The organism is Corynebacterium sp. HMSC05D03 (assembly GCF_001807205.1).
Classification (GTDB): domain Bacteria; phylum Actinomycetota; class Actinomycetes; order Mycobacteriales; family Mycobacteriaceae; genus Corynebacterium; species Corynebacterium aurimucosum.
Genome location: NZ_KV788171.1, coordinates 57,672 through 98,386, shown reverse-complemented (window position 1 = coordinate 98,386; position 40,715 = coordinate 57,672). Strand labels below are relative to the sequence as shown.

Annotated in this window: 42 protein-coding genes and 1 tRNA gene (1 of these 43 only partly in view); 31 read left to right on the top strand and 12 right to left on the bottom strand. The window is 60.8% G+C overall.

Going from position 1 to position 40,715, the window contains the following annotated elements; translation table 11 throughout:
* Positions 1-304: 304 nt before the first annotated feature.
* A complete protein-coding gene (locus HMPREF3147_RS04540) occupies positions 305-868 on the top strand; it encodes an RBBP9/YdeN family alpha/beta hydrolase (RefSeq protein ID WP_070445028.1) in 564 nt (187 codons plus the stop codon).
* On the opposite strand, the gene HMPREF3147_RS04535 is transcribed toward HMPREF3147_RS04540, so the two are convergent.
* Together HMPREF3147_RS04535 and HMPREF3147_RS04530 are read right to left on the bottom strand one after the other, a co-directional pair.
* Positions 863-1,192, bottom strand: coding sequence for a transcriptional regulator (locus HMPREF3147_RS04535; protein WP_070445025.1), 330 nt, complete (start codon positions 1,190-1,192; stop codon positions 863-865). The two genes, HMPREF3147_RS04540 and HMPREF3147_RS04535, sit on opposite strands and share 6 nt — an antisense overlap.
* On the bottom strand, positions 1,185-1,589 hold the full coding sequence (locus tag HMPREF3147_RS04530) for a hypothetical protein (RefSeq protein ID WP_070445022.1): 405 nt from the start codon (positions 1,587-1,589) through the stop codon (positions 1,185-1,187). Before HMPREF3147_RS04530 ends, HMPREF3147_RS04535 begins: the two co-directional genes overlap by 8 nt.
* A 637-nt stretch (positions 1,590-2,226) precedes the next feature.
* Here HMPREF3147_RS04530 and HMPREF3147_RS04525 point away from each other — a divergent pair.
* Positions 2,227-2,299: transfer RNA gene (locus tag HMPREF3147_RS04525), tRNA-Glu, on the top strand.
* A 74-nt stretch (positions 2,300-2,373) separates the two neighbouring features.
* Here the strand turns inward: HMPREF3147_RS04525 and HMPREF3147_RS04520 are convergent.
* Both HMPREF3147_RS04520 and HMPREF3147_RS12535 read right to left on the bottom strand, forming a co-directional pair.
* Positions 2,374-3,081, bottom strand: a complete 708-nt coding sequence (locus HMPREF3147_RS04520) for a hypothetical protein (protein ID WP_246815725.1) — start codon at positions 3,079-3,081, stop codon at positions 2,374-2,376.
* A gap of 116 nt (positions 3,082-3,197) precedes the next feature.
* The gene (locus tag HMPREF3147_RS12535) at positions 3,198-3,488 is read right to left on the bottom strand and encodes a hypothetical protein (RefSeq protein ID WP_083276437.1); all 291 of its coding nucleotides are present in this window, start codon (positions 3,486-3,488) and stop codon (positions 3,198-3,200) included.
* A gap of 167 nt (positions 3,489-3,655) precedes the next feature.
* On the opposite strand from HMPREF3147_RS12535, the gene HMPREF3147_RS12530 reads away from it, so the two are divergent.
* Complete coding sequence (locus HMPREF3147_RS12530; protein ID WP_083276436.1) at positions 3,656-4,459, top strand: chymotrypsin family serine protease; 804 nt, start codon at positions 3,656-3,658, stop codon at positions 4,457-4,459.
* Between the two features lie 43 nt (positions 4,460-4,502).
* Here the strand turns inward: HMPREF3147_RS12530 and HMPREF3147_RS04510 are convergent, their stop codons facing one another.
* Complete coding sequence (locus tag HMPREF3147_RS04510; protein ID WP_070445015.1) at positions 4,503-5,216, bottom strand: IclR family transcriptional regulator; 714 nt, start codon at positions 5,214-5,216, stop codon at positions 4,503-4,505.
* 48 nt (positions 5,217-5,264) lie between these two features.
* Between HMPREF3147_RS04510 and leuC the strand changes: the two genes are divergently transcribed.
* From leuC to HMPREF3147_RS04495, 3 genes are all read left to right on the top strand, one after another.
* On the top strand, positions 5,265-6,707 hold the full coding sequence (leuC, locus tag HMPREF3147_RS04505) for a 3-isopropylmalate dehydratase large subunit (protein WP_070445012.1): 1,443 nt from the start codon (positions 5,265-5,267) through the stop codon (positions 6,705-6,707).
* 16 nt (positions 6,708-6,723) lie between these two features.
* Positions 6,724-7,314, top strand: coding sequence for a 3-isopropylmalate dehydratase small subunit (gene leuD / locus HMPREF3147_RS04500; protein WP_070445009.1), 591 nt, complete (start codon positions 6,724-6,726; stop codon positions 7,312-7,314).
* 75 nt (positions 7,315-7,389) lie between these two features.
* Positions 7,390-8,274: an EI24 domain-containing protein gene (locus HMPREF3147_RS04495; protein WP_070445006.1), complete on the top strand. Its 885-nt coding sequence runs from the start codon at positions 7,390-7,392 to the stop codon at positions 8,272-8,274.
* A 49-nt stretch (positions 8,275-8,323) separates the two neighbouring features.
* Here HMPREF3147_RS04495 and HMPREF3147_RS04490 read toward each other — a convergent pair whose 3' ends face one another.
* Entirely contained in the window at positions 8,324-9,322 is a 999-nt protein-coding gene (locus HMPREF3147_RS04490; protein ID WP_070445003.1) for an NUDIX hydrolase, read from the bottom strand.
* Positions 9,323-9,470: 148 nt separating this feature from the next.
* Between HMPREF3147_RS04490 and HMPREF3147_RS04485 the strand changes: the two genes are divergently transcribed.
* Positions 9,471-10,469 carry an NAD(P)H-dependent glycerol-3-phosphate dehydrogenase gene (locus tag HMPREF3147_RS04485; RefSeq protein WP_070445000.1) on the top strand — a complete coding sequence of 333 codons (999 nt, stop codon included), beginning with the start codon at positions 9,471-9,473 and terminating at the stop codon, positions 10,467-10,469.
* Between the two features lie 21 nt (positions 10,470-10,490).
* Positions 10,491-11,561 (top strand): D-alanine--D-alanine ligase family protein, encoded by a 1,071-nt coding sequence (locus HMPREF3147_RS04480; protein WP_070444997.1) that lies wholly within the window; start codon positions 10,491-10,493, stop codon positions 11,559-11,561.
* A 29-nt stretch (positions 11,562-11,590) separates the two neighbouring features.
* On the opposite strand, the gene HMPREF3147_RS04475 is transcribed toward HMPREF3147_RS04480, so the two are convergent.
* A complete protein-coding gene (locus tag HMPREF3147_RS04475; protein WP_070444994.1) occupies positions 11,591-12,505 on the bottom strand; it encodes a DUF3515 domain-containing protein in 915 nt (304 codons plus the stop codon).
* 90 nt (positions 12,506-12,595) lie between these two features.
* On the opposite strand from HMPREF3147_RS04475, the gene HMPREF3147_RS04470 reads away from it, so the two are divergent.
* Genes HMPREF3147_RS04470 through HMPREF3147_RS04435 form a run of 8 tightly spaced genes read left to right on the top strand, consistent with a single transcriptional unit; the run spans position 12,596 to position 20,500 of the window.
* Positions 12,596-13,561 (top strand): thiamine-phosphate kinase, encoded by a 966-nt coding sequence (locus tag HMPREF3147_RS04470; RefSeq protein ID WP_141740714.1) that lies wholly within the window; start codon positions 12,596-12,598, stop codon positions 13,559-13,561.
* Positions 13,562-13,596: 35 nt separating this feature from the next.
* Positions 13,597-14,205: a uracil-DNA glycosylase gene (locus tag HMPREF3147_RS04465; protein ID WP_201829587.1), complete on the top strand. Its 609-nt coding sequence runs from the start codon at positions 13,597-13,599 to the stop codon at positions 14,203-14,205.
* A gap of 10 nt (positions 14,206-14,215) precedes the next feature.
* The gene (locus tag HMPREF3147_RS04460) at positions 14,216-15,634 is read left to right on the top strand and encodes a DAK2 domain-containing protein (protein ID WP_070444985.1); all 1,419 of its coding nucleotides are present in this window, start codon (positions 14,216-14,218) and stop codon (positions 15,632-15,634) included.
* 3 nt (positions 15,635-15,637) lie between these two features.
* A complete protein-coding gene (locus tag HMPREF3147_RS04455; protein ID WP_070444982.1) occupies positions 15,638-17,734 on the top strand; it encodes an ATP-dependent DNA helicase RecG in 2,097 nt (698 codons plus the stop codon).
* Positions 17,735-17,776: 42 nt separating this feature from the next.
* Positions 17,777-18,379 carry a 16S rRNA (guanine(966)-N(2))-methyltransferase RsmD gene (rsmD, locus tag HMPREF3147_RS04450; protein WP_070444979.1) on the top strand — a complete coding sequence of 201 codons (603 nt, stop codon included), beginning with the start codon at positions 17,777-17,779 and terminating at the stop codon, positions 18,377-18,379.
* Positions 18,380-18,381: 2 nt separating this feature from the next.
* Positions 18,382-18,858 carry a pantetheine-phosphate adenylyltransferase gene (gene coaD / locus HMPREF3147_RS04445; protein ID WP_070444976.1) on the top strand — a complete coding sequence of 159 codons (477 nt, stop codon included), beginning with the start codon at positions 18,382-18,384 and terminating at the stop codon, positions 18,856-18,858.
* A 6-nt stretch (positions 18,859-18,864) separates the two neighbouring features.
* Entirely contained in the window at positions 18,865-19,620 is a 756-nt protein-coding gene (locus HMPREF3147_RS04440; protein ID WP_070444973.1) for a sulfite exporter TauE/SafE family protein, read from the top strand.
* Positions 19,621-19,645: 25 nt separating this feature from the next.
* Positions 19,646-20,500 (top strand): PPK2 family polyphosphate kinase, encoded by an 855-nt coding sequence (locus tag HMPREF3147_RS04435; protein WP_201828279.1) that lies wholly within the window; start codon positions 19,646-19,648, stop codon positions 20,498-20,500.
* A 3-nt stretch (positions 20,501-20,503) separates the two neighbouring features.
* On the opposite strand, the gene HMPREF3147_RS04430 is transcribed toward HMPREF3147_RS04435, so the two are convergent.
* The 5 genes from HMPREF3147_RS04430 to HMPREF3147_RS04410 are packed head-to-tail and all read right to left on the bottom strand — an operon-like array spanning position 20,504 to position 24,007.
* Positions 20,504-21,034 carry a hypothetical protein gene (locus HMPREF3147_RS04430; RefSeq protein ID WP_070444967.1) on the bottom strand — a complete coding sequence of 177 codons (531 nt, stop codon included), beginning with the start codon at positions 21,032-21,034 and terminating at the stop codon, positions 20,504-20,506.
* Positions 21,031-21,555 (bottom strand): hypothetical protein, encoded by a 525-nt coding sequence (locus HMPREF3147_RS04425; protein WP_070444964.1) that lies wholly within the window; start codon positions 21,553-21,555, stop codon positions 21,031-21,033. Before HMPREF3147_RS04425 ends, HMPREF3147_RS04430 begins: the two co-directional genes overlap by 4 nt.
* On the bottom strand, positions 21,552-22,073 hold the full coding sequence (locus HMPREF3147_RS04420) for a YbjN domain-containing protein (protein ID WP_070444961.1): 522 nt from the start codon (positions 22,071-22,073) through the stop codon (positions 21,552-21,554). Before HMPREF3147_RS04420 ends, HMPREF3147_RS04425 begins: the two co-directional genes overlap by 4 nt.
* Positions 22,066-22,581, bottom strand: coding sequence for a YbjN domain-containing protein (locus tag HMPREF3147_RS04415; protein WP_070444958.1), 516 nt, complete (start codon positions 22,579-22,581; stop codon positions 22,066-22,068). The genes HMPREF3147_RS04420 and HMPREF3147_RS04415 overlap by 8 nt, the downstream gene beginning before the upstream one ends.
* Positions 22,582-22,609: 28 nt before the next feature.
* Positions 22,610-24,007 carry a TIGR01777 family oxidoreductase gene (locus tag HMPREF3147_RS04410; protein WP_070444955.1) on the bottom strand — a complete coding sequence of 466 codons (1,398 nt, stop codon included), beginning with the start codon at positions 24,005-24,007 and terminating at the stop codon, positions 22,610-22,612.
* Between the two features lie 160 nt (positions 24,008-24,167).
* On the opposite strand from HMPREF3147_RS04410, the gene pyrR reads away from it, so the two are divergent.
* The 15 genes from pyrR to HMPREF3147_RS04335 all read left to right on the top strand — a co-directional run.
* On the top strand, positions 24,168-24,758 hold the full coding sequence (gene pyrR / locus HMPREF3147_RS04405) for a bifunctional pyr operon transcriptional regulator/uracil phosphoribosyltransferase PyrR (RefSeq protein ID WP_070444952.1): 591 nt from the start codon (positions 24,168-24,170) through the stop codon (positions 24,756-24,758).
* A complete protein-coding gene (locus HMPREF3147_RS04400; RefSeq protein ID WP_070444949.1) occupies positions 24,759-25,730 on the top strand; it encodes an aspartate carbamoyltransferase catalytic subunit in 972 nt (323 codons plus the stop codon).
* A gap of 42 nt (positions 25,731-25,772) precedes the next feature.
* The gene (locus HMPREF3147_RS04395; protein WP_070444946.1) at positions 25,773-27,161 is read left to right on the top strand and encodes a dihydroorotase; all 1,389 of its coding nucleotides are present in this window, start codon (positions 25,773-25,775) and stop codon (positions 27,159-27,161) included.
* A gap of 106 nt (positions 27,162-27,267) precedes the next feature.
* Entirely contained in the window at positions 27,268-28,431 is a 1,164-nt protein-coding gene (gene carA, locus HMPREF3147_RS04390; RefSeq protein ID WP_070444942.1) for a glutamine-hydrolyzing carbamoyl-phosphate synthase small subunit, read from the top strand.
* A 30-nt stretch (positions 28,432-28,461) separates the two neighbouring features.
* Positions 28,462-31,803, top strand: coding sequence for a carbamoyl-phosphate synthase large subunit (gene carB, locus HMPREF3147_RS04385; protein ID WP_070444939.1), 3,342 nt, complete (start codon positions 28,462-28,464; stop codon positions 31,801-31,803).
* A complete protein-coding gene (gene pyrF, locus HMPREF3147_RS04380; RefSeq protein WP_070444936.1) occupies positions 31,787-32,635 on the top strand; it encodes an orotidine-5'-phosphate decarboxylase in 849 nt (282 codons plus the stop codon). Before carB ends, pyrF begins: the two co-directional genes overlap by 17 nt.
* Positions 32,636-32,905: 270 nt before the next feature.
* Positions 32,906-33,226 (top strand): integration host factor, actinobacterial type, encoded by a 321-nt coding sequence (mihF, locus tag HMPREF3147_RS04375; RefSeq protein ID WP_010186801.1) that lies wholly within the window; start codon positions 32,906-32,908, stop codon positions 33,224-33,226.
* Positions 33,227-33,234: 8 nt separating this feature from the next.
* The gene (gmk, locus tag HMPREF3147_RS04370) at positions 33,235-33,804 is read left to right on the top strand and encodes a guanylate kinase (protein ID WP_070444933.1); all 570 of its coding nucleotides are present in this window, start codon (positions 33,235-33,237) and stop codon (positions 33,802-33,804) included.
* A gap of 38 nt (positions 33,805-33,842) precedes the next feature.
* Positions 33,843-34,145: a DNA-directed RNA polymerase subunit omega gene (gene rpoZ, locus HMPREF3147_RS04365; protein WP_010186799.1), complete on the top strand. Its 303-nt coding sequence runs from the start codon at positions 33,843-33,845 to the stop codon at positions 34,143-34,145.
* 163 nt (positions 34,146-34,308) lie between these two features.
* Positions 34,309-35,568, top strand: coding sequence for a bifunctional phosphopantothenoylcysteine decarboxylase/phosphopantothenate--cysteine ligase CoaBC (gene coaBC / locus HMPREF3147_RS04360; RefSeq protein ID WP_070444930.1), 1,260 nt, complete (start codon positions 34,309-34,311; stop codon positions 35,566-35,568).
* A 115-nt stretch (positions 35,569-35,683) separates the two neighbouring features.
* The gene (gene metK / locus HMPREF3147_RS04355; protein WP_070444927.1) at positions 35,684-36,907 is read left to right on the top strand and encodes a methionine adenosyltransferase; all 1,224 of its coding nucleotides are present in this window, start codon (positions 35,684-35,686) and stop codon (positions 36,905-36,907) included.
* 11 nt (positions 36,908-36,918) lie between these two features.
* Positions 36,919-38,961 carry a primosomal protein N' gene (locus HMPREF3147_RS04350; protein WP_070444924.1) on the top strand — a complete coding sequence of 681 codons (2,043 nt, stop codon included), beginning with the start codon at positions 36,919-36,921 and terminating at the stop codon, positions 38,959-38,961.
* 95 nt (positions 38,962-39,056) lie between these two features.
* Complete coding sequence (gene def, locus HMPREF3147_RS04345) at positions 39,057-39,566, top strand: peptide deformylase (protein WP_070444921.1); 510 nt, start codon at positions 39,057-39,059, stop codon at positions 39,564-39,566.
* A gap of 89 nt (positions 39,567-39,655) precedes the next feature.
* The gene (gene fmt, locus HMPREF3147_RS04340; protein WP_070444918.1) at positions 39,656-40,654 is read left to right on the top strand and encodes a methionyl-tRNA formyltransferase; all 999 of its coding nucleotides are present in this window, start codon (positions 39,656-39,658) and stop codon (positions 40,652-40,654) included.
* Positions 40,651-40,715, top strand: partial view of an RsmB/NOP family class I SAM-dependent RNA methyltransferase gene (locus HMPREF3147_RS04335; protein ID WP_070444916.1) — the 5' end (the start) only. 1,534 nt of this gene lie beyond the right edge of the window; the window shows 65 of its 1,599 coding nt (coding positions 1-65); the start codon lies at positions 40,651-40,653; its stop codon lies off the right edge, out of view. The genes fmt and HMPREF3147_RS04335 overlap by 4 nt, the downstream gene beginning before the upstream one ends.

Sequence of the window (40,715 nt, the reverse complement as noted above, 5' to 3'; positions counted from 1 at the left end):
CACCCCGCTACGCACCCCGAAACCGGAAGAGCCCCTTTAATCCGACCCACTGCACGCCAGAAGCCGCCATGGGCTGGATTTTACTATAGATTGATTGAGAAACAATAGTATAAAAAGTAAACTTGACGAGTTAGGGGCTTTAAATGTCCAGAGCAGACCATGACCCCGCCGGAGCAGCGGCAGATTTGCAATCTATTGAAGAAGAGGTAGCTAAATATGAGCATGCGAGAGATGAAGCGGAGGCGCTTCACACAGAGTGGCAAGCACGATGAGCTTGCCACTCTTTTTCGTATGATCGGCGACCATGCACTTCTACATTGTTCATGGATACCAAGCCAGCCCTGACAGTCACTGGTTCCCGTGGCTAGAACGCCTGTTGACCTTCGATGGCCACACCGTTCACACCATCGCGCTGCCGGAACCGAACGCTCCGAAGCTCGATGAGTGGGTAGAGGCGATACGCAACGATATTAAGCGTCCAAACGCTAATACCTGCATCATCACGCATAGCCTGGGCGGCACTGCGCTGCTGCACTATCTCACGGCATTGGAGGGCGAGTGGGAGCTTCCTGGCCTCTTCATTGTCTCTGGGTTTGTGGAGAAGCTTCCTGTCATCCCAGAGCTTGACGAATTTATTGGCCAGGCCCACGTCGACGTGCCTGCTGTCAAACCCCACATCGCTCACATAGAGGTCTTCGTGTCTACGGACGATGTCCTGGTGGACCCTTCCCTCACGCAGCAGCTTGCCGACGCCCTCTCGGCCGCACCCATCACCATCCACGACGCTGGACACTTCCTTGAGAGCGACGGCTATACCGAGTTTCCACAGCTGGGGAATCGCATAGCGCAATGGCTGCGCAACCTATAAGCCCCCAGTCATGGCTTTGAGCGCCTCCACGTGCTGCACGTAAGCTTGTGTGCCTGCCTCAGTAAGCGTGACCCACACAGTGTCCTTAGCGCGGGTAGAACCGTACTCTCGGGCGCGGCTAATATAGCCGCGGTCTTCGAGGTGCTTTAACTGCTTGGAAAGTGTATCGGCGGGTAGCTCGGTCAACTCGGCGAGCGTGCTGTACTTCATTTGCCGACCGTCGGTGGCACCGGCGGAGTAGAGCGTGGCACAGATTCTGAGGCGGTTAATCGGGTGGATAACTGGATCCAGCTCAGAGGATTGGTTGGGCGCTTCCCTAGACACTGGCGCCCTTTATTGCCGCGTTGCGGTTCTCGTACAGCATCCAAGCCGTCGCTGCTGAAACGACGACCCCGCTGGTGATCATCCATGGCCATGTATCAGGTGTCGGCGTGGTGGAGAAAATCATTGCAGCGGGAAGCAGTACGCGTGACCACGTGGCGCGATCGTTCCTTGGCCCCTTGTTGGGATTGGGGCGAACAAAAGGGTTCGCGATTTTGTCCTTGAGGAGGTAGCCGAGAATGAAGGTCGGTATGAGGATTGCGAGGGTGTACCACCACGACAGCTTAGAGAATGCGAGGCTACTGCCGATGCCGAGCGCTACAAGTGTTACCGCCCACCTGCTCTGCTTCCAAGCTGTGCGTTGTTGGACCTCTCTAATGACTTTTAGGTCGCTGCCCATGATGTGCCTCCTTTGTTTGCATCTAGTGCAAGTGTAACGCTTGCACTAGTGGCAAGTAAAGGGGCGTGGCTTCTCGTGACATCTGAGTGGTCTGGTTTTACCCCATACCGGTGTGCATCTTCGGCGAGGTGGACGGGAGGGGCGGTGGAGTACCAGGGGGTGGACCAGTGGCCAATTGGTCTAAGTCCTACCGGTATGCCTTTTCTGGCCATACACTGCAGGTGCAACGCATTCCCGACAGAAAGGAGAGCGGATGGCGGAAGTTGAAAATCATCACTATCGCCGACGCAACCCTAGCAGATAATACAAGGCGGCATCGCCATAATCCACAACTTCTTAAAGCCAACACTCGAGCGAAGTAGGAGCCTTGCACCGCATGCTGTTAGCGCACGTGTCCTCCCGAACCTCCAGCGATGACTAACTAGTGCTCCGGCCCCAGCAGCCAACGGCACGCCAGCGGAATAACCACTGATTCGATCCGCACCTAGGCCTTGAGAGTCGAAGTTTACATCGCAGCCATAAGTGGCAACGAGGTTCGGGATTTTATCTGTGTAAAAAGGGTCCGTTACCTGCCGATTTGTGCAATCTTTCGGGGATCCTATAGTGTTTAGCAAGTCCGAAACGGACAGCTAAGCGAGCCCCGTTCGTCTAGCGGCCTAGGACGCCGGCCTCTCACGCCGGTAACACGGGTTCAAATCCCGTACGGGGTACAAATAAAGAGGGCGACAAGCGATATAGCTGTCGCCCTCTTTCCTGATCGGGTTATGGGTTAGCGGTCTGGAGTCTAGACAATGAGGACTTCAGCGTTATTACCGCCCGTGCAGCGAATCACCTCGTGCTCATCAATGTTGCACGTCAATGAGTAGTTCTGCTGTGTGACCGAGCTGTTGACGGTTACCTGTGCGGGGATATAGGCGCGGAGGTCATCCTGGGAGCTTGGGGCTAAGGTCATCAAGCGGCCGGCTGTGGAGCGCGCAAAATCGCAACTAGTGTTTGCGCCGGCCATGACGAAGGCGATGTTATAGCCATCGCCCATCTGGCACACCGTGGCGGGTGTGCCGTGAACGTTGACTGCTGCACCGTTGGCTTCGCCTTGGGGAAGCTGTCCGGAGAGGCTATTGTAGGTGGACATCTTTGCAGCCTGAGCGGTCTGGTGCTGGCCTGCGCCTGGTTGGGCTCCTTGCACACTCTGCGCTTGAGTATCCGGCTGTTGAGGCTGGCCCCCAGGCTGATCGGCTGCGGTGCCGGGCAATGTCGGTTCGGGGCCGGATGGGGCTCCTTCGTCGGCGGAGTTGGGAACGTGAAGTTCAGCGTCATCATTGAGCGGCTGAAAGGCTGGGTATGTGTTCTCGAAAGTTGGCTCACCCGATACTTCGCCCGGGCCTGACGATGCTGCCATGTCGGATGACGTGGAGCATCCAACCGTTAAAACACCGGCGGTGGCTATGGCTGCAAAAGCTGCGACGGGTCGGAGGGTGCGCGTGGAAGTCATAAGTTCCACCCTAACGGGATGTGCCGAGATGCGCTGGAGAAAACGGGGAGAGCTGCCCAAGCCCGGCATCGTGGGCGCGGGCTAGGCAGCTCAGAAAAACGGAATCCGGAGTGCTCTTAGTGGCAATCCCAGTGGCCATCATGCGCTGCGTGGCGGTGGCCATCGTGCAGGTAGTCCACGTGATCGCCGTGCGGGAATGCGACGTGGCCGCAGCCTTCGCCGTGCTCGTGGTCGTGGCCCTCGTGAACGGTGTGCTCGGATGTCTCGCACTCGTCCCAGTGGCCTTCATGCTCGCGGTGGATGTGGCCATCGTGCAGGTAGTCCACGTGATCGCCGTGCGGGAATGCGACGTGGCCACAGCCTTCGCCGTGGGTGTGCGTGTGCTCGTCGTGAATGGTGTGGGTCATGACTCCTCCTTGAAAGGCTGGGGATTTTCAATCAGTTTTCAGTAGCTGTCACTGTCAGTAAAGCGTGTTTTCAACTCAGTTTCATTATTGGGGGTGCTAGGGGGTGTTAGTAGAGTGACGTGCGGGGCGTGAGGTGTATGTGGGGTGAAACAGGCTAGAGTGAAAGTATGATGAATAAGTCTCCTCAGCGTCGCCTTTCGCTTTTTGCTTCCGGCCTTGGTTCTGTGGTTGGTGCATGCTCGCTAGCCATTGCTCTTGCTACCCCCGCAACGGCTGCCGAGGGTGTGCCGGTGAGGCAGGGGCAAAAGGTTGCTGCTGCTGATGGCACCTTGTGCAGTGTCGGTTATGTTGAGGCTAGCCGGGCGTGGACTTCGGCCCACTGCGGTCTCAACGGGGAGCAGATGTATAACGAAGCGGGCCAGCACGTAGGAACCTTGCGTTGGTTCAAGCCTTCTGGGGCGGCAGGGCATGACTTGGCCTATATTCAGTTCGCCGGCGGAACGTACTCGGCCGGAAACCCCCTGACAGGGGATGGCATGGCGCCGGTCCCAGGCGAAGGAGCAGCTGTGTGCTTCGACGGGCAGGCCACGTCGCGTCAATGCGGTACTGCGGTGCGGGGGCCAGGCCTCTTTCCTGGAATGAACTATGCGGTCGACGTGTCGCTGGCACCAGGGGATAGCGGTGGAGCAGTCTCCGTTCCAGGGCAGCCAGGTGTGGTGGGTATTTACCAGGGGATTACCCAGACCAATCGAGAAGGCCGGACGGTAATTTTCTCAAACTATGCACGGATGCCACACGCGGATGAACTGGCGCGCTTGCCGCACCAAGGTTGGGTACCGCGACGTCCCAACCGGGAACCAGGAAATCCAATCCGGGTGGCGCAGGAAAAGGGTGAGGCGTTGTCCTCGACAAGCAGCGCGGGCCCAGAAGGACTGCGTGGCCTCGCAATGTATTTTGGTTTGAGTATTTAGAGGTATCTGGGGGCGGAGTTTGCAGGCCTAGCCGTCGGCGGTCTTAGCGGTTGCCATTGTTCGGTGCGCTGTTGGAAAGGGCGGCGCTCAGCCGGTTGGAAGCGCTGACCAGTACATCCGCAAATTTCTCCGCTGGGGAGGGACGGAAGCGCTCGGCCGAACCAGAAATGGAGAGCGCGGCGATGAAGTTTCCGGCGCCGTCGAAAACTGGTGCGGAGATGGAGGCGAGGTTGGACTCGCGTTCCTCGATGGATTCGGAATAACCGTTGGTGCGTGCGAGTTCGACATCGTGCTCGCTGAAAATGGCATCCTCAACGTGTACATCGGCAAAAGCTGCGAAGATTCTAGCGGCGGAGCCAGAGGTGAGCGGGAGCTGGCGGCCTACAGGGACCACGTTGTGTAGTCCAATTTCTGGCTCGCGCGTGGCAATGCAGGTGCGGGTGGTTCCCGAGAGTTCGTATAGCTGGACGGATTCGCCAGTGGCGTCGAGAAGCTCCTCCATGATGGGGCCGGCGGTCTCGATGATTCGATCCCGGTTGCCGGGAAGGGCGGGACCCGCACCCCACTTACCGTCGGGCGTGCGGGTAAGGATCCGGTGTGCCTCGAGCGCTGTGGCGAGACGGTGTGCGGTTGCCCGGGGTAGGCCGGTGGTCTCACACAGCTCATTGAGCGTGGAGGGGCGGTTGGTCGCGGCCATCATGATGGCTACTGCGCGATCCAATACCTTAATTCCTGATACTGCGCTATACTCTCCCATATAATGAAATCTACGTCCCATTAATTGAGATTTCAAGTGGAGAGATACATGACTGAGAAACTGACACTCGCAGAGAAGGTATGGCGCGACCACGTTGTGCGCAAGGGCGAGGGCGGCGAGCCCGATCTTATCTACATTGACTTTCAGCTCCTGCACGAAGTTACCAGCCCCCAGGCTTTCGACGGTCTTCGCTTGGCCGGTCGCACTATGCGTCACCCTGAGCTGCACTTGGCCACTGAAGACCATAACGTGCCCACCGTCGGAATTAAGACCGGCAACCTTTTAGAAATTAAAGATGAGGTCTCCCGCACGCAGGTATCTACCCTGCGCAAGAACTGTGAAGAGTTCGGTGTGCGCCTGCATTCGATGGGTGATGCTCAGCAAGGCATCGTTCACACCGTAGGCCCCCAGCTGGGAATTACCCAGCCTGGCATGACCATTGTGTGTGGTGACTCGCACACCTCGACGCATGGCGCCTTCGGCTCCATCGCCATGGGCATCGGTACCTCCGAGGTTGAGCACGTCATGGCCACCCAGACGCTTTCGCTCAAGCCTTTCAAGACCATGGCTATCGAGGTTAGCGGAGAGCTGGCGGAAGGTGTTTCGGCCAAGGACTTGATTCTGGCTATCATCGCCAAGATTGGCACTGGCGGCGGCCAGGGCCACATTATCGAGTACCGCGGCGAGGCCATTCGCAAAATGTCGATGGAAGCGCGCATGACGATCTGTAACATGTCCATCGAGGCTGGTGCCCGCGCGGGTATGGTGGCTCCGGATGAAACCACCTTTGAGTACGTCAAGGGCCGCGAGTTCGCCCCGCAGGGCGAAGACTGGGACGCAGCGGTTGACTACTGGAAGACGCTGCCGACTGACGAAGGCGCCGAGTTCGATACCGTCGTGGAGATCGACGGCTCTGCCCTCCCCCCGTTTGTCACTTGGGGCACGAACCCGGGACAGGGCCTGCCGCTGAGCGCTGTGGTGCCCAACCCGGAGGAGTGCGGTGACGACGGTGAGAAGGCTGCAGTCGAGAAGGCCTTGGCGTACATGGACCTGGAGCCTGGCACGCCGCTTCGCGATATCCAGATCGACACTGTCTTCCTGGGATCCTGCACGAACGCTCGCATCGAAGACCTGCGCGCAGCCGCTGAGGTAGTCAAAGGGCGCAGTATCGCGGCTGATACCCGCATGATGGTGGTTCCGTCATCGGCCGTGGTCAAGGCACAAGCGGAGGAAGAAGGCTTGGATAAGATTTTCACCGATTTTGGTGCTGAATGGCGAACCGCTGGTTGCTCGATGTGCCTGGGCATGAACCCGGACCAGTTGAAGCCGGGGGAGAGGTCGGCGTCGACAAGCAACCGCAACTTTGAGGGCCGCCAGGGCCCCGGTGGCCGCACCCACTTGGTCTCCCCGGCCGTTGCGGCAGCGACAGCAGTCCTGGGCCACTTGGCCGCACCAGCAGATATCGACGATGCCGCCGTAGCCGGCGCCTAAGGAAAGGGAGAAGACAATGGAGAAGTTCGTAACTCACACTGGCATCGGCGTTCCGCTGCGAGTATCCAATGTGGATACTGACCAGATTATTCCGGCGCGCTACCTGAAGTCCGTTAAACGCACCGGCTTTGCCGACGGACTGTTTTCTAACTGGCGCAGCGATCACAACTTTATTCTCAATCAGGAACCGTTCAGGGAAGGCTCTGTGCTTTTCGCGGGGCCGGACTTTGGTACCGGATCCTCTCGTGAGCACGCAGTATGGGCGCTTGCCGAGTATGGATTCAAGGCGGTATTTTCCTCCCGTTTCGCCGATATCTTCCGCGGCAATTCCGGAAAGGCTGGCCTGCTGACGGGGCTCATGGAACAAGAAGACATCGAGCTCATCTGGAAACAGTTGGAGGCCGGCGAGACCGAAACCACCGTCGATTTGGAAGCGCGCACGGTTACCGTCGGCGGCAATAGCTACACCTTTGAGATCGATGATTACACTCGCTGGCGCCTTATGGAGGGGCTCGATGATATCGGTCTGACCCTGCGCAATGAGGCCGATATCGAGGCTTTCGAATCCACGCGCCCCGCGTTCAAGCCCCGCGTCGTAGCATCTTAACGTGAGCAATAAAGGTGTGGGAGCATTCCCCGCCTCCTGTGGCGCGGTGCACATAGCGCCGTTAACATCCTCGGCATGAGCAATCCTTATCAAAGCTTTAGCGGAGACAGAGGCAATCAGTTCGGCGGCGCAGGCGGGTATGGCGGGTATGGCTATCACAACACTTCGGGGTATGGCTATCAACAGCCAGGGAACTACGGTTATCAGCAGTCCAGCAGCTACGGTGAGCGCCAGCCTGGCGCCTGGGCTGGAAATCCACCAGTCGGGGCGCCCGCCCAACCCATCGACGCCATGGATATTGTGGGCCAATCATTCAAGGGCTACCTGAAGCAGCCTGTGCCAGGGATGTTGGCCATGCTGGTGCATTTCATCATCACTTTTGCTCTTCTTCTTGTTCCGAGTACCGCTGTAGGCGGCATCTTCGCAGTAATGGAAGAAAACGGCACGGACATTGAGCCTTTGGTGCCTACCGTCGGGATCCCTCTCATGGTTGTCATGGGGCTAGTCGCCTTCGCTTATCTTTTCTGGCTAATGGCGAACCTCTTTAATGGTTCCCGGAAGATCGCTGATGGGGAGCAGGTCACCTTCCGCGACTACTTTAGGTTTGCCCAGCTGAGTGGTTGCGCCGGCGTCTATGCCTGCTTCTTTACTTTGGTAATGCTCGGATCTATTGCGGGCGGCTTCCCTGGTCTGATTCTCTTTGCGCTCCTGTGGCCAGCGCCCGTGATTAAGGCGGATAACCCTGATAAGCCTCTCATGGACTGCTTCCGAGAGGCCCTCAACCTGGTCATGGAGAATCTAGGGCAGTCGCTGCTCTTTATCTTGGTCTGCTCCCTCATCGCGAGCTTGCTTGTCTTTATTCCCATAGTCGGCTTCCTTGCCGCCTATCCGATCTGGGCGCTCGGGATGGTCCTTTTCACTCGCGCTATGCAGCGCCGCCCTGCAGCGCGGTGGGAATAAGACAGCAGGGCAGCACTGAAGTTCCTGAGAGACGGCGGCGATGCCGTACTTAGCGCACAGGAAGCGGGCTAGCCAAGTAGTCCGCCCCGGTAAGCTCACCGTCGTTGAAGGAAAGAACCCATACCGAAGCCTTCTTGAACTTGAGCTCATCGATCGACTTTTTAAGGAACTTCGGCGCGTAGGACTCGATGATGCCGGGGATGGTCAGCCCTTGGCTGACGATAACCGGAACACCGCCGCCGTCGACCACGCGCTGGAAGGCGGCGCGTGCGTCGTCGGGAGATTCAGCAAAGACATCATCGCCGAATGCTTTATTCACGGCGATGTCCATGCCGAGTTCATCGGCCAGCGGGGCAGCGGTGTGCTGGCAACGCTGCGGCGGAGCGCTATAAATGGCGGTCGGATGAAATGGCGTGAGCATCGGCACGAGCATCTCCGCCTGGCGGCGCCCCTTTTTATCCAGCGGGCGCAGGTCATCATCGCCTTCCCACGAGCGGCGCTGGTGTGCGCGTGCATGGCGCACATAAAGAACGCGGGTCGTAGGCGCAAGGCGCAGACGCTTGTGTGCCTTGCCTAGCACCTGGGCATCAACGTCGTAGGAGAGTAATGAGCTGGCCTCGTCGATCTTCATCCAACGCAGCTCATCGGTCTCTTCATTCGGGGAGTACTCACCGTCGAGTACACGGGCCAGCCAGTAGTAGACCACCTTCGTGCGGCCTTGCACCGGGTAGGCCACCTTGCCGATGAGCTTGCCTAGGCGCACGGAGTAACCGGTTTCCTCGAAGATCTCGCGCGCGGCGGTCGCGGGGAGCGATTCGCCCGGATCGACCTTGCCCTTGGGCAGCGACCAATCGTCATAGTGGGGGCGGTGGATAAGTGCAACCTCCGGATCGTGCGGGTCGCCACGCCAGAGAACCGCGCCGGCGGCAAGCGTCGTGCGCTTGAATTCTTCTGCCGGATCGACGGGGATCTCCTGGTGGCGTCCGGAAATGAAGACTTCCGAGCGAATGTCTTTGTCCGTCTCGTGCATGTTCTTTGCCTTGGGCATGCTGCTCCTTTTGCGCCGGTAGCTTTCAACCTTCTCTATCTTCCTCCACTCGCCGTCGCGATGCAGCCTTACGCGCCGAGCGTGCAGGAATCCCAGGCGTGCTTTAATGGGAAAAGCCAATGCAGAGGAATCTAGAGTGAGGTGGCACATGGCAAACGTGGCAGTAATGGGGGCAGGCTCGTGGGGAACCACGCTGGCAAAAGTCTTTGCTGACGCCGGCAACGACGTCCGCTTGTGGGCGCGCCGCGAGGAATTGGCGAATGCCATCAACACGCGCCACGAGAATCCGGATTACCTCCCAGAACTCCCGCTTCCTGAGTCGATTAAGGCCTCCACAGAGCCGGCAACAACGCTGCAGGCCGCGGATATTGTGATCTTCGGCGTTCCCTCCCAGACGCTGCGCGGAAACCTGGAAAAGTGGGCGCCACTCTTGCCTGAGGACGCGACCTTGGTGTCGATCTCTAAAGGCGTGGAGAAGGCCACACTCAACCTAATGAGCGAAGTTATCGCAGACGCCGCTGGTGTCTCCTCCGACCGTATCGCGGTCCTCTCTGGGCCCAACCTAGCCAAGGAGGTGGCCCAGGAGCAACCAGCAGCCACGGTGATTGCCTGCAGCGATGCTGCCCGTGCCGAGGCCGTGCAACATGCCGCCGCAGCACCGTATTTTCGGCCCTATACCAACACCGATGTCATCGGCGCGGAGATCGGCGGCGCCTGCAAAAACGTGATTGCACTTGCCTGCGGCATGGCGGCGGGTAAGGGGTTAGGCAACAACACCATGGCCACCATCATCACGCGCGGGCTCGCGGAGATTACTCGCCTAGGAGTGAAGCTGGGAGCGGACACGTTCACCTTCTCTGGTCTTGCAGGCATGGGAGACCTCGTGGCGACGTGCAGTTCGACACTGTCGCGTAACCGCACCTTTGGGTATCGCCTCGGCCAGGGTGGCACGCTGGAGGAAGCAACTGCCGCCACCAACGGGCAGGTTGCGGAAGGCGTTATCTCATCTGATTCCATCTTTCGGTTGGCGCAGCGCGCAGACGTAGAGATGCCGATTACCCAAGCGGTCTACGGTGTGTGCCACCGCGGGGTGACTGTCGACGACATGATTGTTGCTCTGATGGGTCGCACCAAGAAAGCTGAGTAAAGCCGAGTAAAGTTGCTCGGTATGACTGAAGCGAAACCTGTGCGCGTTGCCGTTGTGTACGGCGGTCGCAGCTCCGAGCATTCGGTGTCGTGCATTTCCGCCGGCGCAATCATGGAGCACCTTGATCCGGAAAAGTATGAAGTCGTGCCCATTGGCATCACGCGGGAAGGCACCTGGACGCAGGGCAACCGCGCGGGACTCGACATTGTTGACGGGCGGCTGCCCGAAGTAGAACTGCACGATGAGCTGGCGTTATCCCTCAACCCTGCCACGCGTGGGCGCATCCACAATGTCACCCGCCACGAGCACTACACAGAGGTCGATGTCATCGTCCCAGTTCTGCACGGCCCCTATGGGGAAGACGGCACAGTGCAGGGCCTCTTTGAACTTTCCGGGATTCCCTACGTCGGCGCAGGCGTATTGGCTTCGGCTGTGGGAATGGACAAGGAGTTCACCAAGAAGCTTCTGGTCGCGGAAGGCCTTCCGGTAGCGCCGCAAGAAGTACTCACAGGGGAAGCCACGCTTAATGACGCCCAAAAGGAACGCCTTGGCCTGCCCGTCTTTGTGAAGCCGGCGCGGGGTGGATCCTCCATCGGTGTGTCCAAGGTCTCCGCGTGGGAAGACCTTGAAGCAGCACTAACCCTGGCCTATGAATCCGATGACAAGGTTCTCATCGAGCCAGAAATCAGCGGCGCCGAGGTGGAGGTGGGAGTTCTTGAACGCCCCGACGGCAGCCTCCAGGCCTCTGTCCCCGCCAAGCTCTTGGGCACCACGGAGTCTGAGGAAGGCTTTTATGATTTCGATGCCAAGTACATCGACGAGGGCGTCTCGGCAGCAATTCCTGCTCCGTTGAGTGAGGAGCTGACCGCCGAACTTCGTCAGCGCGCTATTGAGGCTTTCCGGGCGCTGGGTGCCTCGGGCCTATCGCGCGTGGATTTCTTCGTCAGTGATGATTCCTACTGCATCAACGAAGTGAATACCTTCCCCGGCTTCACCCCGATTTCTATGTACCCGCAGGTCTTTGCTGCGGAAGGGGTAGGTTATGCCGAGCTGCTCGACACCCTTATTCAGACGGCCCTCGCGCGTTTCTAGGGTGACGATGTAGGCCGCGCCTCTCACACCTACTGGGAGGGAGTGGCTGCCACGAGGGCGTCGCTAAGCCGCACCAGCGCGGAATTCGCAGCATCCTGTGGGGCAGACAACGCGAGGTCCTCCGCCCGGCCGAGCGCGAACCATGTGCCGGCCGTGGTGCCCTCCGCCAGCGTGGTGTCTTCGAACCACGGGACGTCGTTGACCTGCTGGAGCTGAACACCTGCTCGGTAGTTCTCCGGAGAGGCCACGCCGCAGCGCACGACAATCTCTTCCTGACCCGGTGCGCTATAAACCCAGGTGTTCTTATCTCCCACATCCGCGCGGCGCGTATAGCCCTCTGCAAGTGTTTCCGGCAGGGCCTCTTCTAGAGCGGGACACATGGAATCCGGTCCAGCCTTGAGCTGCGATAGCGGCGCTGGGTTGGCCTTCTGTGCCTTTTTTTCTAGTTGCTTGAAGGCTGCTTCTAGCCCCTCTGGAGCGTCATCGTGGGCCTCCTCCGAGGAGGTTGTCACCGCGATGGCGGGGGTGTGCTTGGTGCTGTACCACGTCGTGAGGGTGGAGCCGGGGGTGGCGTCGAGGACCTGTAGCCACGATTCGCCGTCGGACTCGACGGTGTGGGAGTAGTCGGTAAACTGCTGCGGCAGGTCAATACCACAGCGCAGCGTTACTTTGTCCTCCGAGTTCTTTGCCCACGCGGCGGCGCCCGCCGGGGCAGGATCGACCAAGTCGACGCGCGGGTAACCCATGAGCTTGTCCGGCAGCGCATCGACGACAGCGGCACACTCGGGGGAGTCCGCTGCCTCAGAGGGAGTGGGAGGCAGCGCCACTGGCTGTTGCGCGGCGCTGGTGAATACGTATTTGGCACCAAAAATCACCGCGAAGACCATCGCGATGGAGATCCCGAGTGAGATGTAAATAGCGGTGCGGTTAAATTGGGTATCCATAGGGGCTTATCCTATCGCTGATAGCCCGAGAAGAACGAACGTGGACGGCGCGCACGAGTGGCGTGTAGCCCGCGCAAGGAAAAGGAGTCCGTGACGGTGGGTTTGTCCCATACCCTCGATCAAGCCGGTGAACGGCACGTTATCCATGAGATTGTCACTGCAGCCCCGAGCGCGCTCAACGGCGACGATGCGGCCGTGCTCTACCCGGCAGCACCTAATTCGCGCACGGTGGCCGCGACAGACATGATGGTGGAAGGTCGGCACTTCCGGCGGGACTGGTCCACCGCCGCGGAGATTGGGCAGAAAGCCATCGTGCGCAACTTCGCGGATATTGAGGCGATGGGGGCGCGCCCTACAGCGGCATTGCTGGCAATCGCCGCCCCGGGAGATACCCCGGTGGACTTCGTGCGGGGGATTGCGCAGGGTATCGCTGAGCGCTGCGCGGTATATAACGCGGAGCTCGTAGGCGGTGATCTGACCCGCAGTGAGAGCTTGGTCATCAACGTCATGGCGTTAGGCTCCCTGGGTGGAAGTGGTGCAGCGCTGACTCTGGATGGTGCCCGGGCTGGCCAGAAGCTGGTGGCACACGGCAAGATTGGCTATTCCGGAGCGGGGCTGGCGCTGTTGCAACGCTATGGCCGCGCATTGCCGCCGGAGCTAGAGGAATTCTGGCCATTGGTCGACGCCCACTGCGCTCCCTCCCTCACCCCGGGGCGTGGTGTCATCGCGCGGGCAACCGGTTCGACCTCGATGACGGATAACTCGGATGGCCTCGTGCGCGATATAGGACACTTAGCTGGGCGTTCCGGGGTGCACATCGACCTTGACCGTGGAGCGATTGCCCCTGACCCGCTGCTGGCTGCCGCCGGCGCGGTGCTCGATATCGATCCTTGGGAATGGGTCTTAACCGGCGGCGAGGACCACACGCTGTTGGCTACCACGTACAAGGCCCCTCCCTCCGGTTTCCGGGAAATTGGTCGGGTGATGCGCGGTAGCGGCGTGACCATTGACGGAGAGGAGCCGCGCTATAGCGAGGGCTGGGAGGGATTCGCGTGAGCCACATTGATACCTCTCACATTCACTACTCGTGGATGCCTTACATCCGGCAGGCACTGGAGGAAAACCTTCCACGCATTGAGCGCGAGATTGGCGCAGAGTTCCTGCCGCCCGCCGAGAATGTATTCGCCGCCCTGTCTATGCCGCTCGAGGACGTGCGGGTGCTCATCGTGGGCCAGGACCCCTATCCCACGCCGGGGCATGCCATGGGTTTGTCCTTCTCCACGCGATCGGGCGTGCCGGCCCCGCGTTCGTTGAAGAATATCTACGCCGAGCTTGGCGACGACCTCGGCATCCCCGGCCGCGCTGATGGTGATCTACGGGCCTGGTTTGAGCAAGGAGTGCTGCTGCTCAACCGAGTGCTTACCGTGGCCCCGGGCCAGGCCGGTTCACACCGCAGGCTCGGGTGGGAAGCGATTACCGAGGCCGCCATCAGAGCACTGGCGGGGCGCGATATCGTGGCCATTCTATGGGGCCGCGATGCCCAAGCCTGCCAAGCTTTCCTGCCCGGTACAGAGTGCATTACCTCCCCGCATCCTTCGCCGCTGTCAGCGCGGCGTGGATTCTTCGGGTCGCGTCCTTTTTCCCGGGCCAATGCGGCTTTAGAGGCCCGTGGCGTCCCCGCGGTGGACTGGCGCTTGTAGACTAGCCAGCATGTCATATCCCGCTGAGTTGGATGCTCGTGGCCTCCACGAGTGGGCCGCCCGAACCGTGGAGGAGCTGCAGCGCCGCCGCGCCGAGATCAATGCCCTCAACGTTTTCCCAGTGCCCGATTCCGACACGGGATCCAACATGGCGCACACCATGGAGTCCGCGTTGGCGGAGGCCAATAAGGGCGAGGTGGACGTGGCCGAAGCCCTGGCCATCGGCTCAGTGCGCGGTGCCCGCGGCAATTCGGGGATGGTGCTCTCCCAAGTGCTGCGGGGGGTTGCCGATGCCACGACGGATTCGCGCGTGGACGGTGCGGTACTCGCCGATGCTTTGACCTTGGCTGTCACTTTGGTGGACCGCGCGCTTGCCGCACCGGTGGAAGGAACGATTATTACCGTGCTGCGAGCCGCGGCCATCGCCGCCAATCAGGCTGCCGAGCAGCCTGGGGCCGAGCTTCACGGCATCTTGCTCGCAGCGGTCGAGGCCGCACGGAAGGCCCTTGCTGAGACCCCCTCGCAGCTATCGGCCCTGCGCGAAGCCGGCGTTGTGGATGCCGGTGGAACCGGCTTCGTAATTTTGCTCGAGTGCTTGCTCACTCAGGTCACAGGGCCCGACCCTGCCAGCCAACCCCTGACGGAGTCGGTGCCACTTTACTCCGCGGAGCCTGCCGTGCGGGAGCCACAGGCAGGAGAAGAGCTCGCAGAGATCGAAGCCATCTTCTTCTTTGAGGGCAACCTGGGCGACATCGAAGAGACCTTGGCTCCGCTGGGCAATAGTCTCGTCATTGCACGGGCGACGGAAACCTCCGCCAGCGTGCACATCCATAGCGCTGAGGCGGGGACCGTGATCGAAAAGGCCTATTCCCTGGGAAAGGTCAGCAACCTGCGGCTCGAAGCGCTACCGCAGACGGGTCAGGCGGCCAGCTGCCAAGATTCTGGTGGTGGCGGGGGAGCACAGCGGCGTATCTTTGCCGCGGTGCCTGAAGAGGCAGCGCGGGAGCTTTTTGAGAAGGCGGGGGCGGACGTCGTCAAGCCCGGCGAAGAACTGCAAAGCGCCGGGGAGGGAGATCTTTTCTTGCCCAATGGCTGCGGTGGTGACCCGGGCAAGGCTACTGTCATTCCGACCGATTCCCTGGTAGCCGGGCTGGCGGCGCTCTCGGTTTATGCGCCGAGTTCCGCGCACACCGACGACGTGCTCGCCGCGATGAAGGACGCTGCCCGCTCCATGCGGGTAGCCTATCCAGATAGAGAAAACGTGGCTGGGATTCTAGCGGCATGTCGTACTCAGCTGGGCTATGGCGGCGAGCAGATCACGGTGCTGACTGGCCTTGAGCTAGAGGAAGACGAGTTAGCCCGAGAGTTGGGGGTTGATGTCGTGGTTCTACACGTGCCTGGACTGCGCACTGAGATTGGGGTGGAGTAGGCCATGCTGGGCTGGCAGGATGACCGCGCACTGACGGATATCTTGGCGAAGAAGGATGCCGCGGCTTTCAAGCGCGCCTTCGGATACACCACGTGCGGGGAGCTGCTCAGCCACTATCCGCGCGACTACATCCGCCACAATAAGGACGTGGGCCTCGGCGGTGCTGAGGATGGTGATCACGTCACCATCACTGGCGTTATCGAAGAACTCCGCGTTAAACACACATCTAAAGCCGTGGTGTTTATCCTCTACATGGATAGCGGAGTCCAGGCCTCCTTTTTCAATGCGCACTACGTGCAGCGCGTGCTGGGGCGCGGCATGCGCGTCATGCTCTCCGGCAAGCTGAAATACTTCCGGGGATACCCCAGCTTGCAGCACCCCGATTTTCTCATCCTCGACCCCGGCCGCTATCAGGAGTCCCTGCTGGATAGCACTACTGGGCAGGGGACAGGTTCGCTGAAGAAGCTCTCCCAGTTCGGCTCGCTGGAGACCTTCCTGCAGCGCGAATGGATTCCCGTGTACCCGGCTAGCGGAAAGGTGACGTCGTGGTACATCATGGGCGCTATCCATAAAGTGCTCGAGCACACCCCACCGATCCCGGAGCCGCTGGACTATCGGATGATGGTGACGCTGGATCAAGCCGTGCGCGAGATCCACGAACCGGGTAATAATGGCCCGGAGCGCGCTATCCAGCGCCTCAAGTACAACGAGGCCCTATCGGTGGGCCTAGTTATGGCCTTGCGTCAGCGCGATGTCAAGGCGCGCACGGCAACCCCGATGCCGGCAATTCTGGAAGGTTACCGCGATGAGCTGCTCAGCGAGCTACCCTTCGCGCTGACTGACGGTCAACGACGTGTCATCGGCGAGATCGACGCAGATCTGTGTGGCACCGCGCCCATGATGCGGCTGTTGCAAGGTGAGGTCGGTTCAGGCAAAACGCTCGTTGCCACCTGTGCCATGCTGCAGGCGGTTGATGCTGGAAAACAAGCTGCACTGCTTGCCCCGACGGAGGTACTGGCGGCGCAGCATGGGGCGTCGATTAGCGCCAGCGTTCCCGAAGGTGTCACCGTCACGGTCCTAACGGGTTCGATGAAGACGGCGCAGAAACGCAAAGCTTTGTTGGAGATTGTCTCTGGCGAGGCCGATATCGTGATTGGCACCCACGCCATCATCCAGGACAGCGTTGAATTCTTCGATTTGGGTCTCGTCATCGTGGATGAGCAGCACCGCTTCGGCGTCGAACAGCGCGATAGCCTGCGCACCAAAACTCGGGAGGGAACCAGCCCGCACCTGTTGGTGATGACTGCGACACCTATCCCGCGCACGATTGCCATGACGGTGTTCGGTGATCTAGCGGTATCGACGCTCAAGGAGCTGCCCGGTGGACGCAAACCTATCTTGTCCGCGGTGGTTCCCGAATGGAAGCCGGAGTGGGTACGCCGCGCCATCGAGCGTATCCGTGAAGAGGTGGACAAGGGCCACCAGGCTTATATCGTCTGCCCGCGGATTGAAGGAGAGGGTGGTGTGGAAACCATGTCGGTCCAACTGCGTAACCTTCCCTTGCGCGGACTGCGGGTGGAGATGCTCCACGGCAAAATGCCCGATAAGGACCAAGTAATGGAGAGCTTCGCGCACGGGGAGATTGATGTCCTCGTGGCCACCACGGTCATTGAAGTCGGCGTCGATGTTCCCAATGCCACCGTCATGCTGATCCGGGAATCGGAGAACTTTGGAGTCTCGCAGCTGCACCAGTTGCGCGGGCGCGTGGGACGCGGTGGCAATGAATCGGTGTGCCTGCTGCACACGACGGCTGAGCCTAATAGCAAGTCTTTCCGGCGTATCAAAGCTATCGCGGATACGTCATCTGGTTTTGACCTAGCTGAGCTCGACCTACAGCAACGCCACGAAGGCGATATCTTAGGAACACTGCAATCCGGTACGAAGCGCACGCTGAAGTTGCTGAACCTCATCAATGACCGGGACATCGTTGAGCGCACGCATGCTGATGCCGCCGCGTTGGTCGAGCGCAACCCTGAATTAGCGGAGGAACTGACGCACAACCTAAGCGCAGATGAACAGGGATTTTTGGAGAAAAACTAGGCTTGTCACCGCGGGAAACTGAGGGGAGATAGGGTAGAAGCCATGACCAGAATCATCGCCGGAGAAGCCCGCGGGCGCACCATCAAGGTGCCCGAAGCTGGGACGAGGCCCACGTCCGACCGTGCCCGCGAGGGCCTTTTCTCATCGTTGAATGTGCGCTGGGGGTTTATTGATTCCCGCGTGTTGGATCTCTTTGCTGGTTCCGGCGCCTTAGGCCTTGAGGCAGCTAGCCGTGGCGCTGAGGAAGTCGTCCTCGTGGAGAATAATGCCGCGGCCGTGAAAGTCATTCGCCACAATATTGGGGTGGTGAAGCACCCGCGCGTGGAAGTACGAGAAATGAAAGCCTCGTCATACCTTGCCACCGCACCGCGCGGCTACTTCGACATGGTGCTCGCGGATCCGCCCTATGAGTTCGATGATGTTGATGGTCTTCTCGCCGCCATCGAGCCGGTGCTGGATGATGCCGCGATAGTTGTCATCGAGCGCCACGTGGACTCGCCGCACACACAGTGGCCAGATGGCTTTGAGCCCACCGGTCAGAAGCTTAAGAAGCGGACCTTTGGCATCGCGCGTTTTGATATGGCGATCTATCACCGCAGTGCGGATAGCTCGAAGATCGATACCACCGGAACCCAGGAGGACTAGCCATGCCGACTCACGCCGTATGCCCCGGTTCTTTCGATCCCATCACGCTGGGGCACGTCGACGTTTTTAATCGTGCCAGCGAGCTTTTTGACAAGGTCACGGTGCTGGTGACGGGAAACCCCGACAAGCCTTCTGGGCTGTTTAGCGTGGAGGAGCGCGTGGACCTTATTCGCCGTACCGTTTCCCCGGAGATCGAGGTGGACTGGTGGGGCGGATTGTTGGTGGATTACACCAGCGCCCATGGCATAGACACGATTGTGAAGGGCTTGCGCTCCTCCTTGGATTATGAGTATGAGCTGCCGATGGCGCAGATGAACCGGCGCCTTTCCGGAATCGATACCGTCTTTTTGCTCACGGATGAGAAATACGGATATATCTCTTCTTCGCTGTGCAAGCAGGTGGCGCAGTACGGCGGTGATGTTACGGGTATGTTCCCGGATCATGTGGCTGCCGCAGTGATGGAACGCTACCGAGGCTAAAGGGATATGTCTGTACTGGCAATACCCCTCGTTGTCCTCCTTACCGTCATCGCTGGCTCGTGCTTGCAGCGAGTCTCCGGCATGGGCCTGGGCCTCATTGGTGGGCCCATCCTGACGCTTTTCCTCGGCCCCGTCGAAGGCATCATGGTCATCAACGTCTTGGCCTGCCTCAATGCCATCCTCACGACCTATTCGATGCGTGAGAATGTGGACTGGGGAAAGTGGCTGCGCATCGGTCCTTTCATGGTCCTCGGCTCAATTCCGGCGGCGCTGCTCATCGCCCGTATTGATACTGCGGCGTTGTTGGTTCTGGTTGGTGCCGCCTTATTGATTGCGCTGGCCGTGGTGGTCTTTGGGCGCAAGTTCGTCCCGGAGATGAGTGGCACGGGCCCGGCCATCTCCGCGGGTATTTTGGGCGGGTTCACCAATACCCTGGCCGGCGTGGCTGGCCCGGTCATCACGGTCTATGCCCAGGCCGCGCGGTGGCCCAAGGAGGTTCTCGCGCCGACCCTGCAGCCCTGCTTTGTCATCGGCGGATTGTCCTCTGTTCTGACGAAGTACTTCTTGGGCTCCGGCGGCTTTGACGGTTTGCACTGGCTGGTGTGGCCCTGCGGGGTAATTGGAATGTGCGTTGGCATTCTCTTAGGAAAGAAGATTGCTGGGCGCGTCTCTCGGGACAAGGCCCATAAGCTATCACTGTGGCTGGCCAGCCTAGGAGCTCTCAGCGCATTGCTGCGAGGCCTTTTTACTCTGGGTGCTTAAACAGCGTCTCGGTATGGTGGAGTCCATGGCGAAATTCAAGATTGAGGACGCGCTCGCCCTGCGAGCTGGCAAAAATTTTCAGATTGACTCGGTTGATGCCTCGGCAACGCCTGGCTTCGACGGCGATAAAGCGGCGCTCGACGCCCGCTTCTCCAAGTATGACGATGAGCTCTATGAGCTGCAGGAGCGGCTTTTTGCCAACGGCCGCAGCTACGGTGAGGACGCCCCGGCGGTGCTCATCGTCCTGCAGGGCATGGATACCTCGGGCAAGGGCGGTGCTATCCGCCACGTGTTGAGCACCTTCGACCCGCAAGGAACCACGACCGTCGGCTTCGGTAAACCCACCGAAGAGGAGCTAGAGCATGACTTCCTGTGGCGCATCCGCAAACACGACCCGCAGCCGGGACAAATCGTGGCCTTCGACCGCTCCCACTACGAGGATGTCCTCATTCAGCGCGTGCACGAGTGGGTGGATGAAGAAGAGGTGGATCGGCGCATCGAGGCCATCCGTGACTATGAGCTGGAATTAACGGCCAGGGGAGTCAAGGTCATCAAAATCTTCCTTCACTTGTCCAAGGAAGCCCAGAAGGAGAATCTGCTGGAGCGCACGGAGCGGGAAGACAAGTTCTGGAAATACGACCCGGCTGATGTTGAGGAGCGCGCCTATTGGGATGAGTACATGTCGGCCTACGAGGATGCTATTCAGCGCACGGATGAAAACTACGCGCCCTGGTACGTCATTCCTACCGATAACAAGAAGTACGCCCGGATGGCGCTGAAGTTTCTCATCGTGGATCTCCTGCGCCACCTAGATCTGGAATGGCCGGCGCCCGACTTTGATCCGGAAGTCGAGCGCCAGCGTATTAAGGACGCTGACTAAGAGCTAGTCGCTCTCTGTGCCATCGACGTCGCTGGCCAGCTCGCGGGCGGCGGCGTTAAACGCATCCAGAACAGACAGCAGCGCTTCTTGCGCATTGATGATGCCGAGGTTGAGCGCGTGAAAGAGCTGGTCCTCGTTCAGACCAGCGGTGGTGACGAAGCACGCATCACCGCGCAGCTCAACCTCATCCTCAGCTAAACCAACGAGCGCGCGCCCATCGAAAGCACCGGAATTGAACTCGTTGCAGAGCACATGGAAGATGGGGAGCATCTCCGCATTGAGCTGTGTGGACAGCACGCTCTCGATGCGCACGAGGCCCTCTTCCACGGTGATGACCCAGTCAAGGTCGTTGAGGCGGGCAACTGCGGTTGTCGCATCTTCAGGGTGCGCGGTGGCTGCCATATCCAGCTCGGCGCCGTTGAGCACGCTCAACACGCGGTCCCGGCCGACGGCGGCCAGCGGTGATCCGGAGAGAATGTCGAAAGGATCGGAACTGCCGGATGCATTCTGGTTCTGATGTGGGTCCTGGCTCATGCTTGCTCCTCCTTATCCCAGGTGACAGCCTGCGGGAAGCGCTGTGCCACGACGTCGAAGATCTCAGCGAAGCTGGCCAGTGAACTCAGCAGGAAATGGCCGAGCTGAGCCAAGGAGAGGCCTTCGCCCACGCCCATGGCGCGGTTGGCGCCTAGGTGGATCTCCGCGTTACCCTTCGCATCCTCTTCTACGAGGAAGTTCAGGGTGGGCGCAACGCTGGCCCAGTTCAGCTCCGCCACCACGGCGGCTACCTCCGGTTCGAGGTGTGCTGGAAGAGTGCCCTCCCACGAGGCGAAGGCACTGAGTACCTCGCCTTCAGCGTCGAGCTCACAGTGCACTGCGATATGGGGGACACCGGTCTGCAGAACGCGGCGCGCGGAATCGGCACTGTCGGCGCCAGTGTCAGCGTCGTCTTCTGGCTCTGGGGTTGCCTCGATGAGTGCATAGTCGGCGGCGATAAGCTCGCACAACTGCGCCAACCGGTCGATGGTGACCGGCTCAACCACGTGGAGATCGGTCACTGCTGCTCACCCTGAGCGCCCTCGGCCCCCTCGCCCGCCTGCGCGGCTGACTCGGAACCGAGCTTAGCCATTTCTTCGGCAGCGGCGACCATGGCGTTCTGGGCGTTGATGACGCCGTCCACAGAGGCGCGCAGTGCGGCCGCGAGTTGTTCATCGGTCATTCCGGCCGCGCAAGGAATGTCAGCCTCGGTGCGTACGAGCAGCATGCCATCGAAGTCAGCAATGACGGCGCGTGCCCCCATAGCCACGGAGTTGATCTGGTTAGCGGCCAAGAAAAGACCTGCGTCTGCCTTGGCATAGTTGACGTCCGTCGGAACATCGCAGCGCACGATAGCAACGCTCTCCAGGACGGCGAACATGCACGGCAGACCGTTGAGATTAGCGGTCGCGGCGTCGTCGCGACCGGTGACCGGCTCGAGTTCGATGTCGAAGGTCTTCATCGCCTCGATAATGCGGTCAAGGGTGACCTCCGGCAGTGCGTGCGGATCCTCGGCGGTAGGCGTTGTCGGATTAGTCATGGTTGTGCTCCTTCCAGGTGACAAGCTGCGGGTACTGCTGTTCCATCCACTCGAAGGATTGCAACACAGCATCCAGGGTGGACATGACGAACGCGCCGAGCTGGTTGCGGGATGCACCATGGGTCACGTCCAGATCGCGTGCACCGGAGACCGCCAAAGCGTTGTCTGGCGCTTCGAAGAAGCGGAACGTCGGCGTGAAGTGGTCCTGGTTCCATGCGTTGATGTGCATGAGCAACGCAGGGCCTTCGGAGGCGGGGACAGAGCCGCGCCATACGGAATCGACGATGAGAGAGGAGCCAACGAGCTGGAAGGCGATGGCGGCGTTGGAGAAGCCGGTGCGCAAGAGGTTGACCGTTTGGCCGTCTTGAGTCTTCTGCTCTTCGATGCGGTATTCCAAGCCTTCTGACTCAAAGATTTCCGCTATGCGCTCGAGGCTGACTTCTTCGATGGGTGTGTCAGGCTGCAGCTGGCGCTGCTGCGCGTGGTCATGGTTAGTGGTGTCCGTCAATTCTTCTACTCACTTCGCTACATTTTTCTTAATCTTTTCCGGCCCCGACACTACCGGAGCCGTCTTCCCCGGGTGCGCAGGTGGGGGCCTCGACGAGTTTTTCGCCACCGAGCTCGTGGGCGAGCGCTGGAGCGATGTCGGGGTAGCGGAAGGTGTGGCCCAGCGCTTCCGCGCGCGTGGGAAGGACCTTTTGGTTGGCCAGTGCCAGCTCACGCGCACCTTCCTTACCCAGCAGTAGCGCTGGACCGACGCTGGGAATGGGGATGACGGTCGGCCGGTGAAGGAGTGAGCCGAGGGCATCCACATAATCGCGATTGAGCACCGGGGTGGGAGAGACCGCGTTGATGGCACCGCTCCAGGCAGGGTCGAGGGCGGCGCGGACGAACATATCTGAGAGATCATCCTGCGCAACCCAGCTATTCCACATGCTGCCCTTGCCAAATGCACCGCCTAGGCCAGTAGAAAACAGCGCCCGCAGCAGCGGCAGGATTCCCGCGTTGGCAGATTGCACGATGCCGGTGCGCAGGTTCACTACTCGTTTCCCGGCCTCACGTGCCGGCGCGCAAGCATCCTCCCACGCCGTCACGACATCGGCCAAAAAGCCCTCACCGCGCTCCGAGCCTTCGGTCAGTTCTTCATCGCCCCGGTCCGGGCCGTAGATACCGATAGCGGAAGAACAGACCATCGCAGTCACGGAGGGAGTCTCGGCCGCCAGCTGCGCCAGCAGGTGAGTAGGGCCTACACGTGAATCCCGAATAGCTTCCTTGTGCGCGGTATTAAAGCGCCCGAAAATCGGCTCGCCGGCCAGGTGGATGAGGATATCAACGCCGTCCAGCAAATCTTTGGCGGGCACAGTAGGCCGCCACAGGCGCTCGCCGGCACCTGGTTTAGAGCGCACGAGCGGAATGACGGTGTGGCCCAAGGTGCCGAGCTGTGCGGCCACAGCAGTGCCTACCGTGCCGTGCGTACCAGTTATTGCTATTGTGCGGGGCTCGGCGTTGAGAGCACCCAGCCGCTGAGCAAAGCGAAAATCCTCAATGAGCTGCTGCTGCCGGTAGGCAAAAATCGATTCCACTGCCCCCGTGGGGATGCGGGTGTCCACCTTGTCGGTGATGAGTGTGCCCTCTGGGTGGTCTTCAAAGACGTGTTCGTGGCGCCAATTGGCCAGCGAACGGAAGGGGGCATTGATGCAGACATCAGCGAAAGAACGCCGCGGCTGGTACCTACTCAAATCATGCCGGGCGACCCATTTCAAACCACCAGGAAACCCCAAGATAGAAGTCCCATCAGCTAATGACTCAGCCTGCTGCAGGGGAGTCATGAAACCGAAAGGCGCGGTGAGGCGCGCGAGCGCTCCCGGGCGGGTGTGCCATTGCCAAACCTCTTCGCGCGGGGCTGGAACAACGTGCTGGGTAGTAAAACTCACTGTCTAGGGACCTGCCTCAAAAGATTCGGGGTGCGAGGGCGTACACAGCACGCCTGAAGAGTGCTATGGTTAGTGCTGGCTTTCAAGCATAGACAAGTCCTTTTAACCATTGTCCGACATCCTTTAAAGACCGCACCGTGAGGCGGGGAAGGAGGTCACGATGAGTGAAACCGGCACCCACGCGGAGTCCAACGAGCTGTTGAGCTCGAAAGACGTCGCGCGCACTGTCGCACGCATCGCGCACCAGATCATTGAAAAGACAGCGCTAGATTCGAGTGATTCCGCTCGAGTCCTGCTCTTAGGCATTCCCTCTGGTGGCGTGCCGTTGGCGCAGCGCCTTGCCGAAAAAATTGAGGAATTCTCCGGGGTGGAGGTTCCTTGGGGCTCCCTAGACATCACGCTGTACCGCGATGATCTCTATGCCCGCCCGCACCGTGCATTGCAGCCTACGACGGTGCCCGACGGCGGCATTAACGGCGCCACCGTGATTCTTGTCGACGACGTCTTATACTCCGGCCGCACTATCCGTGCCGCACTCGATGCCCTCGCGGACATCGGCCGTCCCGACATCATCCAACTCGCAGTCCTCGTGGACCGTGGACACCGCCAGGTCCCCATCCGTGCTGATTACGTGGGCAAGAACATTCCCACCGCGCGCGACGAGGACGTCACCGTGTACAACGCTGATATCGATGGCCGCGATGCCGTCGTTCTCACCCGCTTCACTGCACAGCCCGGCAAGGAGGCATAAATGAAGCACCTCATTAATATCGCCGACCATAGCGCCGAGGAGATCCTTGGGCTGATGGATGAGGCCGACCGTTTCCGGGAAGCCCTCGAAGGCCGCGAAGTCAAGAAGCTGCCCACGCTGCGCGGGCGCACCGTTTTCACCTTGTTCTATGAAAACTCCACCCGCACCCGTTCTTCTTTCGAAACGGCGGGTAAGTGGATGTCGGCTGATGTCATCAACCTCTCCGCGTCGACGTCTTCGGTCAAGAAGGGCGAGTCCCTCAAGGACACCGGGTTGACTTTGACGTCGATCGGCGCAGATGCCATCATCATGCGCCACCCTTCCTCGGGTGCTGCGCAGCAGCTCGCCGGCTGGGTGGCACCTGAAGGGCAGGGGCCGAGCGTCATCAACGCCGGCGATGGCTCTCACCAGCACCCCACGCAGGCGCTTCTCGACGCCGTCACGATGCGCCAGCGCCTGCACCTAGGAGCGGATCGCTCCGCTGCAGGCACCGGCTTCGAGGGACTGAAAGTCACCATCGTTGGTGATTGCCTGCACTCCCGCGTCGTGCGCTCCAACGTGGACCTGTTGTCCACCCTGGGAGCCGAGGTCACGCTCGTCGCTCCGCCGACACTGTTGCCCTTCGGCGTGGACACTTGGCCGGTGCGGGTCTCCCATGACTTCGACGCCGAGATGCCGGAGGCGGACGTCGTCATGATGCTGCGCGTTCAGGCAGAGCGCATGAACGGCGGCTTTTTCCCCTCGCACCGCGAATACGCCGCCCTCTACGGGCTGTCCAAGGACCGCGCCGCGGCCATGAAGAAGGATGCCATCATCATGCACCCAGGCCCCATGGTTCGTGGCATGGAGATCAACTATGCCGTGGCCGACTTTGACAACACCGCAGTGCTCCAGCAGGTCAACAACGGTGTCCATGTGCGCATGGCCACCCTCTTTATGCTGCTGACGAACGGCGAGAACGCCGGTATCTAAATCGAGATGTCCCACTTAGCAACGAGGAGAGCTGAAGAATCCATGACTAATTATCCAGACACCGGCGTGCTCTCGGCTCCTGCGGCGGGCACCTTGCTCATCACCAACGTCCGCCCTTATGGCGAGGGCGAACCCACCAGCATCCTGATCAAGGATGGCGTCATCGAGGCCATCGGCACCGCCGCCGATGCCGGGGACGCCAGGGACGCCGGGGCCGTGACCCCGGCAGTTGAGGTGGACCGCACTATCGACGGTGGCGGCAACGTGCTGTTGCCGGGGTTGGTGGACATGCACGTTCACCTGCGTGAGCCCGGCCGCGAGGACACCGAGACCATCGAAACCGGCTCGCGCGCTGCCGCCAAGGGCGGCTTTACCGCCGTGTTCACCATGGCCAACACCTCCCCGGTGACGGACCAGCCCATCATCGCCGAGTCCGTCTGGGCCAAGGGCCAGGCACGTGGCCTGTGCGACGTCCATCCGGTCGGCTCCATCACGAAGGGCCTCGAGGGCAAGACCCTGACCGAGTTTGGCATGATGGCCCGCTCGGACGCCAAGGTGCGTATGTTCTCCGACGACGGCAAGTGCGTCCAGGACCCACAGCTCATGCGCCGTGCCCTGGAATATGCGAAGGGACTTGACGTCCTGCTGGCGCAGCACGCAGAAGACCACCGCATGACCGAAGGCGCTAGCGCCCACGAGGGCGAGGTTGCGGCCCGCCTGGGCTTGCGCGGCTGGCCGCGCGTCGCTGAGGAATCCATCGTCGCCCGCGACGCCCTACTCGCGCGTGATTACGGCAACCGCATGCACATCTGCCACGCTTCGACGAAGGGCACCGTGGAGCTGCTCAAGTGGGCCAAGGAACAGGGCATTCCGCTGACCGCCGAGGTGACCCCGCACCACCTGCTGCTGACCGATGACAAGCTGGTGACCTACGACGGCGTCTACCGCGTCAACCCACCGTTGCGCGAGGAATCCGACGCCCTGGCCCTGCGCCAGGCCTTGCTTGACGGGCTTATCGACGTCGTGGCCACAGACCACGCTCCGCACGGCAGCGAAGACAAGTGTGTCGAGTTCGAGCACGCTAAGCCGGGCATGCTGGGACTGGAATCCTCCCTGGCGGTCATCGCCAAGCTCTTCGTCGCCACCGGCCTGGCCGACTGGCGCTTCGTCGCCCGCGTCATGTCGGAGCGTCCGGCAGAGATTACTCGCCTGCCTGGTCATGGCCGCCCGATTGCGGTGGGCGAGCCAGCCAACCTCACCATCGTCGATCCCAAGCACAAGTGGGTATCGGATTCCACGCGTCTGGCTTCGAAGTCGGAGAACAACCCCTATGAGGGGGAGGAATTCGGTGCACGCGTGGCCTACACCATCCTGCGTGGCGCGGTGACCTACGACCTAGCGGCTGAAAGCGCCAGCGAGGCGGCCGAGTAATCGGGATAATCGACAATCAGAGTTGCTCGACACTTAAGTAACCAACGCACGTCCCCAATACAACCAACCCTTCACCGAGAAAATTCACTGAAAGGTTCAACACACAGTGACTTCCACTACCACCACCCCCGCCATCTTGGTCCTCGCTGATGGCCGCACCTTCCGAGGCTTCGGCTTCGGCGCCACCGGTACGACTCTGGGCGAGGCAGTCTTCACCACCGCCATGACGGGCTACCAGGAGACCATGACGGACCCGTCTTACCACCGCCAGATCGTCGTCGCCTCTGCGCCGCAGATTGGCAATACGGGCTGGAACGATGAGGACAACGAGTCCCATGACGACAAGATCTGGGTTGCCGGCCTAGTTGTCCGTGATCTGGCCCGCCGCGTTTCCAACTGGCGTGCCGCCCGCTCCCTGCCGGAGGAGATGGAGAAGCAGGGAATCATTGGTATTGGGGGAATCGATACCCGCACTTTGGTGCGCCACCTGCGCAATCACGGCTCCATCAAGGCAGGTATCTTTTCCGGAGAGGCCGCTGAGCGGGACGTCGAGGAGCTCGTCTCTGAGGTCAAGAACCAACCTTCCATGGCCGGCCTTGACCTGTCCGAAGAAGTCTCGACCGATGAGGTCTATACCTTCCCAGCCGTAGGGGAGAAGCGCTTTACCGTCGTGGCCTATGACATGGGAGTCAAGACCGCCACCCCGAAGCACTTTGCCGAGCGCGGCATCGAGACCATCGTGGTTCCCGCCAACACCCCGTTCGAGACGATCAAGCAGTACAACCCAGACGGCGTGTTTGTCTCCAACGGTCCGGGCGACCCGGCTACCGCTGACACCATGGTCGGCATCGTGCGCGACATCCTTGCTGCCAAGTACCCCTTCTTCGGCATCTGCTTTGGCAACCAGATCCTCGGCCGTGCGCTGGGTATGGACACCTACAAGCTGAAGTTCGGCCACCGCGGCATCAACGTTCCGGTGCGCAACCAGCTGACCGGAAAGATCGATATCACCTCCCAGAACCACGGGTTTGCTTTGGCCAGCCCCTCGGGCAAGGAAGACCCGGCCGGCGAGGAATTCGATACCGACTTCGGCCCGGCAGTGGTCTCCCACACCTGCCTCAACGACAACACCATCGAAGGTGTTGCGCTCAAGGATGGCATGGCGTACTCCGTGCAGTACCACCCTGAGTCCGCCGCCGGCCCACACGATGCCAACCCGCTCTTTGACCAGTTCATCGAGCTCATGACTGAAAAGTCCCCGAACAAGTAGAACGCAACCAGGAAAAGGAAGAAGAAACACATGCCAAAGCGCAACGACATCAATCACGTCCTGGTTATCGGCTCCGGTCCGATTGTTATTGGTCAGGCCTGCGAGTTCGACTACTCCGGCACCCAAGCCTGCCGCGTGCTCAAGGAGGAAGGCCTGCGCGTCACGCTGGTTAACTCCAACCCGGCAACGATCATGACGGACCCGGAGTTCGCCGACCACACCTATGTGGAGCCCATCGAGCCCGAGTTCATCGAGAAGATCTTCCAGAAGGAAAAGGAAGAGGGCAACCCCATCGACGCCGTGCTGGCAACCCTGGGCGGCCAGACCGCTCTGAACGCCGCGGTACAGTTGGACCGGCTGGGCATCCTCAAGAAGTACGATATCGAGCTCATCGGTGCTGATATCGACGCCATTGAGCGCGGCGAGGATCGTCAGAAATTCAAGGACATCGTGGCCTCCATCGGTGGCGAATCCGCGCGCTCCCGTGTTTGCCACACGATGGAGGAGGTCCACGAGACCGTTTCCGAGCTTGGCCTCCCGGTCGTTGTACGCCCATCGTTTACCATGGGCGGCCTGGGCTCCGGCCTGGCCTTTAACGAAGAGGACCTTGAGCGCATTGCCGGCGGTGGCTTGGCTGCCTCACCGGAGGCGAACGTCCTCATCGAGGAGTCCATCCTGGGCTGGAAGGAGTTCGAGCTCGAGCTCATGCGTGACGGCGACGATAACGTTGTGGTCATCGCTTCCATCGAGAACGTCGACGCCCTCGGCGTCCACACCGGTGACTCCGTGACCGTGGCCCCGGCATTGACCCTCACTGACCGCGAGTACCAGAAGATGCGCGACCAGGGTATCGCCATCATCCGCGAGGTCGGCGTCGACACCGGCGGCTGCAATATCCAGTTCGCTGTAAACCCGGATGACGGCCGCATCATCACCATTGAGATGAACCCGCGCGTGTCCCGCTCCTCCGCGCTGGCCTCTAAGGCCACCGGTTTCCCGATTGCCAAGCTGGCAGCCAAGCTGGCGATTGGCTACACCCTGGATGAGGTACGCAACGACATCACTGGCGTGACCCCGGCGGCCTTCGAGCCGACTCTGGACTACGTCATCGTCAAGGCCCCGCGCTTTGCTTTTGAGAAGTTCCCGGGCGCCGATGACACTCTGACCACCACGATGAAGTCTGTGGGCGAGGCCATGGGTATCGGCCGCAACTATATTTCCGGCCTGAACAAGGTCATGCGCTCGCTGGAGGGCAAGCCTTCTGGTTTCTGGACCAAGCCGGATGAGTACTTCGCTGGGGAGCGCGCAACGGACGTGGAGGCCGTTCTCAAGGACCTGGAGCGTCCGACCGAGGGCCGCATCTACGATGTCGAGCTGGCTCTGCGTCTCGGTGCCACGGTGGAGCAGTTGCACGAGCACTCGCACATCGACCCGTGGTTCCTCGCCGAGCTTGAGGCGCTTGTTGAGTTCCGCGAGGAGCTCGTGAGCGCGCCAGTCCTGGACGCTGAATTACTGCGCCGCGCTAAGGTCTTTGGCCTGTCCGACGCCCAGATCGCGGCTCTTCGCCCAGAGTTCGCCGGTGAGGATGGCGTGCGCTCCCTGCGCTGGTCTTTGGGCATTCGCCCGGTGTACAAGACCGTTGATACTTGTGCGGGCGAGTTTGAAGCCCAGACCCCGTACCACTACAGCGCTTATGAAATGGACCCGAACGCTGAGTCCGAGGTGCGCGAGAGCAGCGAGAAGACCAAGGGCAAGGTCATCATCTTAGGCTCCGGCCCGAACCGTATTGGCCAGGGCATCGAGTTTGATTACTCCTGCGTGCACGCCGCCCTCGAGCTATCCCGTGAGGGCTACGAGACGGTCATGGTTAACTGCAACCCGGAGACGGTGTCGACTGACTATGACACCGCCGACCGTCTCTACTTCGAGCCGCTGACCTTCGAGGATGTCATGGAGGTTTACCACGCGGAGGCCGCTGGTGGTGAAGTTGCCGGCGTCATCGTTCAGCTGGGTGGCCAAACCCCGCTGGGCCTGGCTGAGCGCCTAACGGCTGCCGGCGTTCCGGTCGTGGGAACCTCGGCCGCTGCCATCGACTTGGCCGAGGACCGCGGTGAATTCGGCAAGGTGCTTGCCGAAGCCGAGCTGCCTGCACCGGCCTTCGGCACCGCTACCTCCTTTGAGGAGGCCCGCCAGGTCGCTTCGAATATCGGCTATCCGGTGCTGGTCCGCCCGTCCTACGTGCTGGGTGGCCGCGGCATGGAGATCGTCTACGACGAGGATTCGCTGCGCGATTACATCGAGCGCGCTACCGAGATCACCTCGGATCACCCAGTCTTGGTCGACCGTTTCCTAGATAACGCCATTGAGATCGACGTCGACGCGCTGTGTGACGGCGAGGAGGTCTACCTCGGCGGAGTCATGGAGCACATCGAGGAAGCAGGTATCCACTCCGGTGACTCCTCCTGTGCGCTGCCGCCGATGACGCTGGGGCCGGAGGATATTGAGAAGGTGCGGGAGTCGACGCGTCGCCTAGCGCACGGCATCGGCGTCAAGGGCCTGATGAACGTTCAGTACGCCCTGAAGGATGACACTCTCTATGTCATCGAGGCCAACCCGCGTGCCTCCCGTACCGTGCCCTTCGTCTCCAAGGCCACCGGCGTGCCGCTGGCTAAGGCTGCCGCACGCGTCATGCTGGGTGCATCCATTGCGGAGCTGCGCGAGGAAGGCATCATTCCGTCCACTTACGACGGTGGTTCCCTGCCGCTGGAGCACCCGATTGCGGTCAAGGAAGCCGTGCTGCCGTTTAACCGCTTCCGTCGCCCCGACGGCCAGCTGCTGGATACCTTGCTTTCTCCAGAGATGAAGTCCACCGGCGAGGTGATGGGCTTGGCTGATAACTTCGGTGCCGCCTATGCCAAGGGTGAGATGGCCGCCTTCGGTGAGCTGCCCACCGAGGGCACCGTGTTCGTCTCCGTGGCCAACCGCGATAAGCGCACCCTTATCTTCCCGATTCAGCGCCTGGCCTACATGGGCTACACCATCGTGGCCACTGCCGGTACCGCGCAGATGTTGCGCCGCAACGGCGTCGAGTGCGAGGTGGCCCGGAAGGTCTCGGAAGCTGGGGAGGGGGAGGAGTCCATCGTGGACCAGATCCTCGGCGGCAAGGTCGACCTCATCCTCAACACCCCGGCAGGCTCCGCCGGCGCCCGTCACGATGGCTATGACATCCGCGCCGCTGCGGTATCCGTGGGTGTTCCACTGGTGACCACCGTCCAAGGCGTGACCGCAGCCGTGCAGGGCATCGAAGCCCTGCGCCGCGGAGACCTCAAGGTACGCGCGCTGCAGGAGCTTAAGCATGACCCAGCCAACTAGGAAGACGCCGTCTTTCGGCGAGCGCCTCGTGGCAGCCGGTGCGGAGCGCGGGCGCCTGTGCGTGGGCATCGACCCCCACCCGCACTTGCTGGAGGCCTGGGGCCTGTCGGTTGATGTGGATGGTCTGCGCACGTTTACGCTGCGCTGTGTAGAGGCTTTCGCGGAGACCGCGGCGGTGGTGAAGCCGCAGGTGGCCTTCTTTGAGCGTTTCGGGTCTCGCGGTTTCGCTGTACTTGAGGAGGCCCTGGCGGGCCTTCGAGAGCAGGGCTGTTTGAGCCTAGCGGACGCGAAGCGCGGAGACATCGGTTCCACCATGGCGGGCTACGCGCAAGCTTGGCTCGGGGAGGACTCGCCGCTGCGGTCCGATGCTGTGACGGTCTCGCCCTACCTCGGTGTGGGCGCTTTGAGCCCAGTCTTCGACCTAGCGGAGGACACGGGACGAGGGGTCTTCGTCCTTGCGGCGACCTCCAACCCGGAGGCCGTGGCGTTGCAGTCGTTGAGCGTCGACGGCCGCAGCGTGGCGCAACGAGTCGTCGATGAGCTTGCGCAGCGCAATGCGTCTGCGGCTGGGCCAGACAACACCGTGGGTGCTCTCGGCGTGGTCGTGGGCGCGACGTTGGAGGCTCCGCCTGTATTAGACCAATTAAACGGTCCAGTGCTGCTTCCGGGAGTCGGCGCCCAAGGCGCAACGCCCGCGGATGTAAGGCAACTCACCGCAGCGGCGCCTGAACTCGGCTTTGCTAACGTCTCCAGGGCCATTCTTTCGCAGGGGCCTAATGTCTCTGACCTGCGGAAAGCCGTAGTGGATACGGCGGCGGAGTTCCGGCACTAATACTCAGACCAGGTAGCGGCGTGCTGGATTAACAGGAGCGCTGTTTACCTGGTATTTTGTTTAAGGCATGTGCGTTGACGTGCAGGAACCTTTAAGTGAAAGGGGCCGCGTTGCGTCACCGCGTACAGACCAGTGCTAGGATTGCCAGAAGTCGGTTCGTGGAGGTAGCAAAAGCTATCCCGCGCTGGGGAAATCTTCCCACCGTGAGCCGAGATTCTGGTGCTAGCCATCAGATGACAATGTTCGTACTAATGAAATCGGAGGAAACCCGTGGCCCTTCCCAAGTTGACAGATGAGCAGCGCAAAGAAGCTCTCGCAAAGGCCGCTGAGGCCCGCAAGGCTCGCGCTGAGCTCAAGGCTGCGTTGAAGCGCGGCGAGACCAACCTGCAGGAAGTTCTGGAGAAGGCCGAGACTGACGAGATCATCGGCAAGACCAAGGTCTCCGCTCTCCTCGAGGCTCTGCCGAAGGTTGGCAAGGTCAAGGCCAAGGAAATCATGGAGGACCTGGAGATTGCTCAGACCCGTCGCCTGCGTGGCCTGGGTGACCGTCAGCGCCGCGCCCTGCTCGAGCGTTTCGGCTACGGCGAGTAATTAGCACAATGGCTGACGAAACTGCACGCGGGCGCCTGGTCGTTCTGGCCGGGCCGTCCGCTGTGGGTAAGTCCACTGTGGTTTCGCGCCTGCGTGATGATGTTGACAACCTCTACTTCAGCGTCTCAATGACGACGCGCCAACCCCGCCCCGGCGAGACTGATGGGGTGGATTACTTCTTCGTCTCCCCGGAGGCTTTCCAAGAACATATTGATGCCGGTGACATGCTCGAATGGGCTGAGATCCACGGTGGTTTGCAGCGCTCCGGGACGCCGGCTCAGCCGGTGCAGGAAGCGATGGTGGCCGGCCGTCCGGTGTTGGTGGAGGTTGATCTTGCAGGCGCCCGCAACGTGAAGGCGGCGATGCCGGAGGCGGAAACCGTGTTTCTCGCCCCACCATCCTGGGAAGTTCTGGTTGAGCGCCTAACTGGGCGCGGGACCGAACCGCAGGATGTCATTGACCGCAGACTGCATACTGCAGAGACGGAACTTGCCGCGCAAAAGGAATTCGACCACATCGTTGTGAATGAAGATCTCGATGAGGCCGTTGCTGCAATTAGTGCTATCCTGCGTGGATAGACCACGATTTTGACCATCTACCAACAGTAAAGGTGCATGTGACCAACGTGACCACACCTGCCAATTCTGAGGCCGTGAAGCCGGAGCCAGTATTCGATCCGCCGACGGGTATTACCGATCCGCCGATTGATGAACTGCTGGGCAAGGTCTCGTCCAAGTACGCTCTGGTGATTTTCGCTGCGAAGCGCGCACGCCAGATCAACAGCTACTACCAGGAACAGGATGAAGGCGTCTTCGAGTTCGTCGGACCACTGGTAACCCCGGAACCGGGTGAGAAGCCGCTGTCCATCGCCCTCCGCGAGATTGACGCTGGCCTGCTGGACCACGAGGAAGGCAACTAGCCTGCTCATCGTGAAGGCAACAAGGCAGCTTCTTAAAGTGCCTTAGCGCCATTCTGAATCTAAACCCACCCAAGTGTCTCTCTAGGCGCTTCGGTGGGTTTGCTGTGTCTTGGGTACTATCGGCCGAGTGAAGGACGTACAGAAAACCCCAGATAGTTCAGAGTTGAGACCTGCGTCGACCAAGCCCGCAGGAGGCCGCCAAATCCTTATCGGCGTGGCAGGCGGCATTGCTGCCTATAAGGCGTGTCACCTTATTCGGGATTTTAAAGAACAGGGCGATGATGTCCGCGTCGTTCCCACGGAGGCCGCATTGAACTTCGTTGGGGCGGCCACCTTCGAAGCTTTGTCAGGACACCCGGTCTCCACAACCGTCTTTGATGCCGTGGATGAGGTCCAACACGTTTCCTTGGGGCAGCAGGCTGATGCAGTCGTCATCGCTCCTGCCACCGCGGATCTTATCGCCCGGTTGGCCTGTGGCCGCGCCGATGATCTTTTGAGCGCTTCCGTGCTGGTTGCTACGTGCCCCGTCATCATTGCCCCCGCCATGCACACGGAGATGTGGCTGAACCCGGCAACCCAGGACAATGTGGCAACGCTCCGCCGGCGCGGTATCACCGTGATGGAGCCGGCGCATGGCCGACTCACCGGCACCGATACGGGTGCCGGCCGCCTGCCGGAACCAGAGCAGATAGCGGAGTTTGCTCGTACGATTATCGCGGGGCATCGCGTGAAGCATGATTGGCAGGGCCGGAAGGTTGTGATCTCTGCCGGAGGTACCCAAGAGAACCTCGATCCAGTGCGGTACCTTGGCAACCGTTCTTCTGGACGCCAGGGTTTTGCCTTGGCGGAGATCGCTGCGCAACGCGGGGCGGATGTCACTATTGTTGCTGGAAGCACTGAAGCGCTTCCCATCCCTGCAGGCGCTTCCGTGGTGCGCGTGACATCGACGCGGGATATGCAGGAGGCGATGAATAGCGAAGCTGCCGATGCCGACATCATTATCATGGCCGCGGCTGTTGCCGACTACCGTCCCGCGTCCGTGGCGGATTCGAAGATGAAGAAGGGCGCAGCAGACGAGGACTTGGCCAGCCTTGAGGTCGTGGAGAACCCGGACATACTCAAGGGTCTGGTGCAGCGGCGTGAGAATGGTGAAGTTAAGCGCGAGGCAATCATCGTTGGCTTTGCTGCGGAGACTGGTGATGAGACTACTAGCGTGCTTGAGTATGCCCAGCAGAAGTTTGTGAAGAAGGGCTGTGATGTGCTCATGGCTAATGAGGTCGGAGAGGGCAAGGTCTTTGGCCAAGCCACGAGTGCCGGGTGGATCCTTCGTCGCTCTTCCGACCCAGTGGTGGTTGCCCCGGGCTCAAAGCAAGTTGTGGCCGCACAGATTCTTGATGTGGTGAATGAAATGTTGGAAAAGTAGCGCTCGTTCTTGCAGTTGTAGACCGCTTGGTCTACGATGGGGCGGTGTTAACAGCCGAGGCGTGGGTGAGGCGAAGTCCTGCCCACGGCGCGCGGAATTAGTTTAAGGAAGATTTGTGACTGATAAAGCTGCTCAGGCGGTGCGCCTTTTTACTAGCGAATCCGTGACAGAAGGTCATCCGGATAAGATTTGTGACGCGATCTCAGACGCCATTCTTGACGCCCTCCTGGAGGAAGATCCTGACGCCCACGTCGCTGTGGAGACTCTCGTGACGACGGGCCAAGTCCACGTCGTGGGCGAGGTGCGCACCTCCGGTTATGTTGAAATCCCACAGATCGTCCGCAAGACCCTTGTAGAGATCGGTTTTACCTCTTCCGATGTGGGCTTTGATGGCCACACCTGTGGCGTCAACGTGGCCATTGGTGAACAGTCCCAGGAGATCGGGGCCGGCGTCGACGCCTCCACAGAGGTACGTTCGGGGACGTTTGAGGATGATGACCAGTATGGCGCTGGTGATCAGGGCCTCATGTTTGGCTACGCAACGAATGAAACTCCAGAGTTTATGCCGCTGCCGATTTCGACGGCTCACCACCTTTCGCGCCGTCTTACCCACGTCCGCAAGGAAGGTATCGTGCCTTCGCTCCGTCCCGACGGAAAGACTCAGGTCACCTTCGCTTACGACGAAAATGATGTGCCGACGCGCTTGGAGACGATCGTGATCTCCACGCAGCATGATCCGGATGTGACCCAGGAGTGGTTGGCCGAGCAACTTCGCACCCATGTCGTCGAGTGGGTCGTGAACGATGCTGAATTGGGCCAGTACTACACCGAAGATACTGAGCTTCTCATCAACCCATCCGGCTCCTTCATTCTGGGCGGGCCCATGGGTGATGCGGGCTTGACCGGCCGCAAGATCATCGTGGATACCTACGGTGGCATGGCCCGCCACGGTGGCGGTGCGTTCTCCGGTAAAGACCCAAGCAAGGTGGACCGTTCCGCGGCTTATGCTATGCGCTGGGTGGCTAAGAATATCGTGGCCGCTGGCCTGGCTGACCGTGCCGAGGTGCAGGTTGCCTACGCCATTGGACGTGCAAAGCCGGTCGGCCTGTATGTGGAGACCTTCGGCACTGCCCACGAGGGCTTGAGCGACGCTGACATTCAGGCAGCGGTGAATAAGGTCTTCGACCTGCGCCCGGCCGCGATTATTCGCGAGCTCGACCTGCAGCGTCCAATCTATCGTCAGACTGCAGCCTATGGACACTTCGGGCGTACCGATGTCGATCTGCCGTGGGAGGACACCTCGCGAGCCGACAGCCTGCGTCGCGCCGCCGGCCTGTAGAATCGGGCCCTATGCCCAAGAAGACACCCGCCGCCCAACAACCGGTCGCGCGGGTGTTGCCTTTGTTAGGGGTGGCCCACTTGGACCGAGAATTCGACTACCTCATTGATGAATCGGATTCACAGGCTGCTCAGCCCGGAGTGCGGGTGCGCATCCGCTTCAATGGTCGTCTGGTTGACGCCATCTTGTTGTCGCGGGCTAGCGATTCCGACTATGCGGGTTCGCTTCGTTATATTGATCGCGTCATTTCTCCTTATGCGGTGTACACCCCGACAATGTCAGCGCTCATCGAATCCCTCGCGGCTCGTTATGGCGGCGTGCGCTCCGACATCATTCGCACCGCGATCCCGGCGCGCCACGCCAAGGCCGAAGAAGCAGACGTGGATACGCCGTGGGAGGAACTTGGCACTGCCGAGTATCCGGATCTTTCCGCGTGGTCGGGCTACCAGCACGGGGAGTCCTTCGTAGATTCGATCTTGTCCGGGCACATTGCCCGGGCAGCCTGGCAGATAGCACCCGGGGAAGACTGGGCCGGTGCTTTGGCAGCCCTTGGAACCAGCGTGGCCCTGCAGGGCGGGGGCGTGCTCATGGTCGTCCCCGATCAGCGTGACTTGGATTGCCTAGAGGCGGCGTTTCGCCGTCACGTTTCTGCCAAACAAATCACTGTCCTCGCGCACAGTACTGGGCCCCAGGCCCGTTATCGTCGCTATCTTTCCGCCTTAACTGGTCAAGCACGGATCGTCATCGGTACTCGCTCCGCAGCCTTTGCCCCAGTCAAGGGCCTCAAGCTGGCCGTTGTCCTCAATGACGGCGACGATAATTTGGTGGATAACCTCAAGCCCTATGCCCATTCGAGGGAGGTGCTTAGCACCCGCTCGGCACAGGAAGGCTGCAGCCTTGTCCTCGCCGGCCATGCGCGCACCGCAGAAGCCCAGTTGCTTGTTGAATCGGGGTGGGCCCACGATCTTTTACCTAGCGACACAGCGCTGGAGAAGAGGCGCCCCAACATCCTTGCGGTGGGTGCGTACGGGATTAATCTGGCCCGCCACATGCAGGGCGGGACGACGGCTGTCAGCGGCCCGGCATTTCAGGCCACACGTGCGGCGCTCGACCGCGGTGAGCCCGTTCTCGTACAGGTCCCGCGTAAAGGTTATGCGCCGATTTTGGCTTGTGGGCACTGCGCGTCCCCGGCGCGTTGCCGTCATTGCAATGGCCCCTTGGGTCTGCCTTCCGCTGGTGCTTCGAGGGATGAATCGACAGATTCGGCTGCGCTGCCGACGTGCCGGTGGTGTGGGCGCGTTGACGCTCATTATCGGTGCTCCGAATGCGGCTCGCCGCGGCTGCGCGCCATCGTGCTGGGTTCGGAACGCACGGCGGAGGAGATGGGCCGCGCATTTCCCAACACCCGAGTGATTCAGTCGGGCGGATCCACCATTCTCGATGAGATCCCTACCGGTCCCGCGCTGGTTATCGCTACACCGGGCGCGGAACCGCGCATCGCGGAGGGTGGGCACTACGGCGCCGCCCTCTTGGTGGAAACCGGGGCGCTGCTGGGCCGCCAGGATCTGCGAGCCACGGAGGACACTTTGGCCAAGTGGGCGGCTGCTGCGACTCTCGTCGCGCCGGCACGCGACGGCGGTGCGGTGATCGTTGCTGCCGATGAGCAACTGCCACTCGTGGGCTTCTTGAGCCGCTGGGACATGGTGGGAGCTGCAGCAGCGGAATTGCAGGCACGCCGCGAGGTACGCTTTCCACCTGCTGTGCATATGGCGGCCGTCGACGGCGCCGATGCCTCCCTCGATGCATTTTTGGAGTTGGCGGAACTGCCGGAACATGCGGAGCTTCTCGGGCCCGTCCCGTTGCCGCCGGGAGTGAGCCTGCCAGGTGACTATGATCATGAGCGCGGCGGTGAGCCGCAGCGGCTATTGATTCGTACCCCACTAGGTCCGCGTTCAGAGCTCGGTCAGGCTTTGAGAAGGGCTAATTCCGTGCGCAGTGCACGCAAGGATGTGTTGCCACTGCGCATCACCGTGGACCCAATCAACATCGGTTAAGGGCTGCGTTCTTTTCACCCCTGGCGGGCGCGCGCTGCTGGAGGTGAACTATTCTCGGTAGCCGACACACTGTTTAGCCCTCGAGGAGTACCACTATGACTGTGCGCGAGGTTCGCCTTTATGGCGATCCGGTCCTGACCACCCGTGCCGAGGAAATCACCGAGTTCGGGCCGTCACTGGAAAGCTTGGCCCAGGACATGCTGGAAACCATGGAAGATGCTGGGGGAGTCGGATTAGCCGCCAACCAGATTGGTGTGACCAAGCGCATCTTCGTCTTCGATTGCTCACACTTTCAAAGCGGCCTGCGCGGTGCGGTAATCAACCCAGAGTGGGAAGCGGTAGGGGAGGACATGCAGTTAGGAACTGAGGGCTGCCTGTCCATCCCAGGTATTTCGCAGCCCACCGAAAGATTCTCCACGGTGCGTCTGCGCGGCTACGACCCGCAGGGCCGACCTGTATCGATGTTGGCTTCGGGGCTGATGGCGCGTTGCACACAGCACGAAACAGATCACCTGGACGGTGTCTTGTTCCTCCAGCGCCTGAGCGACGAACTGCGCAAGGAATCTATGAAGACCATCCGCCAAGCGGAGTGGTTTAACTCATAGCCGCGCGCACGCTCTGACGCCAGCGCGGCCCCACATCGATTAAAACCTAGAACCCAAACAACGTGAACTAAGAAAGGCCTGCCTTCACAGTGCGCATTATTTTCGCCGGAACCCCCGAGCCCGCTGTTGTGGCTTTGCAGAAGCTTATCGAGTCCCATCATGAGGTAGCCGCAGTCATCACTCGGCCCGACGCCCGCCGTGGTCGTGGACGCAGCGTCCATCCGAGCCCCGTGAAAGCCTTAGCTGAGGAACACGGCATCGAGGTGCTCACGCCGACCACCCTCAAGCAGGGCACCGAGGACGGCGATGCATTGCGTGCACGGCTAGCAGAGATCGCCCCCGAGTCCATTCCAGTGGTCGCCTACGGAAACCTGATCACCGAGGACCTCTTGAGCCTTCCCAAGCACGGCTGGGTCAACCTTCACTTTTCCCTTCTCCCAGCGTGGCGTGGCGCTGCCCCAGTGCAGGCTGCTATTGCTGCGGGAGATGAGCGAACGGGTGCTACAACCTTCCGGATTGATCGAGGCCTGGACACCGGGGATATCTTGGCCACCATGGAAGAGACAATCCGGCCCACTGATACCGCGGATGACCTGCTGACGCGCTTGGCGTATGCCGGCGGTGATCTGCTCGTCGAGACGATGAATGGTTTGGAAGATGGCAGCATCACCCCGCAGCCGCAGGCGGGTGAGGCCACCTACGCGCACAAGATTTCCACGGAAGACGCCCGAATCGATTGGACCGCGCAGGCCGATGTTGTCGATCGCCATATCCGTGCGCATACTCCAGGGCCGGGCGCGTGGACCCTATTGGGGGAGTCGCGCTTAAAGGTAGGCCCGGTCAGCATCGTGGAGCCAGCAGAACTAGAGGAGTTGCCAGACACCACCGCGTTGACTTCGCTGCAACCGGGCGAAGTACACGTGGCGAAGAAGGAGGTAATGGTCGGTACCGGAAGCGCCCCGGTGCGCCTAGGCCAGATCCAACCGCCCGGCAAAAAGATGATGAATGCCGCCGACTGGGGCCGCGGGCTTTCTAGCCGGGCTTCCCAAGCAGCAGAGGGCGGCCAGGATGAGGTGAAGTTTTCATGAGTGGAGGTTTCCGATCCCGCAGCAAGTCCGGTGATCCGGCAGCTCGCACCGAGCGCGCCGA

What these genes read in the sequence shown, in the direction of transcription:
- HMPREF3147_RS04540 (WP_070445028.1), top strand. Translation starts at nt 305, where the DNA reads ATGCACTTCTACATTGTTCATGGATACCAAGCCAGCCCTGACAGTCAC.
- HMPREF3147_RS04530 (WP_070445022.1), bottom strand. Translation starts at nt 1,589, where the DNA reads ATGGGCAGCGACCTAAAAGTCATTAGAGAGGTCCAACAACGCACAGCT.
- HMPREF3147_RS04520 (WP_246815725.1), bottom strand. Translation starts at nt 3,081, where the DNA reads ATGACTTCCACGCGCACCCTCCGACCCGTCGCAGCTTTTGCAGCCATA.
- HMPREF3147_RS12535 (WP_083276437.1), bottom strand. Translation starts at nt 3,488, where the DNA reads ATGACCCACACCATTCACGACGAGCACACGCACACCCACGGCGAAGGC.
- HMPREF3147_RS12530 (WP_083276436.1), top strand. Translation starts at nt 3,656, where the DNA reads ATGATGAATAAGTCTCCTCAGCGTCGCCTTTCGCTTTTTGCTTCCGGC.
- HMPREF3147_RS04510 (WP_070445015.1), bottom strand. Translation starts at nt 5,216, where the DNA reads ATGGGAGAGTATAGCGCAGTATCAGGAATTAAGGTATTGGATCGCGCA.
- leuC (WP_070445012.1), top strand. Translation starts at nt 5,265, where the DNA reads ATGACTGAGAAACTGACACTCGCAGAGAAGGTATGGCGCGACCACGTT.
- leuD (WP_070445009.1), top strand. Translation starts at nt 6,724, where the DNA reads ATGGAGAAGTTCGTAACTCACACTGGCATCGGCGTTCCGCTGCGAGTA.
- HMPREF3147_RS04495 (WP_070445006.1), top strand. Translation starts at nt 7,390, where the DNA reads ATGAGCAATCCTTATCAAAGCTTTAGCGGAGACAGAGGCAATCAGTTC.
- HMPREF3147_RS04490 (WP_070445003.1), bottom strand. Translation starts at nt 9,322, where the DNA reads ATGCCCAAGGCAAAGAACATGCACGAGACGGACAAAGACATTCGCTCG.
- HMPREF3147_RS04485 (WP_070445000.1), top strand. Translation starts at nt 9,471, where the DNA reads ATGGCAAACGTGGCAGTAATGGGGGCAGGCTCGTGGGGAACCACGCTG.
- HMPREF3147_RS04480 (WP_070444997.1), top strand. Translation starts at nt 10,491, where the DNA reads ATGACTGAAGCGAAACCTGTGCGCGTTGCCGTTGTGTACGGCGGTCGC.
- HMPREF3147_RS04475 (WP_070444994.1), bottom strand. Translation starts at nt 12,505, where the DNA reads ATGGATACCCAATTTAACCGCACCGCTATTTACATCTCACTCGGGATC.
- HMPREF3147_RS04465 (WP_201829587.1), top strand. Translation starts at nt 13,597, where the DNA reads ATGCCTTACATCCGGCAGGCACTGGAGGAAAACCTTCCACGCATTGAG.
- HMPREF3147_RS04460 (WP_070444985.1), top strand. Translation starts at nt 14,216, where the DNA reads ATGTCATATCCCGCTGAGTTGGATGCTCGTGGCCTCCACGAGTGGGCC.
- HMPREF3147_RS04455 (WP_070444982.1), top strand. Translation starts at nt 15,638, where the DNA reads ATGCTGGGCTGGCAGGATGACCGCGCACTGACGGATATCTTGGCGAAG.
- rsmD (WP_070444979.1), top strand. Translation starts at nt 17,777, where the DNA reads ATGACCAGAATCATCGCCGGAGAAGCCCGCGGGCGCACCATCAAGGTG.
- coaD (WP_070444976.1), top strand. Translation starts at nt 18,382, where the DNA reads ATGCCGACTCACGCCGTATGCCCCGGTTCTTTCGATCCCATCACGCTG.
- HMPREF3147_RS04440 (WP_070444973.1), top strand. Translation starts at nt 18,865, where the DNA reads ATGTCTGTACTGGCAATACCCCTCGTTGTCCTCCTTACCGTCATCGCT.
- HMPREF3147_RS04435 (WP_201828279.1), top strand. Translation starts at nt 19,646, where the DNA reads ATGGCGAAATTCAAGATTGAGGACGCGCTCGCCCTGCGAGCTGGCAAA.
- HMPREF3147_RS04430 (WP_070444967.1), bottom strand. Translation starts at nt 21,034, where the DNA reads ATGAGCCAGGACCCACATCAGAACCAGAATGCATCCGGCAGTTCCGAT.
- HMPREF3147_RS04420 (WP_070444961.1), bottom strand. Translation starts at nt 22,073, where the DNA reads ATGACTAATCCGACAACGCCTACCGCCGAGGATCCGCACGCACTGCCG.
- pyrR (WP_070444952.1), top strand. Translation starts at nt 24,168, where the DNA reads ATGAGTGAAACCGGCACCCACGCGGAGTCCAACGAGCTGTTGAGCTCG.
- HMPREF3147_RS04400 (WP_070444949.1), top strand. Translation starts at nt 24,759, where the DNA reads ATGAAGCACCTCATTAATATCGCCGACCATAGCGCCGAGGAGATCCTT.
- HMPREF3147_RS04395 (WP_070444946.1), top strand. Translation starts at nt 25,773, where the DNA reads ATGACTAATTATCCAGACACCGGCGTGCTCTCGGCTCCTGCGGCGGGC.
- carB (WP_070444939.1), top strand. Translation starts at nt 28,462, where the DNA reads ATGCCAAAGCGCAACGACATCAATCACGTCCTGGTTATCGGCTCCGGT.
- pyrF (WP_070444936.1), top strand. Translation starts at nt 31,787, where the DNA reads ATGACCCAGCCAACTAGGAAGACGCCGTCTTTCGGCGAGCGCCTCGTG.
- gmk (WP_070444933.1), top strand. Translation starts at nt 33,235, where the DNA reads ATGGCTGACGAAACTGCACGCGGGCGCCTGGTCGTTCTGGCCGGGCCG.
- HMPREF3147_RS04350 (WP_070444924.1), top strand. Translation starts at nt 36,919, where the DNA reads ATGCCCAAGAAGACACCCGCCGCCCAACAACCGGTCGCGCGGGTGTTG.
- def (WP_070444921.1), top strand. Translation starts at nt 39,057, where the DNA reads ATGACTGTGCGCGAGGTTCGCCTTTATGGCGATCCGGTCCTGACCACC.